This is a genomic window from Thermodesulfovibrionia bacterium (assembly GCA_030646035.1).
Lineage (GTDB): Bacteria > Nitrospirota > Thermodesulfovibrionia > UBA6902 > UBA6902 > JACQZG01.
In genome coordinates this window covers 1-57,671 of record JAUSMY010000058.1, presented here as the reverse complement: position 1 = coordinate 57,671, position 57,671 = coordinate 1, and the positions used below count along the sequence as shown (strand labels likewise).

The window sequence follows — 57,671 nt, the reverse complement described above, 5'->3', positions numbered from 1 at the left end:
CGAACATCCTTCTGTTCTTAATGTATGCAGGTGGTTGGAGAAGAACGGCGTAAAGGTAACATACCTGCAGGTGGACAGATCCGGCAGGATTAACCCTGATGATCTCTCATCAGCGATCACAAAGAGAACATGCCTTGCATCTGTCATGTTAGCCAATAATGAGACAGGCGTCATTCAGCCGATCAAAGAACTGGCTGCTATTGCCAAAGAAAATGGCGCGCTTTTTCATACTGACGCGACACAGGCCATAGGCAAGATACCTGTTGATGTAAAAAAACTCGGCGTTGATCTTATGTCGCTGTCAGCACATAAATTTTACGGGCCGAAAGGTATCGGCGCGTTATATGTCAGAAAAGGGATCGCCATTGAGCCGTTGATACACGGCGGTGGACAGGAGAACGGATTGAGAGCCGGCACTGAAAATGTAATACACATCGCCGGGCTTGGAATGGCTTCTGAACTTGCATGCAAAAACCTTCCCCAAATGAAGCAGGTTAAAGCCTTTCGCGACAAACTTGAGAAGGAGATCATTAAACTCTTCACAGGTGCAAAACTGAACGGCGACAAGAAACTTAGGTTGCCAAACACCATCAGCATAAATCTGCCGCGCTTAATAGGTGCTTCAATGGTCACGGCCCTCGACAAAAAAGGGATAGCGATATCAGCAGGCTCAGCATGCCACTCAGGTTCATCAAAACCTTCAGGCATACTGCTGGCAATGGGGCTGACTGAGGAAGAGGCGCACTGCACTATAAGGATATCGCTCGGCATTGGCAATACTGCGAAAGATATAGATAGCGCTGTAAAAGCATTCAAAGAAATTATTAATAACCGAAAAAACAGCGTCCGCGCATAAGACAATCCGTATCTGTTCCTGCTATATTAGACCATGAAGAAAAAATACATACACCTTCTTATAAGCATCGTTATTATTGTTCTCTCTCTTGCATACGCATTTCAGGGCGTTAAATTCTCTACGCTCCTTGAGGAATTATCAAAAGCAAATTATCTGTACCTTATTCCCGCAGTTATACTTATCATGATAACGTACCTCTTCAGAGCGATGAGGTGGCATTATTTATTGCGGCCTATCAAAGATGTGCCGGTTAAAAATATCTTCTCGCCGCTTTTTATAGGTTTCATGGCAAATATGCTGCCCGCACGCGCAGGAGAGCTGATACGGGCATACCTGCTCGGCAAAAGGGAGGACATAAGCTTCAGCACCGCCTTTGCGACAATATTCGTTGAGCGGTTATTTGACATGTCCATGGTGCTTCTCATGCTCTTTTCCATCACATTTTTCTACGCTGATGTCATATCGCAGAGCAGCCCTGATGCCGGCAGCATAATCAGCAAGATAGTTATGTTCGGCTGGATGGGCCTGGCTTTCTCGCTGTTTATGTTTGCGTTTATGTTCTTCCTTCTTCACAAAAACGAACTTGCCATGAAAGCGGTACGTTTATTCATCAGGCCGCTCCCTGACAACTGGGGATTAAAGATAGTTGAAATGGTGAATGCATTTACACAAGGGCTGAATATTTTGAAAGACATAAAGGGTTTCCTTATGTCGATCTTACTCTCTTTTCTTATATGGGTCTGCATAACGCTTACATGCTACCCGATCTACCATGCTTTTGGATTTGCCGATATGCTCCCTGCGTTATCATCTCTTTTGATACTTAACCTGTTCGTGGCTTTTTCCACTTTATTCCCTGCCCCGGGATTTCTCGGGCCTTTTCAGGCAGCATGTGTTTTTGTTTTGCATGAGATATTCAAGATCCCCAAAGCTGCTGCTGCCAGTTACGGTATCGCGTTATGGATCACTTCTATGGGATTCACGATCATTGTAGGAATAATATTTGCGATGAAAGATAATGTCTCTATGAAAGAATTGTCAGAAAAAAGCGAAGGAAAGTAAGACGATTTTCTCGGCTTAATTACCGGTCACTTGCCTTTATATCCCGGGCACTCCTGTGACCCCTCACACCCTGCCCTTCTTATCTTGCAGTCTTTGTTAATGCAGATAGGGCGCATTTTTTCTCCCTGACGGTTTTTCCTTGCAGGCTGGTCTGCTGTATTCTTCTTTTTCATATGGATATTTTAGCAGGTAAAGTCAATAAAAAAGGACTTCCGCATTTCTGCGAAAGTCCTTTCATTATATTCTGGCTCCCGAGGAGGGATTCGGACCCCCGACAAGGTGATTAACAGTCACCTGCTCTGCCAGCTGAGCTACTCGGGAATAATCTTTACTTTTCTTCTCCGCCGGAGAAAACAGCCTCTTTCTGCAGGCGTTCCCACTGTGCGTCAACATAATCCTGTGCCTGTTTGAGCATCCACTCATTGCCGGGAGCGAACATATGTTTAAACCTGCCCTGAGGCTTTAGAAAATCTACAAGAGGTTTTTTCTCTTTTGGTTTAGCCGTTATCCTGGTAACGCCGTTCTCGATCTCAAACAGAGGCCAGTAACAAGTCTCAAAAGCCAGCTTGCTCAACATAATTGCATCATCCGTCCTTGAGCGCCAGCCCCGGTTGCATGGTGAAATGACATTCATGAACTTGGGCCCCTTTATCTCAAACGCCTTCTGCACCTTCTTCATAAGGTCCATCCAGTTTGCCGGAGACGCCTGCGCCACATAAGGAATGCCGTGCGCAGCCATTATCCTTGTAAGGTCTTTTCTCTGCTGGAGTTTGCCGGGGATCACATCACCTGCCGGACATGTAGTGGTATCAGCTCCAAAAGGTGTCGCGCTCGAACGCTGAATTCCTGTATTCATGTAAGCACCGTTGTCATAACATATGTACATCATGTCATGGCCGCGCTCCATTGCGCCTGAAAGGGCCTGGAAACCGATATCATAGGTTCCGCCGTCGCCGCCGAATGCAATGAATTTTACATTTTTATCTTCAAGCTTACCCTGCTTGACCAATGACCTGTACATCGCCTCAATACCTGATATTGTTGCTGCTGCATTTTCAAAGGCGCTATGCATCCATGGGATCTTCCATGCCGTGAATTGCTGAATGCATGAGGAGACCTCAAGGCATCCTGTGGCATTTGCAGCGATAATGGGATAGTCAGTCGCCATAAGCACCTGCTTTACAACTATCGGCGCTCCGCAGCCGGCGCACATCCTGTGGCCGTGAGCGAACCTGTCCTCTCCCTTTGCAAGCTCTTTTAGTTTGAGTGCTTTAGTTGTCATCTTATTCCCTCACCCCGATATATTCTTTAATAGCTTCAACTTTTCCGGTTTTAGCTATCTTTATAAGCTCATCAATGACCTGCTCTGCTTGATCCGGCAGATAGTCTCTTCCGCCAAGTCCGAAGATCTTGTTTATCATGGCAGGTTTATGATCCATTGACATGACCGCTCCGGCGATCTCTGAAAATAACGGCCCGTATCCGCCGAATGAATCCGCCCTGTCAAGGACAGCTATCGCCTTCACATGCTTAAGCGCCTCTGCTACCTGAGTGAACGGGAACGGCCTGAACATCCTCGGCTTCAGAAGGCCTACCTTTACTCCCTTATCCCTGTACTGATCGATAATATCCTTGGTCGTTCCTGCCGCAGAGCTCATAACAACGATCGCTATCTCAGCATCTTCAAGCCTGTATTCCTCAAACAGGCCGTACTTTCTGCCTGTCATCTTTTCAAATTCAGCCGCAACCTCAAGAACAACACCCGAAACCTTGGTCATGACTTCATGCTGCGCCCTTTTGTATTCATGATAAAGATCGGCCAGGATCAGAGGGCCGTAGCTTTTCGGATGCTCCAGGTCAAGCAGCGGATGCACCGCCTGAAATTTTCCTACAAAGTTCTTTACATCCGCATCATCAATATATTCAACCCTCTCAATAGAGTGGCTGACGATAAAACCATCCATACAGACCATAGCCGGAACCCTGATCTCAAGGTGCTCCGCGATCCTGAAAGACTGAACCAGATTGTCATATGCCTCCTGGGCATTTTCAGAATAGATCTGGATCCAGCCTGTGTCCCTTGCTCCCATGCCGTCAGAATGGTCGCCGTGAATATTCAGAGGAGCTGAAAGCGCCCTGTTTACCAGAGGCATTACTATCGGAAGCCTTGTTCCTGCTGCTATATAAAGCATCTCCCACATAAGCGCGAGGCCCTGTGATGATGTGGCTGTGGCAACTCTGCCGCCTGCTGCTGCCGCGCCTATGCAGGCGCTCATTGCGCTGTGCTCACTCTCAACGAGCACCAGCTCTGTATCCACCTGGCCGTTTGAGACATAGCCTGAAAACCTCTGCATAAGGTCAGTGGCAGGTGTGATAGGGTATGCGGCGCATACATCAGGATTTATCTGCTTAAGGGCATACGCGCATGCTTCATTTCCGGTAACTGCAACTATCTTACCCATTTATTTGCCCTCCTCTTCCATCACAATTGCTTTATTGCCCTTTTTACCGGGGCATTCGAGGGCACATATCCCGCAGCCCTTGCAGTAATCATAATCAAAATCTTCTCTCTTGCCTTCCGCATTCACCTTGACCGACATGTCAGGGCAGTACATCCAGCAGAACATGCACTGTATGCAGTTCTCTTCTATCCACTTCGGCCTCATCGACCTCCATGTGCCTGTCTTGAACTTAGCTGAACTTCCGGCCTCCAATACAACAGCGCCCTGTGGAAGTATTTCCCAAAATTTCTTGCTCATCCTTCCCTTACCTCCTCATATCCGCGCTTTGCAGCATTGAGGTTGCCGTCAATGATCTTCTGGGCAAACTTCTTGCCGAAACTCTTTTTGACATTCTCCAGAAGCACATCCATTCCTACAACTTCCGTTATCTTGCATATCGCGCCTAACATGGATGAATTCGGGAGCGGTCTTCCAAAGCTGTCAACAGCTATCTTTGTAGCGTCAACTGTATATACTTTCTGAGAATCTTTAACCTTAAGTTTCGCCCTGACCTCTTTAGGATCTCTTGATGTGTTTACGAGAAAAATCGCGTCATCAAGCGTGCCTTCTGTCACATTCACAGCGTCTATTAATGTAGCGTCTGCAATGCTGACTACCTTTGGATGAAGAACAGGGCCGTACATCCTTATCACATTGTCGCTTATCCTGTTAAACGCCCTGATAGGGGCTCCGGCTCGCTCAGGCCCGTATTCCGGAAATGCCTGAACATATCCTCCGCCGCTGAGGCAGGCGTCTGCAAGGACCTTGGCAGCAGTGACTGTGCCCTGTCCGCCACGGCCGTGCCAGCGAATTTCAATTGCTTTTGCCATTTTTATTCCTCCAGACATTATTATTGGTCAGAAACACATATCCAAAATAAAAAGAAGATTATATTAGCTTATAATAAGCATTCTTTTCAAGGGATAGCTCAGACTATCTTAAAGTTTCAAGCAACGATCCTGCTTCATGGTTTTGCGGGTTCAGACGGATAGTTTCCTCAAGTTCAATACGAGCATCTTTGACATTGCCGGACTGAAGATAAATCCGGCCAAGACTCAGGTGAGGGATGTCCCAGTCAGGCTTAATCCTTATCACCGCTTTATAATTTTCTGCCGCCATCTCAATTAAATTCTTGCTTTGATATGCTGCTCCAAGATTATAGTATGTAAAGTAAGCCATTGGATCCAGTCTAAGCGTCTCATGATAATGCTCAATGGCCTTATCTGTAAGGCCTTTATATTCGTAAAGAATGCCTAAATTGCTATGAGCTTCCGGAAAGACAGGGTTTAGATTGATTGCAGCCTCGTATTCTTCTACTGCATTGTCGATCAGCCCCTGAGATTTGTATATGAGGCCAATATTATAATGCGCGGCCGCCTCCAGGTCTTTTGCCTCCTGATTGCCGTGCGGCCCTGAACCGGCAGGATTAAGTCTGATCACAGCCTGATACTCCTCCATAGCCCGGTCAATAAAGCCTAATGATTTATAAACATTGCCAAGCTCGTTGTGGACTGCTATCTGATACGGGTTAAGCCTTATTGCAGCATTATAGTGCTCAACAGCATTATCAAGCATACCTTTGAGCTGATAGGCTTTCCCGAGGTTATAGTTACCAACAGCGCTTCCGGTATTTTTACTTATTACATCCTTCCATAAACTTATTTCATCCTTCCAGACATTGTTCCTTGCGTATGTTGTCACGGCAAATGCCGCTATTATTGCCGTGATAAAGACTGCGGCTGCCTTTTTCGGCAGTGAGCCAAGCCTGCTGTAAATTATAAAAACAGCGCTCGTTATCGCAAGGAAAATACCGTATGAGGCAAGATAAAGCCTGTGCTCGAATATCACATGAGGTATCGGAATAACGCTTGATTCAACTGATAACGTTACAAAAAACCATATTATTCCAAAAGCTATAAGACGCAGCGACTTTTCCCCGGCCTTTGAAAGATAGAAAAGATATATTCCTGCAGATAAGATTGCTGAAAGGAACAGAAATGATAAAACCACCTGTGGCGCAAAAAAGGAATGATATACCTGATGATTATAATCAAGGTTCTGTGCAACAGGAAAAAATATCAGGCGTATATATGTGACAAGTACTCTGAACTGGGTAATGAAATAGTCCGCCCTCGGGATGCTTGTATAATCTCTGGCAGCGGAAGCCATTCCCTCTGTTAAAGGCATCCGGGCATCCATGAAGCCTAAGGGAATTACAACCATGGCCAGGAAGAAAGGAATGAGATAAAACAGTCTCTTTTTTATCACTCCATCAAAAAACATAAACTCATAAAATGCGATCATCAAAGGAAGTGTAAAAGCTATCTCCTTTGTCTTCATGGCAAGTATCGATGAAACTATAGAAGCAGCATATAAAAAGATAATGCCTCTATATTTCACTACACCACGGCCAGGAATAGTTAATCTCCATTTTATATACAGAAGAATGGAAAGGAGATAAAACATTGTGCACAATGAAGCGGCCCTCTGAACTATGTATGTAACTGCCTGGGTCTGTATAGGATGGGCTGCAAACAAGAGCGATGTTACAAGCGCGATCTCTCCTGAATATCCCCTTACTCCGGACCTGCTTAAAAATGCGGTTCTAAAACTTAAAAGCATCAGGTAATAAACCAGAAGGGCATTTGCAAGATGTATCATCAGGTTAACAACATGATATCCCGTGACATTAAGCCCGTTAAATTTGTAATTAAGTGCAAACGTCAGGTATGCGATATATCTGGCTTTGAGATTCCGGTATTGAAATTGTGTTTTAAAGATACTCGCTTCTGATGGATGAATAAAATATTGAAGGTTCTTTATGACAGGATTATTTACTATAGCCTCATTATCATCATAGTGAAAAGTGCCATCGAAAGTATTCGAATATGCAAGAAGACCGATTATGATCACTAACATTATATGTATAATGGGTTTTCGCATATGATATCATCTCAATATTGTCGGCCTTGTATTTTAACAATTATATATTTTACGAGTCACATTAATATTGTGCCTTGAATGATGATTAATACATTACCTTGCATCTTTTAGCAAAAGATGTTAAAAAATCCTATGTCCAAAAAGATCGTTGTTGACATTGAGACTATCGGCTGTGACTTTGACGCGATGGATGAGATGTCGCAGGAGTATATCATTAAGTACGCCGATTCCGAAGAGGCGGTAAAAGAGGCAAAAGAGGGCCTCGCCTTCTCCCCGCTCACCGGTGAGATAGTAGCTATCGGAATGCTCAACCCCGACACCAATAACGGCGCTGTATATTTTCAGTCTCCCGGAGCTGCGCACAAGCCGCTGAAAGAGGATGGGATCGAGTATACCGCCGATGATGAGGCCGGGATCCTTAATAAATTCTGGGAGACTGTCAGGCACTATGACAGCATCATCACATTCAACGGAAGGGGTTTTGACGCCCCTTACCTGATGATACGTTCAGCTATCCACAAGATAACACCGACAAAAGACCTTATGCCCAACCGTTACAGCGCTGCTTCACATATTGACCTCCTTGACCAGCTCACCTTTTACGGCTCAGTCAGAAGGAAGTTCAGCCTCCATATGTGGTGCACGGCATTTGGTATCAAGAGTCCGAAAGAGGAAGGAGTCACAGGGCATGAGGTTGCCGGCCTTTTTAAAGAGGGCAGACATCTCGATATTGCAAGATACTGCGTCGGCGACCTCTATGCTACAAAAGAACTCTTTGAATACTGGGACAAATACATAAGGTTCTCTCCCCGCAAATAGATTCTTAAGATTACCTGCCTAAAAACCATGTGAGATTTTTGCATGAGTCTCAGTTATAATATTTCAGTTTTTTTGGAAAAATAATAAATGTCTATTAACTTCAGTAAAGAGAGATTATTAGAACTGATCGATGTAGGGGTTGAGATATCCCTGCTGAAGGATATTGACCTGCTGCTTGAAAAGGTCCTGTCAGTATCAAGGCAGATAGTGAATGCTGAAGCGGGCTCGATATATATTATAGAGAACAATAGATTGAAGTTCAGCCATACTCAGAACACGATCCTGCAGAACAGGCTTGCCCCCGGCAAAAAGCTCATGTTCTCCACCTTTTCAATACCTATTAATAATGATTCGATAGCAGGATATGTGGCAAACACCGGAGAGCTGCTCAATATTGAAGATGTATATAGCCTTTCTCATAACGCGCCATATTCTTTTGATAAAGAGTATGACATAATCTCTGATTACCGCACGCAGTCTATGCTTACCATTCCTCTTATGACAGCTAATGAGAAGATAATCGGCGTCCTCCAGCTTATCAATTCCAAAGATAATAATGGCAATACGATCGGTTTCAACAACGATGATGAGCCTTTGATAAAGAACTTCGCCAATATTGCGGCTGCAGCCATTGAACGCGCGCAGCTTACAAGGGCGATCATTCTTCGAGTGATAAAAATGGCTGAGATGCGTGACCCCAAAGAGACCGGACCTCATGTAAACCGTGTTGCATCCTATTCCGTAGAAATTTATGAGGAATGGGCCGCAAAAAAAGGCGTTCCTAAAAAAGATATCGAGAAGAACAAGGACATACTCAGAATGGGCGCTATGCTGCATGACGTAGGCAAAGTGGCCATCTCAGACACTATATTGAAAAAACCTGCAAAACTTGACCCTGAGGAATTTGAAGCAATGAAAGCTCATACCCATCTTGGGGCAAAGCTTTTTTCTGAAATGTATTCTGACTTTGATGAAGCAGCCTCGATCATCGCATTGAACCATCATGAACGCTGGGATGGGAACGGGTATCCGGGACATATCAATTGCATGACCGGCAAACCGATCCCGGGCTGCGAAACCAGTGAAGGGAAAGCACGCGGCAAAAAGGGCGAAGAGATCCCGCCATTCGGCAGAGTGGTTGCCATAGCCGATGTATTTGATGCACTCAGCTCGCCAAGGGTTTATAAAGAGCCGTGGGATGAAGACAGGGTGCTCGAAACACTTAAGTCTGAAGCCGGGAAACAGTTTGACCCTGACATGATAGACGCCTTCTTTTCCTGTCTTGACGTAATTCGAACCCTTGCAAAGAATTATCCCGATTAAACAGCTTGTCGTCTAATCCATTTATGCCTTGCCTCTTTGCATATTTTACCCTTGATAATTAAGCTATTTTTGATGTAGCATAGACTCACTAACAAGGAGGAATAAATATGAGAATTTTCATCAGGATGTTATTGTTTTCAGCCTTTATACTCAGTATTGCTTCAGCCCCGTCTTTTGCCGATGAAACCTTAAATGACTCTCTGCTAGATAAACAGGACAGCGCCATATTATTGGCTGATGCTGAAAATGATGATTATCTCGATGAGGCTGAGGATTCCGGCGAAGACAAAGAGTTAGCTAAGATATCCGACCCGCTTGAACCTGTAAACCGGGTATTCTTTCATTTTAACGACAAGCTGTACTTCTGGGTCTTAAAACCGGTTGCTAAAGGCTACTCAAAGGTCGTTCCTGAACCAGCCAGAATATCAGTGCGTAATTTCTTCAATAACCTTACCACTCCGGTAAGGCTTGTAAATAATATCCTGCAGTTTAAATTTAATTCAGCCGGTACTGAGATAAAGCGTTTCGGCATTAATACCACAGTAGGTGTTTTAGGCCTTTTTGATCCTGCAAAGAAGAATTTAGACCTTAAGATGCAGGATGAAGACCTTGGACAGACCTTTGGAGTCTGGTGGAATGCAGGCCCAGGTTTTTATATAGTATGGCCGATCCTCGGGCCTTCAAGTCTTCGCGACACAGTAGGCCTGGCAGGAGACACTTTTCTTGACCCCGTAACTTATGTCACACCGTTTGCTTATGACGGACTCGCTATCAGGAGCGGGGATAAAGTCAACAGGGTATCACTTGTGATAGGTGATTACGAAGAGATAAAGAAAGACGCCATTGACCCTTATTCCGCCATAAAAGACATCTACCATCAGTACAGAGAAAGCAAGATCGACAAATAATAACTGATATATTTAATGTTGTAAAAAGCCGCGGCTAGATGGCCGCGGCTTTTTAGTTTGCTTTAGCAATTCTTCACCTTCTTTGCTACTTGTTCCGCAAGATCCGAAAGAGTCTCATCACGCGCACCAAATATGACGTATGCGCTGTAACCATCAATCCTGTTTAAAATCTCAGCCCTGTCTTCAATGACCTCAACAGACCTGCCGGCCTCACTGATACCGGCTGCAAGGTCAAGGCTTGAGATATCCCTTACGATACTGCCTCCGGCATAATAAATGGGAAGAATAATAAGATGGTCTGTATCGCGAAGATTCCTGCTGAAGACCTCAATATATTCATCCTTCATTAGCTTTGTGGGTCCAAATCCGTGGGGTTGAAATATGTAGCATATCCGCTGATGCAGCCGCATCACGGTCTCCATAAGAGCTGCTATCTTATGAGGATTATGCGCGTAGTCATCAATCACAAGCTTCTTCCCGTCATTGAAATGTATATCAAACCTTCTTTCTATACCCTGAAATTCCGGAAGCGCTGCTGCAATAAGGGCGGGGGATATCCCAATCTCTAAAAGAAGCGCAATGCATGAAACTGCATTGTACAGATTATACTTACCGGGAAGAGAAAGGCTAAACCTTGTCCCTCTTAATAAAAAATCAGTGCCAAACGGCATGAACTTAACTGCTTCAGCTCTGTAATCAGAAAGGCTGTCTATGGAAAAGGTTGTCACACCCTCAGACTTTAACTCTGCCAGGTTCTCATCATCAGCATTAATTATTACTTTCTCCCCTGTATGCTTTATAAGTTCCTTAAACATATCTGCGGTCTTTGCAACAGTGTGATGATCCAGTGAAAGGTTCAGGATTATGGAATATCGCGGCCTGTAATTAACTATGGTTCCGTCAGACTCGCATGCCTCTATGACAAGATGATCGGAACTTCCGGAAAGGTAATTGCCCGGGTTGGTTTCAGACCTGAATTGCCTTGCCCTTCCACCGCCTATGTAATTTGGATCAAGCCCGAGCCTCTCCATTAGAAAAGCAAGCATAGCAGCTGTTGTGGACTTCCCGCTGGTTCCAGCGACAGCAATAGTTTTATGCGAGTTGGTTATCTCAGTAAGAAATTCAGGCCTTGTCCTGACACGGACTCCAAGTTTTTTTGCCTTGAGGAGTTCCGGACTGTCGTTCTCAACCGCTGTGCTGAAGACCACAAGATCAAAAGCAGCATCTATTCCGCTGCCGTCCTGGCTGAAGATCCGGATACCTGAGGACTGAAGCGTTTTTTTGAGCGGACTACCCGAATTTTCATCAAACGCCCTGTCAGAACCGGCAACATTATGGCCTTTTCCTGCCATAAAGCCGGCAATGGCTGAAACCCCGCTTCCCCCGATTCCTGAGAAAAATATCTTTAGCTGCTTAGAATCTATTGTCATCCGGGATATTTTAACGTATATTATAGGATAAATATATTCCTTACATTATGAATATAAAATGTAACTTTTTCTGGACTATACAAAAAAGCTGGGTTATAATCATTAATATTATCATACAAACAGCGCCAACAGGCAGATAACAGCCTATAACTAAAAAAACCAGGAGGGATGGATATGAGACACAAAGTATCAAAAACTATTTTTTCAATTTTACTGCTCTTATCACTTGCATTTACCATAGGATGTGCAGGCATGGATATTGAGACAGGTAATAAGTCCCGGTACTTATTTGTTCCTGAAGGGCTCCAGGAAGCAACCAGGCTTTTGAATTTGGCAAGAGAAGATGGAAAAGACAAAGCCTGCAAAAAAGAATTTGCAGCAGCTGAAGCAGAAGTCAACCGCGCCTTTGTAACATATGACCAGTGTAAGACTGACGAAGCTGCACAGATGATGGCCAAAGCTATTGAAAAAATAAATGCTCTCTGTCCGTATATACCACCGCCAATTAAACCTGTTCCTGAGGTAATAATTACACCTGTTCCCGAGGTAGTAGTTGTTCCTGAGGTAAAGGTTGTTCCTGTGGAAAAGGTTATTGATAGGCTGACTCTTCATATTAATTTTGACTTTGATAAGTCTATTATCAGGAAGGTTGAATATGCAAAGCTTGAAAAGGCTCTGGCATTTATCAGCAAATATCCTGAGGCATCTCTTGTTATAGAGGGTCACACAGACAGTAGAGGTACTGATGCTTACAATGATGTTCTTTCATATAAACGGGCAAATGCAGTAAAAGAGTATTTTATTACAAAAGGCAAGATCATTGATGCCAAGATAAAAAGGGTAACAGGTTACGGCGAATTGAAGCCCATCGCATCTAATGATACCAAAGAGGGAAGATTTGAAAACAGGCGAGTGGAGATACTTATAGTTACTGAATAAAGATTAAACTATATTTAATATAATTGTGAAAGAAGGGGCAGTTTATTTTAAACTGTCCCTTCTTTATTTTCTGCCTTTTAGAGTTTATGATATAAATCATAAACTCTACCCTGTAAAATCAAGTAACATACTATATGAACGCATTAAAAGAATATTTCAACAAAATGAAAGGGGCTGAAAAATGCCCGCCAAGGGTCTGCCTTTCAGAGATTGGATGGTCATGGATTGGAGCTTTTCTCGGAATTGCCGCTGTCAGTTACATCGATTATCATATTCTTGATAAAACCGACCTTGTTATGGTCATCGGTTCTTTCGGAGCTTCAGCTGTTCTTATTTATGGAGCGGTCAAGAGCCCACTTGCGCAGCCTAGAAATTTATTGGGAGGGCATATCTTCTCAGCCGTCATAGGAGTTGCTTCTTATCAGATGTTAAGCCAGCACATCTGGCTTGCAGGGGCAGTGGCTGTTGCAACATCCATCGCATTCATGCATGCTACCAAAACGCTCCACCCACCTGGTGGCGCAACCGCACTTATTGCAGTCATCGGGAGTGAAAAGATACACAACCTTGGTTTCCTCTACGCCCTTGTTCCTGCCGGCCTTGGAGCGGTAATTATGCTCTCTGTCGCGCTTCTGATAAACAATATCCCAAAGTCCCGCAGATACCCTGAATTCTGGTTCTGAAAACCCCTTAACAGATCAAGGGCTTGCCTTATTCCACTGTCTGACAGATAGACAAAACCTCCTGCAGGTTGAATTCTTTAAACTTTATATGTTAAAAAAGTAAGCACCGCCTGAAAAAAAGATAACATTAATCTGCTGTTTTCTATCTTTTTTTCTTCTACATCATATATCTTTTGGTGTTATGCCGGCAATAAACTGATTACAAATGTAATGTATTACCGCTGTAAGGAGATATTATGAAGAAACTATTTGCCGCAGCCTTTTTTCTGATAGCTGCCACTTTAATACTTTTCCAGATACGGGATGTAACGAATATTAAAGAAGAAGTAGATAAAGAACCTCAAAAAATAGAAACCTCAAGGAATATAACCGGCACGATAAAAAAGGGGGAAACCTTTTTTGAGGTCTTTAAGCGCCGCGGTCTTAATATCGCTGAGTTGTTTGCGATCCGTGAGGCAGCCGCTGATGTTCACCACTTAAAAAAGGTACAACCCGGACAGCAATATAATATTTCAGTCGATGCAGACAACCGTATTAAGTCCCTGTCGTACTGGATAGGCGATGACGGCGTACTTGAAGTCACACGAAAAGACCAGGTTTTTAAAGCTAAAAGAATTCCTATTGCGTATGAAAAAAAGATTGAGCACATCAGCGGCATAATAAAAGACAATCTTATCTCCTCCATAGGTGAAGGCAGGGAGAACCTCATACTGGCGCTTCAGCTTTCCGACATATTTGCGTGGGACATAGATTTCACTTCCGACCTGAGAGAAGATGACAAATATAAAATTGTTGTCGAAGGGCTTTACCTTGACGGGAAGTTCAAGAAGTTCGGGAGTATACTCTCTGCTGAATTCAACAATAACGATAAAACATACCATGCCTACCGCTTTGAAAATAACGGGAAGGCCGGCTACTATGACGCGGACGGCAAATCATTGGCAAAGGCTTTCCTGAAGGCGCCGTTAGACTTCAGACAGATAAGCTCATATTTTTCAGGGAGCAGGCTTCATCCCATACTGAAGGTCTACAAGCCACATCACGGGATTGATTATTCCGCACCTGCAGGGACTCCTGTCTCAGCCCTCGGAGACGGGAAGGTCGTTTTTGCCGGATATAACGGCGGATACGGCAACCTTATAATAATAAGGCACAATAACGGATATGAAACATATTACGGCCATCTCCAGGAAATTAGCAAGAATATCAGTACAGGAAGAACCGCAGAGCAGGGCCAGGTTATCGGCAGAGTCGGCACTACGGGAATTTCAACCGGGCCGCACCTGCATTTCGAATTACGGATAAATAACGAACCGGTCAATCCTCTCAGCGTAAAGCTGCCAAGCGGAGAATCCATGCCCCAGCAGTTAATGGCCGGATTCAGACTCTTCAGAGATCAGATGAACACACAGCTGGCTTTGATCACAACGCCTGTTTATGCATTCAAGGAACAATCTCTGCGGTAAACCAGTAAAGCTCAGCGTCCTTCCATGCATCAGGAGGAAGCCCTGCCTTCTTTGAAACCTGCTGCAGGAATGTCTCCCTGTCCCAGCCGAATTCAAGAGGGACCTGAGGAAGAAGAATGCCGCTCCTGCCGTCCTTTTTAATGTAAAGCCCGTGCTTGCCTACTTCTATGGCATTCGTGTCCTTCACAAGTTCAAGAGGAGAGAGTATCGTCACCTCGACCTCGATGTTATCAAGCTCCTGTTTTTTTAGAGGCGGAAACCGCGGATCTCTTGATGCAGCGCTAACGGCATTTCTGATAACAGAATCATAAAGCGGCATTTCAGGCATTATATTGCCTATACATCCTCTAAGCACGCCGTGCTCCCTTATGGTCACAAACGTAGCGCCGTTGCTCTTCAACCTCTTATTCTCAGTGGCTGACGATGGCTGTTTGCCGTCTTTCACATAAAGATTGATAGTATCTTTGGCAAGCTGCAGCAGAGTCTCTTTCTCCTTATCAGAAAGATAGCTCTTATAAAATCCCATCGCGGCATAACCTACCACATGGCTCTTGTCGCCTGTAACATCGCCTGAGTTTGCATATTTGTAAAGCACGGCATTGGTCGCTCCAAGATTTTGCGCCACCGCCATCGTGTATAGAACAGGATAGCCGCCGCACATCTCGCCTTCACGGCTCATCAACAATCTTTCAGTCTCATCAATAGACATCCTCTCAAGCGCGTCAATGGTCATCATATCCATCTTTACGGCAGTCTCATAATCATGATAGTGCGATAGGTCTGTGCTCGCTATGATTATCACACTGTCATCATCCCTCATTATCTCAGTCAGTTTTTGTGTGAGAAACTTGTAAGACTCCCTGGTAGGGGAACCGATAAGTATGGGGACGACCTTGAAGTCCTTGAGAGTGCGCTGAAGAAAAGGAAGCTGAACTTCAAGAGAATGTTCCTTCTCAAACGCTTCAGGCAAAAATGTCACATCCGCTTCCTTGTTGATAAGGGAATTCGCAATCCTGCTGTCAACTTTCACAATTCCGAGTGGCGTCTTCATCCCGTCTCCGGTGTAAACAGATACGCCATGAAATGCCTTATGATGGCTGGCCCCTATCAGAATAACAGTCTTTATATTCCGCTCTTTGAGATGATTATAAGTATATGCAGCAATACCGCCGGAGAATTGATATCCGGCATGCGGGGATATAAGGGCTATCAGCCTTCCACTGCCTACTTTATCCTTTACGCTTGAGAGAAAGCTGTCAACGGTATGTGCAAGCACCTTTTCATCTTTGGGATAAAATGCGCCTGCAACCGCAGGCTCCTTCACATCGGCAGAGCATACAAACGGAGAGAATATTAATGCAAAAAGAAATATGCTAAGAAGCCTTTTCATTATTAATTCATCTTCGACACAAAAAAGATCTTGTTTTAGGAAGTTTTCACCACACCATCTAAACTCTTCAAACCTATCAGCTTTACAATCTTATTCTTTGATGTCTCGCCCGACATTATCTCAATGTCCTTTTTCTTAATACCAAGCTCTTTGGCAAGAAGCTCTATGAGTTCCTTATTTGCCTTGCCATCGACCGGAGCGGAGGTCAGCTTAACTTTTAATGCATCACCGTATGTGCCTACGATAGAGGAACGGGAAGAGCGGGGTTCGACCTTTATCTTTATGATAAGCTCATGCTCTGCGCCCTGCTTTGCTTTCTTCATAGAGCAAAAACCACATCCATCTTGATAATCTTTCTTTCATTGCCATATCTGCCTACAGCTAACAATTCATTATCAGGTGACAGTATCCTGATCCCCTGAGCTGTTTTAATATCATCAGAGAGCTCTAAACCCTGCCTGATATTGATAGCATTCCCATGGCTTACGGAAAGCACCATATTCTCTGTTATCTTAAATTCCGGCATATGTTTCAATGCGCTGTTTAAAGTATGGATCGCTTTGTTGTCAGTCTTGGTAATGTCCAGTTCCTTCAGTTCATCTATCTCCAGGGCATCTTGCAGATTAAACTCCCCTATGGCGGTGCGCTGAAGTTCTGTCATGTGGGCGCCAACTCCGAGCTTCTTGCCGATATCATGGCAAAGGGTCCTGATATATGTGCCCTTTGAGCAGGCGACCTTTAACTTAACGAATGGCAGATCAAAATCCAGAAGCTCGATGCTCTTTATATTGACCTCTCTTGATGTTCGCGCGATATCTATGCCTTGTCTGGCATATTCATAGAGAGGCTTGCCCTTATGTTTTAAAGCGGAGAACATCGGCGGGAGTTGGGATATCTTACCTTTGAACAAAGAGAGCACAGCTTTAATATCTGCTTCACTTACATCAATGCTGTCAGCTTTCTCAAGAATCTCTCCGTATGCGTCCTGCGTATCGGTTGATTCACCGAGTTTCATGACAGCGATATACTCTTTGTCAGAGCCGGACAGATATGTCGCAAGCCTCGTTGCTTTGTTTATGCAGATGAGAAGCAGGCCCGTTGCCATTGGGTCAAGCGTGCCGCAGTGACCCGCCTTTTTGACCTTCAGTATCTTTTTAACTTTCGTAACGGCATCCTGGGATGTAATATCTTTGGGTTTGTTGAGGCTGATTACAAGGTTCATAGAGGAAGATCAAAAATGAAATGGCAAAGGTTAATTAGATTTTTTACTTATTGTTAACGATTCTCTGACAGCATCAAGAATTATATTCTTTACTTCCTGAAGCGGACCTTTTATACTGCATCCGGCAGCAGGAGCATGGCCTCCTCCTCCGAAGCGGGCAGCTATCTTCTGGACATCAATAACGCCTTTAGAGCGGAGGCTCACTTTGCATTTGCCCTCGTCACCCTCTCTGAAGAAGACGGCAACTTCAACACCCTTGATTTTGCGCGGGTGGTCAACAAAGTTTTCCGTGTCCTCTGGCGTTGTTCCGGTCTCTTTTAACATCTCCTTAGTGACCGTGATCCAGGCTATACCGCCTTCTTTCTCGATTGTTGTGTAGGCAGAAGCAAGAAGCTGCATGGCATTATACGGAACATTCTCATAAAGTTCCCTGCTGATCCACCATGGCTCAGCACCTGCGGCAACAAGTTTTGAAGCTATATGTAAAGCCTCCGGAGTCGTGTTGGAGTATCTGAAGCCTCCGGTGTCAAAAAGAAGGGTTGTGTAAAGGTTTGTGGCTATTTCCTTATCTATCGCTACGCCAAGTTCAGTCAATATCATGAATATAAGCTCGCCTGTTGCGGCAGCCTTGGTTTCAACCATACTTTGAAGCATCGTTTCACTGTCCCATATCTCTTGAGCATTATCAGGCAGAATATGATGATCGACAATGATGACTGATTTTGCCTTGAGATCTTTGAGGCCTGTCCTTTCAATAGTATTGCAATCAACTATGAACAGAACATCAAACTCTTTGTCAGGAACTTGTTGGATGAGCAGGTCTGAAGAAGGAAGGAATTTGAGGTCAGCCGGTACAGTGTCCCTGTTAATGACCTGCACATCTTTCCCCATCCTCTTTAATGCGATTGCAAGCGCGATGCTTGCGCCTAAAGCGTCGCCATCAGGGTTCAGATGGCTTGCTATAAGAAAATCATTACTCTTCTTTATCAGGCTTATTAATTTCGGCGCTATCTTCATTATTCTCTGTTACGCTCTCATCGGTCTTTATCTCGCTCAATATCTTGTCTATCTTTTTGCCGTATTCAACTCCGGAGTCTATCTTAAAGTGTATTTTAGGAAGAACCCTCATCCTGATATTCCTTGCAATTTCGCTTCGTATAAAAGGTGTGGAGTTAGCGAGTATCTCAAGAACGGTCCCGCGTTTTGAGTCATCAAGGACGCTTATAAATATCGTCGCGTGCCTGAGGTCATCAGTGACCTTGGCCCCTGTCACTGTTACGAAACCGAGTTTAGGGTTATCGAGCTTATGCGTAATAATGTTGGCAGTCTCTTCCTTTATCAGGTCGCTTACCCTTGCTGAACGTTTAAATGGATGCATAATGATTAATTAACAGTTGAAAATTAAGAACCTGAATTGGGGTTTAATATTAATCAGAAAGTTTTGTGGCGACCTTTTCTATTATATAATTTTCAAGGATATCGCCGACCTTAATGTCGTTAAAATTATCCACCAGAATACCGCATTCAAACCCTGTCTGAACTTCCCTGACATCTTCCTTGAATCTCTTTAACGAGGCTATCTTGCTCTCATAAACAACGACACTATCCCTTATAACCCTTACGCCGGAACTTGCCCTGCTCATCATCCCGTCGATCACATAGCACCCGGCAATAGATCCTACCTTCGAAGCTTTGAAAACACCTCTGACCTCGGCGCGGCCGAGCACTTTTTCATTGAATGTCGGGGCAAGAAGGCCTTCAAGCGCCTTTCTTACATCATTGATAGCTTCATATATTACGCTGTAAAGTTCAATATCAACACCTTCCCTTTCTGCCAGTGAGGCAGCCTTGGCATCAGGACGGACATTAAAGCCTACGATTATGGCATTAGATGCTGAGGCAAGCATGATATCAGACTCATTTATGCCTCCGGCGCCGGTATGGATGACCTTGACCTGAACATCTGAAGTGCTCAGGTTTTCAAGAGAATCCTTGACAGCTTCCACAGAACCCTGCACGTCAGCCTTGATAATTATGTTAAGATCCCTTATCTCTCCCTCTTTAACCTTTTCAAAGAACTCATCAAGGGTCACCTTCTTCATAGGGGCAGCAACCGTTCTCTGTTTCTGAAGCCTGGTAACAGCTATCTGCCTTGCTCTCCTCTCATCCTCAAGCACTACAAATACATCACCCGTCTGTGGAATATCCGGAAGCCCGATAACTTCAACCGGAGTTGAAGGCCCGGCAGTATCGATCTTCTTGCCGTTGTCATCCAAGAGAGCCCTGACCCTTCCGGCTATCGTGCCTACAAGGTATGAATCTCCTGTCTTCAGCGTTCCGGATTCAATTAAAACAGTGGCAATAGGCCCTCTTCCTTTATCAAGCTTTGCCTCAATGACTGTGCCTCGTGCCGCTCTCTTATAGTCAGCCTTAAGCTCAAGCACTTCAGCCTGAAGAAGGATCATCTCAAGGAGAGTGTCTATGCCTGTCCCCTTCTTTGCAGATACTTCCACAAAGATATTTTCTCCACCCCATGCTTCGGAAACCACATTATACTGAGATAGTTCATTCCTGACCCTTGAGACATCCGCTTCAGGCTTGTCTATCTTATTTACTGCAACAATAATAGGGACCTTGGCTGCCTTGGCATGATTAATAGCCTCGATCGTCTGCGGCATAACACCGTCGTCAGCAGCCACTACAAGGACAACTATATCAGTAACTTTAGCGCCCCTTGCCCTCATCATTGTGAAGGCCTCATGCCCTGGAGTATCGAGAAAGACGATCTCCTTTCCCTTAACTGTTATCTTGTAAGCGCCAATATGCTGTGTTATGCCTCCGGATTCTGACTCTGTAACCTTTGTCTTTCTTATGGTATCAAGCAATGTGGTTTTGCCATGGTCAACATGTCCCATTATAGTAACTATCGGCGGACGATGCATCAGCGCTGACTCATCTACAGCTGCTAACTGAAGAAATTCTTCCTCGCTTTCAACCTTGGTTGGCTCTATCTTGATATCATATGTCTCGGCAACAATTTGAGCAGCATCCGCATCAAGAGCCTGGTTTATAGTCGCCATGTATCCAAGCTCCATAAACTTCTTGATGACATCCTGAAGTTTCTGGCCTATCAGCTCTGCAAACTCTTTTACAGTGGTGCCTTCCCTGAACTTGAGAATTCGCTTGCGTGGCTGCGTAGACAAGGGAGGAGCTATCGTGTCAACACTTTTTACCAGCGGCTTCTTTTCAGTCTTCTTATGATGGGCCTGAAAGGCAAACCCTTTATTGCCGGCTTCAACCCTTCTGATCGAGTCAAATGCCTTCATCATACCAGGCTTATTCTGGAACTTGGACTTATTGTCGCGGGCTTTTTCTATTTTAGCTGCATTTTCAGTAGAAGCAGGTTTGATAGAAACCGCTTCCGTTTCTTCAGCCTTTTTGACAAAAGAAGGTTTTGCAGTTTCTTCTCTTTTTTGTTCCTCTTTATCTTTTGGCTTACCTTCTGCCTTCTTTGCTTTTGCAGGTGCAACAGACTTATTTTCTTTTTTTACCTTATCATCCGGCTTGGAGGGCTTTGTCTTCTGCTTTTCAGCCGTAGTCTTGTTTTGAACCTTTGATGCAGTTTCCGCCTCAGTCTTTTCTCCACCCTTTTTATTAAAGAACTGAATAATCTTTAGGGCTATATCTTCATCTATGCTTGAAGCATGGGATTTGGCCTCAATTCCAAGCTCATTAAGTTTGGCAAGTATCTCCTTATTGCTGACACCTGTCTCTTTTGAAAGTTCATGAACCCTTTTTTTTGCCATTATTCTCCCTTGCCGAATACCTTAAATGCTCTCTGAATAAAAAAAGACTTATTTACACTGAACTGCTATAATTTAGTTCTTGTAACATAAGAACACATAATGGTATCATAAGTGCTCTTTTAATTCAATCCTCAAGGAGGAAGTATAAATGGCAGTATGCTCAGTTTGTGAAAAGCAGAGAGTAGTAGGCAACAATGTCAGTCACGCTAATAACAAGACAAAACGTGTCTTCAGGCCTAACCTGCAGAAGATGCGGGTCCAGACCGAACATGGAACAAAGAAGCTTCATGTTTGCTCAAGATGTCTGCGTTCAGGAAAGATCAAAAAGGCAGTTTAGTAATTATCAGTTGCTGATTATTAATTGTTATTTACATGCACTCTCTTAATGGCCTCCTAAAAAAATATTTTAAAGAGTCGGGCATTGAGAACGGGCTTCTAGTCAACAAACTGCAAAAACATTGGCCGAAGCTCGTTGGTAAAACCATTGCAGCACACACATCCCCTGAAGCGATCAAAGACAAACAGCTTACAATAACTGTTGATACTCCGCAATGGATGCATCATCTCGGTTTCTTCAAGGAAGAGATATCTGAGAAGCTTAAGCAGTATGACATGACAGAGATCAGGTTTAAACTGGGCAGGCTCTCAAAAGCTGAAGCCAGCATTCCTTCACCAAATAAACTTGAGCTCTCAAACGATGATTTTGCTTACATCGAAGACACATTGAAAGATATTAATGACCCTGAATTAAAAGAGAAGCTGACAAAACTCATCGCCCACGGGCTCACCGAAAACAGAAGAAAAACTTAGACAGCCTACGCAGACTCTGCCTTTTCTTCAAAAAGCAGCACAGGTTTACCATTATTATTGACCACACCGTCTGTAATGAGGCACTCCTTGATTCCCTTTTGGGAAGGGATCTCGTACATAATATCAAGCATCACGTTCTCAAGTATCGCCCTCAACCCTCGTGCACCTGTCTTGCGCTTCACCGCCTCTCTTGCTATGGAAACAATAGCTTCTTCTGTAAACCTAAGCTTAATAGAATCAAAAGAAAAGAGCTTCTGATACTGCTTGATAATAGAATTCTTCGGCTCAGTAAGTATCCTTACCAAGGCATGTTCCTTCAACTCATCAAGTGTCGCAAATACAGGAAGCCTTCCGACAAATTCAGGAATGAGCCCGTACTTTATAAGATCCTGCGGCTCTACCATTGAAAGCACCTCGCCTATCGGCTTTTTATGACTGCTCCTCAATTCTGCGCCAAAACCTACAGTGGACTTAGAGGTTCTCTTCTCAATCGTGTCTTCAAGCCCTACAAATGCCCCTCCGCATATAAAGAGTATGTTGGCGGTATTTACCTGTACAAACTCCTGCTGGGGATGCTTTCTGCCGCCCTGCGGTGGGATGTTGGCAACCGTGCCTTCAATTATTTTCAGAAGGGCCTGCTGGACTCCCTCACCGGAGACATCCCTTGTTATTGAAACATTCTCGGTCTTCCGGCCTATTTTATCTATCTCATCAATATAAATTATGCCTCTCTGCGCCCTCTCAACATCATAATCAGCAGCCTGAAGAAGCTTGAGTATTATGTTCTCTACATCTTCCCCTACATATCCTGCTTCCGTCAGTGTTGTGGCGTCAGCAATGGTAAACGGCACATTAAGCATCTTTGCAAGGGTCTGCGCAAGAATTGTCTTACCTGTACCGGTCGGGCCTATAAGCAGTATATTGCTCTTCTCAAGGTCAATATCGGAATCAGCCGGATTATTGATCCTTTTGTAGTGATTATGCACAGCAACAGAGAGGATTTTTTTAGCCTTATCCTGCTCAATGACATAATCATCAAGAAAGCCCTTGATATCCTTTGGAGTAGGAATGTTCTGCGCAACACTTATGTCAATGGATGAGTCAAACTCCTCAGCCATGATCTCGTTGCACAGATTCACGCAGTCATCACATATATATACTGTAGGGCCTGCGATTAGCTTCCTGACCTCCTTCTGTCCTTTTCCGCAGAAGGAACATTTGAGCATATCGTCTTTAACCCCTGTCTTTTTATTATCTTCCATTATTTATCCCGTTATTTTTTTTAGTGATACTATCACTTCATCTACAATGCCGTATTTCTTTGCCTCTTCGCCTGACATGAAATAATCCCTCTCGGTATCTTCCCGAACCTTGTTTACATCCTGTCCTGTATGTTTTGCAAGTATCTTATTAAGTGAATCTTTTATCTTCAGGATCTCCTTCGCATGTATCTCAATATCAGATGCCTGACCGTAGGCTCCGCCAGTTGGCTGGTGTATCATTACCCGAGAATGAGGGAGCGAGAACCGCTTGCCTTTGGTGCCTGCGGATAAAAGAAGCGCACCCATGCTGGCAGCCTGCCCTATACAATAAGTGGCGATATCCGGCTTTATATACTGCATTGTATCATATATGGCAAGGCCCGCAGAGACAGCGCCGCCCGGGGAATTAACATAAAGATGAATATCTTTATCCGGATCTTCTGTCTGAAGGAATAAGAGCTGTGCAATTACGGTATTAGCGACATTATCATCAACAGGACTTCCTAAAAATACTATCCTGTCCTTAAGCAGCCTGGAGTAAATGTCATAAGCCCTTTCTGACCTTTCAGACCGCTCAACTACTATAGGTATTAAATTCAATTCTCTCTCCTGTAATAAATGTTATTGGATCACTGCTTTTTCTAATAAATATTCTAACACTTTATCCGCGAATAGTCTGCTCTTCATAGCGTCCATAGAGCCTTCCCTCACGCTGTAAAGCTTAGTCAGCTCTTCAAGTCCCAGGTTATGGCGTGCAGCTATCTCCTCCATCGCCTTTTTAATGTCATCATCAGTCACTGCAATATTCTCTTTCTTGCCGATAGCCTCAATTATAATCACACTCTTTACATTGTCCCTGGCGGTAGCCTCGTAATCCTTGCTCAGCTCCTCATCAGTTTTAACAGCCACGCCCCTTCTGGAAGAATTTTCCTGCATCTGCTGGATGAAGCTCTCAATCTCGCTCTTCACCATAGAAGAAGGGACTTCAATGTCATTGTCCTTAATGATCTTATTGATGATATCTTTTTTATAGGCGAGATTCATCTCGCTCTCTTTTCTATCACTTATATCATCTTTGATCTTCTGTTTGAGCTCATCTAATGTGTCACATTCAAACTCATTGGCAAGAATTTCATTCAGCGGTGGAATTTCTCTCTTCTTAGTCTCGGCAACCGTGACTTTGAACAAGACCTCCTTGCCTGCGATGGCAGTGTTTGGATGGTCATTTTCAAAATTTATCTTTACCTCAAAAACATCTCCCTTCTTCTTCCCGAGCATAGCCTCGCTGAACTCTTTGGGTGTCTCTTCAGCACCCTGCAAGAGAGTGAGATCCTTTTGAGACATGTCTTCACTCTTTTGACCGTCTACAAAAGCATCTGCATTGATTACCGCGATGTCGCCCTTTTCAACTTCAGTCTCAGAAACAGTAAAGAGCACTTTGCTCTCCCGAAGTATCTCAAGCGCCTTATTTATCTCTTCGTCCTCAACTGTAAATGTCTTCTTCTCTAAAATAATGCCGTCGTATTTAATACCGCTTACGTCAGGTTTGACCTCAACAGTAAGTGAGAATACAAGCGGCTGATCTGCCTTGATATCCAACCTGCCTTCAATGTTGGGATAATCAACAGGCTCAAGCTTAGCCTCGTCTATCGCCCTAGAATAATATTCAGGGATTATCTTCTCTATGACCTCGCCTTCGATGCTCTTGCCGTATTTCTTTTCAAGAATGGCGCGAGGCGCTTTACCCGGCCTGAAGCCCGGGACCTTCACGCTTGCATTTAGCCTGCTGTAAGCGCTTGAAAGTTCATTAGCAATTACTTCTGAAGGTATACTGATACTGAGTTTTCTGGTTGTTGGATTTATTTCCTGAACTTCCTGGAGCATATCACCTCACATGGTTTTTTACTTTGAAAAGACTGTTAGTAGGGAACTACAATATCATAATCCGCAAGCATTTTTGCTATCTCTTCAGTGCTCTTCTGCTCATAGGGATTCGCCGGATTATTGGTAAATATCTTAACATCAAGGTCCTGCATTGTTTCGAGGTTAAGCTCATTGTCAGCATTCATCTCAACCTTCTTATCCATAATAAATACATGGATCTGATCATCAGCCAAAGTAGCTCCAACTCCCATCCTGAGCGCCTCATCCACTCTGTCTTTTACGATTATTGCAACTTTTTTAGCCATATCGCCCTCCTATTAAATAAGTTGGCATATATTATAATAATAAATGATTTATTTTTACAATTAATACGCTTCCCCTAATTTTTTATGATGAAACAAAGAAAATGCCAAGCATCTCAATAGTTATACCAAATTACAATATGGCAGGAACCATAGGAATCTGCCTGGAGGCAGCTCTGGCTTCTGAATACGATGATTTTGAAGTAATAGTCGTTGATGACAATTCTTCAGACAACTCCGTTGATATCATCAAGGAATTCCCGTGCAGGCTCATTTGTCTTTATGAAAATGCAGGTGCCTCAAAAGCAAGAAACATTGGAGCCCAAAACAGCACCGGAGATATCATCTTCTTTACTGACGCTGACTGCCTTCTTCAAAAAGATACTCTTTCTGCTGCAAGAAGGATAATATCAAAAGAAGGCGATATCGTACTTGGAGGAACCTATACAGTTGAACCTTTTGATAAGGACTTTTTCAGCCGCTTTCAGTCCGTATCTATTAACTATTCCGAGACTAAAAATACTGCTGACCCTGATTATATAGCAACACACGCAATGGCAATTCATTCCCGGACATTTAAAGAAAGCAACGGATTTCCTGAAGATTTTTTGCCGATGCTGGAGGATGTCGAGTTTAGCCACCGGATGAAGGGGGCAGGAAAGAGACTTGTAATGAATCCCGACATCAAGGTACAGCATGTATTCAACTTCTCATTCTCTCGTTCACTGAAAAACGCATTCAAGAAATCCAGGTACTGGATAATTTACTCGCTTTCAAATAAAGACTTGACCGCTGATTCAGGATGCGCGTCATCTGAACTGAAATTCAATGTTTTATCTTTTTTTGTCACTCTCCTTCTGCTTGCATCATGGGCGGTCTTTCAGCAACCCCTGTCTTTATACCTTATCCCGCTTACCTTAACTTTGAATATTGCATTAAGCAGAAAGCTGATCATGGCTTTCTATAGAGAAAATGGTACTGTATTCGCAATTCTTTCACTGCTTTACTGGATAGTGGTCTATCCTGTCCCTGTGTGCGCAGGAGGAATTTCCGGATTAATAAGCGCTCTATTAAAAAAATGAGATATTCTCCCTTCCGGCATATAGGAACAGCCCTTAAGAAGAGCGATCCTATACAGTTGACCCTATTCCTCACAAAGAGATGCAACTCAAGCTGCCCCTTCTGCTTCTATCTTTCAAAAGAGAACGGGACAGCAAAAGATGAGCTCACACTTAATGAGATAAAAAAGATCTCTTCCTCAATGGGCAATCTGTTATGGCTTGCCTTCTCAGGAGGCGAGATATTTCTAAGGGATGATATCGTTGATATAACAGAAGTCTTTTATAAAAATAACAGGCCATCCATCATACTGCTCCCCACAAACGGGCTGCTTACAGATACTATTGTTAAAAAGACCGAGGCCATCCTTAAAAAGTGCCCCAAGAGCAGTATAGCTGTAAAACTTTCTGTGGAGGGTACTGAGAAGCTCCATGACTCCATAAGAGGCAAGGGAAGCTTCAGAAAAACGATGAGGACATTCACAGAGCTCGGCCGACTCCTTGACAGATACCCCAACTTCGACCTCGGCATCAACACCGTCTTCTGCTCGGCAAATCAGGACAGCATGGAGAGGGTGATAGATTTTGTAAGCGAACTTGATAATGTCAGGACACATACCATCTCACTTATACGCGGGGATGTGGCTGACGAAAAACTAAAGGATGTTGACATGGATAAGTATCACAAAGCCATAAAGAAACTCGAATCAAACCTTAAGGACAAGACCTCAAAAATCTACCGCTTCAGTGGAGCAAGGCTCAAGGCAGCGCAGGATATACTTCAGCGCAGACTTATATACGAGACCTTCACACAAAAGAGACAGTTGGTCCCCTGCTACGCCGGAAAGCTCAACATCGTGATCACAGAGACAGGGGATATCTATCCATGCGAATCATTTGACAAGAAGATGGGGAATGTCAGGCAGGATGGATATGATATGAAGAAGATTATAAATTCTGAAAAGGCCCGGAGAATTATCGCTTCAATTAAAGAGAACCGCTGTTACTGCACACATGAATGCTATATGATGACCAATATACTATTTAATCCCATGATGTATCCCGCGCTTTTGAAAGAATATATGCAGTTGTAATATATGCCTTACCGAGCATCCGCCTCTTTCTCTTTCATCTTCTTCAGCATCGACTCAATAAGAGGTGCCGAACCTGCGCCGCAGCTTATCACTGACCTCATCGCCTGTTCAACAGGCACATCCACCAGATAAACATTCTCACTTTTTAAATGGCATATATTTCCGGATGTCGGATTAGGGGCTGTAGGAATAAAGACGGTATAGCTGCCGTCAGGGTGCGAGTCAGTTATAAATGCAATGAAGAGCGCATCAGTCCCGAATACCCGGACCAGCGCCACAGATGAGAACGGGGCTTTCTTGCCGCCGAGAAACTGCATAACAGTATCCTTGATCAGTGTATAACCAGGGGCCACTTTGAGAATTTTTTCTTCGATCGTCTTATGAATAAAGATCCCTAATCTGGTTTTGACAAATATCCCCACAAAGAAGCAGGTAAGCACTATGGTGGCAAGGACCATGAGATCGGCAAATATCCTCTGGTACTTTGAAATGTACATCGTCTCCATCACAAGATCGGTAAGCGGCTGGATCATCCCGGTTACCAGGCCGAAGAGCCATTTGAAGAACATGATGAGTATGGCAACCGGCAGTATGACAACTACCCCTCCAAGAAGTGATGTCTTTAAAAAAGCTTTAAGCCTATTCATGTCTTACTCCTCTGATATTGAACAATGTTATTTAAAACCTCGTTATTGGTTTCATTGCACGATATATATTAATTAATATTTTTTCGTTTTAAATGATCCTCAGCTCTTTTCAGACCAAGTGAAGATGCCCTCTTGAAACTTGATATAGCCTTTCCATTCTCCCCCAATTTTGTGTATATGATCCCCATATTAAAATATGCAGTTGCATTGTTCGGGGCAATCTCTGCAACTCTATTGTAATCTTTAAGGGCAAGGTTCCAGTTTTCCACGCGGTAGTAAGCATTTCCCCTGTCAAAATAAGGCTCAGACTGTCCGGGATCAATCTGTATAGCCATGCTATAGTCTTTTATCGCCTCTTCGTGTTTTGCCAGTCTGCTGTAGATATCACCTCGTTTATTATAGGCCTTGGAATGCCCGCGGTTCAGCTTGAGAGCCATGCTGAAGTCATTTAAAGCTTCGTCATACCGCTTAAGCTCGCCATAAGCAAGACCGCGGTTATAATAAAAATCAGGAATGCCGGGGTTGATCTCTATAGCCTTGCTGCAGTCCAGAATCGTCTTTTCATAATCCTTAAGCATCCCATGAGCAACCCCGCGGTTGCTGTAAGCCTGGGCCAATTTCGGATCAAGTTCAATGGCCCTGTTATAATCTTTCATCGCCTCTTCATACTTTTTCATCGAAACATATAAAACACCGCGGTTGTTATACGGCTTTACGTATTTTGGATCTATTTTTATCGACCTGTCATAGTCAGCTAAAGCCTTTTGAACATCGCCCGCCTTATCATAAGCTATTCCGCGATTTGTATAAGCCATTGGAACTCTGTCAGGAAGATGCTCTATCTGATAAGACCATAGCGTTATAGTATCTTTCCATATACGTATCTGATTGATGGTCTTATCGGCAAAGATTGCAATCAACAATAAAACAGCAATAGCAAGAGCTGTCCTTAAGTCCCTTCTTTTAGTCTTCTTGTATATGCTGCCCGCCGCAAGCCCGATGAGAAGAAAAGGGCCGAGGCAGGGCAGGTATGTGAAACGTGTAAAATTCCCCTGAATGCGTAATATCCCTATCACAGGCAGAAGTGTCATGCCGTAATAAAGCCAGGCGCTTAAATACACCCTGTCCCTCTTTAACAGAAATATGCTGAGTATTGTAATGGCTGAAAAAAGCACGAATGCGCCCATATACTCAAAAGATAAAATATTCACATTGTCAGGGTAAGTAAAATACGGTATAAGATCTGTCGGTAAGATCATCTTGTAAATAAAGAATAGATAGCCGCGCATCGCAGCAAAGACACGTTCAAGCAATGAGTACTGCTGCAGTTTTGTTGATGCGTCAGCAGAGACGTTTGTCCAGATAGTTATCAGCGACATCAAAACGGTCAATAAAAAGAATGGCACCTTCTCAGCTGCAACAATCTTTATACTCTTCCATCCCATCCCTGGAAAGATCCTTTTCAATGGATAGTAGTCCAGTATAAGAAGCACAGCGGGAAGGGTCACTGCCATAGGCTTGCTCATAAGCGACATGGCAAAGAGGATCAAAGATGCCAGATAAAATTTGATCTTCCCTGATCCTGAAGATGCGTATTTAAGATATGCAAGCATGCTTAACAGATAGAAGAATGAGTATAAGAGATCCTTCCTTGCCGTCACCCATGCGACAGCCTCTACACGCAGTGGATGCAGCCCAAACAGCAAAGCTGTAACAATGCCAGCAATAAGCGGCATCTCATTAAATCCTTCCGCATTCTTCTCAGGCATTGCAAGGCTTACAACACGGAAGACCAGGAAAAAGACCAAAAGTGCATTTAGTGCATGAAGAATATTGTTAGTAAGATGAAAACCCCACGGGTCAAGTCCCCATACTGCATAATCAACTGCGAACGATAGAAAGATAAGAGGATGCCAGGTGGTTAGGCCTACATGTGTGAATGCCCATTTGACTGTATTGAGGTCAAGTGAGCGTATGTGAAGATTGTCGCTTATTAATGTGTCATCATCCCAGATAAGGAATTCATTCTGCAGAGCCGGCAAAAAAACAAGAAAGGTTGCGGCAGCGACGAAAAGAGCGGCCATGATAATAATTAGCCTTCTATTATATGGCATACCCATTACTTGCGGCTTTCAGGCCTTATCTCCCTTAAATACTTATCTGCTTCTTTATTGCCAAGCCCGGATGCTTTAATAAAATCCTTTTCTGCCAAGTCAGGATTCCCCATATACAGATAAACAACCCCACGGCTTATATATGCTATATCTGATTGAGGGGCAAGCTTGATAACCATACTGAAATCTTCTATAGCCTTAGAATAATTAGTCAAGTTCATATATGAAGTCCCGCGGTTGCCGTATGCCTCAAGAAAGCCGGGCTTCAGCTCTATCGCCTTGCTGAAGTCCTTTACGGCATCATCAAACATGCCCTCATACATGTATAAGCTTCCCCGGCTAAAGTATATATCAGGTTCAAGAGGGTAGATGCTTAAGTAGGATGCGTAATCCTCAAGAGCCAGCTCTGTGTTGCCCAGCGCCGCGTGGACGCCGGCCCTCTTTTGGTAGCCGTTGATATACACAGGGTCAAGCTCTATCGCTTTCGTAAGGTCTCTCAGCGCCTCCTGCATCTTCCCCAGCTTTGCATAGCAGTCGCCACGGTTTATGTATGCCTTAACATATCCCGGGGCAATAATTATTGCTGTATTGTAATCAGCTATCGCCTCTTCATACCTTCCCATCATCTCATACACGATCCCGCGGTTATTGTATGTTTTTTCCTTCTTTTCGGAGATCTCTATGGCCTTATTGTAGTCGCCCAAGGCCTCTTCGAGCTGACCTTCCATTCTGTATGCCATACCGCGGTTGTTATATACCTCGGGCAAACGGCCGGGGAAAATCTCCAGCTGATAGCTCCACAGCCTTATGGTATCCTTCCATATGGCTATCTGGCTGACCGTCTTGCTTGCATACAACAGGGTTATCGAAAAAGCAGATATAAGGACCAATGCCTTTAGCGACTTTTTTGATGCCCCCGTATATAGACTTCCTGAAAATAGACCTACAAGAAGAAGCGGGCCGAGGCTTGGAAGGTATGTAAAACGCGAAAAGCCCCCGTTAAAACGAAATATGTTTGCCACAGGCAGAAGCGTTATAATGTAAAAGAGCCAGGCAATTAAATATACCCTGCTCCTGCTTAATAAATACAAGCAGAGAGTGGTGATAGCAAGAAAGAGCACAAGCGCTCCGATTAACAACAACAGCGCATTTTCCGGACTGCTGGTAATGATAGGAAACGGCGCAATAACGACCGGCAGAACCATCTTGTAAAGAAAGAATATGTAGCTGTGCAGCGACATATATATACGCTCCATAAAAGTGTATTTTGCCATTTTGACCGCAGCTTCGGCAGGGTGATCCATCGAAAGCGTCACAAAAGATATTACTGCAGAAAACAAAAAGAACGGGATCTTATCTATCACAACTGCCTTTATCCTCTCCATTCTCATTCCTGCATGGATCCTTCTTAACGGATAGTAATCCAGCAGAAGCAGCACTGCAGGCAATGTTACTGCCATTGGTTTACTCATAAGAGACATAATAAAAAACAGGAGTGAAAGGAGATAAGAACCTAAGCTCCTGTTTTTCGACGAAACGTATTTGAGATATGCAAGAATGCTCAATAGATAGAAAAAGGCATATAAAACATCCTTTCTTTCGGTCACCCATGCGACCGACTCGACACGCAGCGGATGCACCCCGAAAAGCAGGGCGGTCACAACACCTGATACAACAGCCATTTCACTGACAACCCCACCCTTTATATTTGGCACAGCATACTCGACAAGACGGAAGACTATAAGGAAGACCAGAAGGGCATTCAAAGAATGAAAGATATTGTTTGTCAGGTGAAAGCCCTTTGGATCAAGACCCCATATCGCATGATCCAGCGCAAATGAGATGAATGTTATCGGATGCCAGGTGGTCAGTCCAAGATGAGTGAATACCCAGTTGACCATTTTAAGGTCAATTGAACGGATATAAACATTATCAGTAACCAGCTTGTCATCATCCCACAAAAGAAACTCGTTCTTAAGAGTGGGGAGAAATACAAGGAAGACCACAGCAGCAACGATCAATGCCGAGGTAATAATGATAAGGTTTCGAGAAAGGCCTTTCCCTTTAACAGAAGCAATATCGCTGTTATTATCAGTTCCCTTATTCCGCATCTTCAGGTTATGCTCTTTCTGCTGCTGAAAATCCCTCTTTCTGCCCATATCCAGAAGAGGCTCTTTACACCTTGAAAAGCAGCCTTTATATCATTTATGCTCCTGAACTTCAACAACCTCTTTACAACATACCCCGGCCGCGAATAGAATCTCTTATATGCAAGCTGCCTCAGCTCTGATATCTCATCCCTTGTCATGCTGTAAGGCACAAAAGCCGCTCCCTGATAAGTAAAGTCTCTCAGGTCGTCGGACATGGTGCCGTATTTCTCAAGATTATCATAAAGCTCAGAGCCTGGGAAAGGTGTGATAGCGTGAAAGCTGGCTATCTCAGGATCCAGCTCGCATGCAAACTCAATGCTCTTCAGGCCGTCTTCGTATGTCTGTCCCGGAATACCGAAAAGAAACGGGGTATGAACCGTTAACCCCACCTCTTTTGCCGCTTTTACAGCCTTGCGCGTCTGCTCAAGCGTTATCCCCTTTTTTATCGCATTAAGATCCTTCTGCACCCCGCTTTCAGCGCCGAATAATATCGCCCAGCATCCGGCGTCTTTGAACGCCTGCAATAGCGGCTTATCAACCTGATTCACACATGCGGAAGCAAACCAGGCAAAATCAAGTCCGCGCTTTTTTATCTCTCCTGCAAGCTTCATCGCCCTGTCATAGTCAGCGGCAAGGGTGTCGTCTATGAACTTTATCTCCCTGTATCCCTGTTTGATACATAGCTCTATCTCTTCCAATACATTCTCGACACTGCGAAAACGAATGCCGCTCTTCCTCGTCTTGTCTATCTGAAAGCAGAAGAGGCATCTCCTGTTGCAGCCCCTTGCGGTTATGATAACAGCCACCGGTTTTCTTTTATAAGTCGCAGGCGGCGGTATATAGTCCTTGTCATCACCAAGCAGTTCTCTTGCCGGGAAAGGAAGTGAATCAAGGTCTGTTATCAAAGGCCGCGGAGGATTTTTTACTATCTTATCCCCTTCACGGTAAATAACCCCAAGAACGCCTTCAAGGTTTTTACCTTCAGACAGCCTTTGCAGCATCTCAACCATTGTCAACTCGCCCTCGCCTGTGATAACAGCGTCAATGTTCCTTAGATCTTCAAGACATTTCTCCTGCATCGCTATCGGGTAAGGACCTCCGACAGTTATAAAGATATCCTTCAGCAGCATCTTTATCTGAGATGCAGCGTGAACTGCCTTCTTCCATCCGAAAGCGGTAGAGTAGATCCCGGCAACATCAGGCTGAAAATCATGCAGTTCTTTGAGTATCTCACTGTGGGTCATGAATGCGCCGTTCAGGAACCTGACCTCATGCCCCGCCTTCATGAGGGAAGAAGCGACATAAAGCGTTCCAAGAGGCTGCCAATAGTTTATCTGTGAGCCGGCGGTCTTTGATGAGAAGATATCCTCAGGAACCCAGGAAGGGATTATCAAAGCGCATTTCATTTTGTTGCCCGCAGTCACTTTTGCCATTTCAGTATTATATACGACCCGCTTCAATGCATGCAGTAAGATTTTATTTCAGAAGGTGAAGCGATTGCAGTAGAACAGATCTACAGGGCTTTGCCGATCATCCTCTCAGCGACATCTATACCAGACTCCATCGTATGATCCATATTGTAGTACCTGAACTTCCCGTTCCTGCCTGTGATATGAAGGTTCTTGAAGTTGTCCAGATAATCGATCAGCTTTTTGTAATGCTTCTCATACCCGACCTCAAAAAGCGGATATGTCTTCGGCACCCTGACAACGCAGCTGTCTATAACTTCCGACTCCTGTATGAAACCGAGCCTGACAAGCTGTTTGACTGTGATAGAAGTGAGTTCCTTATCATCTGTATTCCAGATGTCATCGCCTTCAAAACAGAAGTACTCACATACAAAGTGTGTCTTTCCTTCGGGCGCCATCTCAGGACTCCAGTTTTTGGGCTCATGTATCCTTCCAAGGGAAAAATCCTTCTCAGGAATATATATCCATGTAAGATCGGTCAGCTTCTCGCGGTCAACCATGACTGTTACAAGAACAAGGTCCCTGTATTTGAGGCTTGAAGCAGCCTCAAGCACATCATCCGGAGGAGCAGGGCTTAACATCTGAACAAGGCTGGTCACAGGAATACTTGATACAAACTCCCTGGCTTCAATCTCATGGATATTATCACAATTCTTCGCGATAGCGCTGATCACGGTAAAATCCTTATGAATGATCTGTGTGACCTTTGTGCCGGTCATGACGGAGTTGGACTTTTCTATCTCCTCTTTGAGCCTGTCTGATAGATACCCTATCCCATGAGAAGGGTAGATGAAATTACTGGCAAGGGTGGGAACATCCTTGCCGCTGAATTTAAAGAAGGCGTTCTTTATGGCGACCCAGAGCGAGAGGCCCCTGATCCTCTGAGAGACCCACTCCTCGCTGATCCTGCTGCAGTCGATTCCCCAAACCTTCTCGCTGTAATCCTTGAAGTAAAGGTTGAACATCGTGCGGCCGAAGTTGTTGACAACCCAGTCCTCAAGAGAGATATTCACAGGTGTTATGAAAATGCCTTTGACCTTCTCTTTTATATAGTCAAAGAGGATTTTAGCGGTTGTTGGGATGCCTAATCCAAAGATAGAGTTTGAGGGCTTTAGGGGATAATCAAAGAACATGCCACGCATATATATCTTGCTTTTTCGTGATACGGCAAGCGATTCCTGGTCCAAAAGCCCTTTGACATACTGCTCTATCTTTTTATTCTTGGTTATAAACCTGTGTCCGCCGAGATCGAACCTGAAATCATTATGAATGATTGTCTTTGAAAGCCCGCCAACTGTGGCGTCGCTTTCAATAACTATGAGGTCTTTTCCTGCGACTGAAAGGGTATGAGCAGCTGAAAGGCCGGCAAGCCCCCCGCCCAAAATCACAGCATCTTTCATCCCGCTTTTAGTGAAGTTAGAATTAATATTCATTATTATTTACAATAAAAAATGCCAGAAAGACCACTCAAAATATGCAGCCTTTCTGGCATCAGTGCATCATAATTTAAGAAAACAACTAACTTCTTAGTGTCCGTAACCGCCTGCTGGTTTACCTTGACCACCCGTCGGAGTTCCATATCCACCTGCCGGTGTGCCATAACCACCTGCCGGATGACCGCCCGGAGTCCCATATCCACCTGCCGGTGTACCATAACCGCCTGCTGGAGCCCCACCCTGACCGCCTGTTCCGTATCCTCCTGCCGGATGACCTCCTCCATAGCCGCCTGACTGAGCTGTTGGACTGCCGCCGGTTCCTGCATCATTAGGCGCCAAACTGTACCCAACCAGAAAAGCAAGGATTGCAACAACAATCAATATTATTATCCACAAACTGTTCTTCATTACAGGCCCTCCTATAACCTTCTATTTTTAACCTTTTTCAATTACGTAAATCAGCTTGCCGCCTTCTTCTTTCCTCTCAAGGATATCATGGCCGGCCTGATCGCACATCTGGATTATTGTTTCACCGGATGACGGGTTGTCAAAGACCAGTTCAAGGATATCGCCTGTTTCTATCTTCTCAATAGATTTCTTGGTATAGATTTGCGGATGCGGACATACATACCCGCATACATCCAGCATATACCTGCCGTCACTGATTTTTTCAAATTTCATCGCCATTACAAATTTCCTCCTTAAATTATTTTATTGTTTAAAAAGCTGCCATCTCTTTTGCCATCTTTCTGTCTGTCCACCAGTTAAAGAACTGAACACCGCACCAGCCGCCGAGAACCATGCCAATACCGAAAAGCCATCCGCCCGGATCGCCGCCTGCAACCCTGATAAAGAATGCCCCGATGTTACATCCAAGGGCAACACGTGCGCCTACTCCCATAAGAAGCCCGCCGCCTAGTCCCCATACAATGAGTTCACCCTTTGGAAGCTTGAACTTGAATTCTCTGTTTAAAAGCGCCATAACACAGGCCCCGAATATAATTCCCAATGACATCCAGAGTGCGGGATTACGCCATAACTCAGGAAGCCCGTTCATAACACCGAAGAAGACATCATCACGGACATTCCAACCGACCTTCTCCATTATCCAGCCAGCAAATTGGGCTTCCTGTGTGGTTATATACCAGTACCCAGGGTCAAAGACCTTGCCCATTGTAGAAACATCATTGGTATATCCCATCCTTATAAGGAGTTCGCCAAAGTTTGATATGCCAAACTTGTTCTGCATGCCTTTCATTGCAAGGATATGGATGCCCGCAGTTATGCCGATGAGAATTCCCATAAGGGTCGTCCTTTGAGAAGCGGTTATCATAGTCCAAATCCCTGAGATGTCATCACCTAATCCGGTCTTTTCATCCTTTCCTGCCTTCTTTAACTCCTTCTGCCTCTTCTTTAAGAAACCCTTACGCATATAGAAAACATATATGACCACTAAAAGCAGAATGGCAGGGATGATCGTGTTTATGAGTGAGTTGGCAAGAAAATTCCTTGCAACATCCCCGCTGATCGAAGAAAATGCTCCGGTATCTGAAAGGATTATTTTCGGTTTATGAACTATATTGCCGAGAAAATAGTGATCAAACCATGAGGTGATCTTGTCCTTCGGCACCCAGGTTGTAGCCTGAGCAGAATCGATCCATGACTGGGGAAGGAGCTTGTTGAAAACACCGCCGACATCAACAAATATAGCCTGGCCAAAAGATATGCCCAAAATAGAAAGGACGGATGTGCCGTTGCCCTCACCTATCTTATACAAAGAACCTGATGCGCAGCCTCCTGCAAGGACCATCCCTACTCCAAAGATAATGCCGCCTATCAATTCATGCGCTCCTATAGGCCCGGCATGAAAGGTACTCATATTTGTTGCGGCCAAAACAACGCTTACAAGGCTGAAAAAGATAAGCGCTATAAGGATACCTACAGCCATTCGCGGCACTCCGGCAGCAAAAAGATCCCTTGAAGCCGAAGCCATGCAGAACCTGCCGTACTGCAGCATCATCCCGTAAGTGAATCCAAACCAGATGTATACTGTCAGGTAAATGTAGTAAACATTTACCTTGTAGTACAACAGGCTAATCAGTACCAGGATGCCTGTGACAGCAAAAGCCCAAAACCTATTTCTCTTTTCAATATTTTCCACAGGTGTGTAAACCTCCTTTTAAAAAGTTTTTGTGATTAAGGGAAAAACTATATTAAAAAAGATTGATGGATCAATATCGTATAAAAATCAATTTAGTTATTATATAGAAAACAGATAATATTAATCCAGGCAATTCCTTTAGTCCAATAATAAAAACTAATTGTATAATTATCAGTCTTTATTTGTTTGTTGTGCCGGGCAAATAAAATATATTTTCACAAGAGGCGATGCTGTAATCCTCGTTGTCTTATTGATAAACTTTCACTTCAGTATTATAGCTGAAGATCCCGGTTGATCTCTCAAATGTCCTGATCAGTGAGCGGCCTTCAGTCCTGGATAGAATATAATCCGGCATCACCTGGCCGGATTCACTTGAGATAATGACCAGCATTGGGGCAACGTTAGTATATTCAGATTCATTATAGTAATACCCCGGATTTGAGTATTCCCATGTAAATCTTAGTGATGACTCCTTGATTGCGTCTACAGATATATCCTCTGGCACATACTTAAAAACCAGCTTCTTATGCGTGAAGATATCAAGCAAAGGAACCGAGACAGCTGAGTTTATGACATTGTCTTCAGATGTAATTGTTATTACCTCCGCCTCTTCAATGCCGGAGGAATCCAGAAATAAGCCTGCATCTTTAAGGTTCACAGCACTCATCCTGCTTAGAAAAGGAAGATAGAAAAAGATTGACAGAATAAGTGAAGACAAAACCGCACAGGAGACAAGAAAGCGCCTGACCTCCTTCTCTCTTATCTCCCGCAGCCCATAAGACGCCATAAGGGCAAGCATAGGGAAGGCCGGCAATGTATAGCGTATCCTGTTTATTTGCAGTACAAAAATAATCACTACAAGCCATAAAACTATTAAATATTTTAAGTCCTTTCTTCTTAAAGCCGCGATCAGAGAATATAATGCGGCAATAGATATAACAGGATGGATCTGAAATAGAAATGTTGAAAGATAGCTCTCTCCCCATCGCCTCAGTCCGGGTCCCTGGTACTCCTGTAACAACCTGATCTGCCCGGAAAAGAGAGCATATTTATACAGGAATACGGTCACTATCAAAATTCCGGCAATAACAGCAAATGCAGCACCCTTTTTTAATATCGGATTTCTTTTTTCAGGGCGCTGTAGCAGAAAAACAAGGAATATAACGCCGTTAATGGAAAGCATAAGCCATATCGAATATTTTGAATAAAAGGAGAGGAAGAATGAAATTGATGCAAGAACGGGCCATATCCCCCCTCTTTCTAATGCCCTGATAAAAGTAAATACTGATAAAGAAAGGAAGAACATAGCCGGGATATCAACCAGCATGAGCGGCACCTGTGTATAGATATAAGGAATACCCAGAAGCAACGCTCCGGCAATAAATCCGGTCTCTTTATCCCAGAGTGCTTTTCCGATCTTATAGGTAAGCAGGATGGTCGAGGAAAACAGCAGCGACGTAAAGATCTGCATATAGAGCCTTGATTCCCCGAAAAGTTTAAAGATCAGCCCGTAAAACATGGGCACAACCGGCAGATCTGTCCATGCTTTAATGCCCCTTCCCCACTCATCTATAAAATACCTTAGCCCGTAAACCTCAATGTGCTTTGCCTGGGTAAAGTATCTTGAGGCATCCACGATCACCTCAGGCTCTCCAAAAAATAAAATGCTTATCAGAAACGATGATAAAAAAAGAAAAAGCCCATGACCTCGCTCCACAAAAGTTATTCTTGAAAGAAAGAAAGCTGCCATTATCCCGATAACGATCAAAAAGAAGAACATCGGAACATCTGCACCTTCAAATATCCAGTTCCAGCTTACAAGCCTGTTGTCATCAAGAGCACGGAATTGATACAAGGTTAAAAGAACAAAGAAATTCAGCAGGGCTATGATGATAAGATAATCGTTTTTCTTAAGCGCAGGAGAAGAATCTGTCATGGCTGTCTGAATAAAGAAAAAGGGCCAGGCATCAAATCCTGGCCCTTTAATTTCTGAATTAGGCCTTTTACCAGGATACTACTTTGTCATTGGAAAATATCTCATCAACAAGTTCTGTATAAGAAAGGCCGGAAAGCTCCACGACCTTTACTTCATTCCCCTGTTTCTGAACATTGATTATTTTGGTAGAAAGCTCGTTTGGACCGTCATTTAATATATGTAATATCTTCATTTAATTCCTCCTAAAGTTTTAGCTTCTCAGTTCTTAAGTTAAAGAACTATAACCCTGTCAGCCGCGCTGTTCATATTTGCATTATCAAACTGGCTGCCGCAGGATACCTTCTTTGGAAGCCCCTCTTTAGATACACCGAGCTTCTGTGCGCTGTGGTCGCAAAAACTCATGCTCACCCCTGCCTGCTCACAGAGACCGGTAACATCAGAATTACCTAAAAGATAATTACCGCTGTCCATCATAAATATAATGACCTCATGCCCTTTGGCAAGAGCGGCCTTTGTTATTCCAACTACATCACCAGCGTGTTTATCTGTGTTAACGAGTATGCCTAACTTCATCATTTCCTCCTTTATTAATAATATCTGATTATTTCTCTGCCGGATATTTTGCAGGGTCAAGCTGGTCGCCCCATTCTCCCCAGGAACCAACATAGTTCCTGACATTCGGGTAACCAAGAATGTGCTTGAGCGCAAAATAAGTGTTTGCAGCACGAACACCGCCCTGACAGTATGTGATAACCTCTTTGTCTTTTGTAACGCCTTTAGCCGCATAAGCCGCCTGAAGGTCCTTTACTGATTTGAACGTCCCGTCATTATTATTGCTTGTCGGCATGGAATCAAGATTGACAGCGCCGGGGATATGTCCTGTTCTTTTATTCATCCCTATTGCATTCGCCCCTAAATACTCATCAGCACCGCGAACGTCCAATATTGCAACCTTTGGATTCTTTATATTGGCCAATACATATTTTGCATCTGCAAATACAGACAAGTCAGGCTTGGCCGTATATTTGGAAGTTTTTATACTTGCGGGGTCGCCTGTCATCTGACGATTTTCATTAACCCATTTTGTTACGCCGCCATTAAGCAGGCTGACCTTATTATGGCCCTGAGATTTCATGAGCCAGAATGCTGTCACAGGAAAAGGAGTGCCTGTGGCTGAACCGACTATTACAACATGTGCATCATTGTCAATGCCGAGCCTGCTCATTGTGCCCTCAAATTTTGCCTTGTCAGGAGCCATACTGCCGTTTCCAAGCAATCCCATCAGGTCGCCAACATTCAGAAATACAGAACCGGGAATATGTTTAGCGTTAAAGTTATTCTCCACTTCGCCTATGTGCAGGATGCGGATATCCGGTTTTTTTAGATTATCAGCCAACCACTGGGTTTCAACAAGGGGAGCGACAGCGCCGTTTGCATACGCATTCTGAAATCCTGAAAAGAGTGATAACAGCAGTAATAGTGAAACAAGATATGCGACTAACTTCTTATTGGATCTTTGCATTACTTAAACACCTCCTGAATATTTTTTAATTAAACAATTACAAAGTATATATTAAAGATATTATAGAAAACTGTCTATTGTCAACACAGAAGAAAAAAGCGTCCCGGATATCCGGGACGCTTTCGGGTTTACATTCTTACTAAGGACTTAGAAGGACTTAGAATATCCTACTGAGAACTCCCACTGATCCATCTCAAGCTCTATTGTCTGACCGCTTCCAGGATAGTAACCATCTGGCGGATCCATTGGATTAGGCCCGGTAATGCTGTTTGAGAGTCCGCGCATTACAGAAAGATCGACCTCCTGATTGCCGCCGAGCTTCTTTGTAACACCCGCTGTTACATGCTGCTCGATAACACCAGGAGCTATCATGTTGAACATAACCTCGGTCGGGCCTATTGGCTGTTCGGCATATGAATAACCGGCACGCCATGTCCATTCCTGATTGCTTACCCACTGAACTCCTGCTTTTAAAACCGTCATATCTTCCCAGCCAAAACCGGCGCCTTGATCATTGCCGAGGCACTCGGGTATTTCAGACGTGCTGGAGCCTCCAAGCTGGTTACCAAAACAGGTATTCATCTGAGGGTTGAAAGTGTTGCCTACTGAATCCACATCGCTATAGTATATTTCCTGCACATCAAATACGACTGTCAATGCTGGTGTAACATCATAGGCAAGCCCTATATTCCATGTAGATGGGATGTCAAAATCGCCTTGCTCTGCAAAAAGCCCTGCATACTTATCAAACTCATTCATCATGATCTTTGTCTGATATGAAGCGCCGACATGCAGCCCTGGCAGAACCTCTCCCAAATATCCGACCCTTGCGCCTATGCCGTATGCACTGTCATACCCTTTGTTGGTGAGCTTTGTCGGCTCACTTGAAAATGTTCCAAACTGCTCCAGTCCTTTTGCCTCCAATCTCTGGTAAGCAATAACCGGACTGAGGCCAAATGCATGATCTTTATTTATCTTTCTCGCATAGGTAGGGACTATGAACAACTGCATGAGGTCAATCCCTGTCGGATCAGAACCCAAATAGGTATTTGTGCCGTAATCAGTATTCATCCCGCCGTTGCCAAAAACAGAAATTCCAAGTGAGTAGTCCTTATTCATCATCTTGTTATATCCTAAGCCCGGGATGACAAACCATTCCTTTCCGCTCTCAACCGTGCCGGTGGCAAGGCCGAAAGGACATGGTGGCCCAAGATTAAGAGGAGCGCCAGGGTAATTACAGTCAACCCCTGGAGTAAATCCGGAGGTTGCATCGCCCCTGACAGTATATCCCCTGTTAGGATTAAAGAATGAAAGACCGACATCGACACGGTCACCGACAAAGGCCATTGCCGCAGGGTTGGTAGATGCAGACATTGTGTCAAGTGCCAGCGCGGTCCCGGCTCCTGCAAGCGCCTTGTTCTTAATACTGTAGCCGGAAGAAAAATAACCGTTAGTTGCATACGCGCTGCCTGCAACCAGAATGAGTGATACAAGGACAACTAAACTAAACATAAAACTTCTAAAATCAGACATCTTCTTCATAGGGAAATCCTCCTTTATATTGTTTGGCCTGAAATAATCTTTCAGACAAGTTAACTCCTTGCGTATCACTTGTCAAGCTCAGATATTGATATCCCCGGCTTGATACCAGATTCAGGTTTATGCCTTCTTTATATAAAAAATATATACGCCGTTCTCTTCACTGGATCCAATTATCTCGTTACCGGTCCTCTTTGCAAAGGCGGGCATGTCATTAAGAGAACCCTTATCAGTAGCCTCCACCCTGATGATCTGCCCCGGCTGCATCTCTTCGATGGCCTTCTTTGTCTTGATAACCGGCATCGGGCAGTTAAGCCCTTTGCAATCAACTATCCTGTCAGCATCCACATCAACCTCCTTTGAACATTAAATAAAGAGACTTATATTTGCATCAAGCGCAAAATCAAGATAATCAGCCGCGCCTGCAATAATTACACCGTCCACAAGGTCTATTTTTTTCACACCTGTCATCTCCATTGTAGGGGAGCAGGCCATCATCTTCACGCCGGACTGCAGGCATATATCGACAAACTCAGGTATTGTAGGCCAGTTTATCCCCTTTATCATGCTCTTCATCATCATCGTACCAATGGCCGTCATGCCCGGCAGCATGCCGATGATATTCGGAATGGGCATGGGCGAAGGCATTGCAGGATTGCCGATCGGGGCCACCTGCAGCTTTCCATACTTCTTCTTGTTAATAATATCAATGCCGTAGAAGGTAAAAAATATAGTCGCCTCAACATCCATAGATGCCGCAGTAGATGCAAGCACAAGCGGAGGGTATGCCATATCAAGGGTACCCTTTGATGCAATGATCGCTATCCTCTTCTTCTTTTCTTCAGCCATGTAAAACCTCCTTCAATAGGTTCTGATTTATTTTAATTAAATCACTTTATTGGCCAAAAAGCAAAAACATTTAATATCCCTTGATTAACAATCATAAAATAGCTGCTGAAACTGCTAAACTATTCACATGAAAAAAATGAATATCACCGTCAGCCCTGAGACCTGGCAGGAGCGTCTTGACTCCTTTATCTCATCAGAATGCAGACTTACCCGCTCATCTGTACAAAAGCTCATCAAAGATGGAGCGATACTTGTAAATTCAAAACCTGAGAAGCCGGGATGTCGCATAAGGCCGGGAGATATTATAGATATTACAATACCGGATGAGCCGCCTTCCGCACTGATACCTGAAGATATTCCTTTAGATATCGTATTTGAGGATGAGCATATTATTGTTATTAACAAGCCCCAAGGCATGGTCATCTACCCGGCTGCAGGGAACAGCAGCGGGACGCTTTTGAACGCCCTTGTTTTTAGATGCGGGAAACTGGCATCTGTTGGAGCGCCTTTACGCCCCGGAGTAGTGCACCGCCTTGATAAGGAGACCTCCGGCCTGATCATTGTTGCCAAAACTGACGAGGCATATTTTAACCTTATCGAACAGTTCAAGAATAAAGATGTCGAGAAATACTACATGGCGCTTGTATACAGTACGCCTAAAAACAGGAGCGGGGAGTTCAGCGCTGAAATAGGCAGGTCATCTTCAGACAGAAAGAAGATGTCCACAAAAACAAGAAATGGCAAAGAAGCTCTCACACTTTATGAGGTTGTTTCAGTATTCAAGGCTGCTTCTTTGGTAAAGGTCAGGATAATTACAGGAAGGACACATCAGATCCGAGTGCACTTTTCCTCGTCCGGGCATCCTGTTCTCGGAGATAAGACCTATGGCACAAAAACAACATTAAAGTTCGCGACAAAAACTCTGCGATTTGACAGGCAGATGCTGCATTCATACTCTCTAAAGTTCAAGCACCCTGTGACAAGTGAATTACTTGAGCTTACAGCGCCATTGCCGGAGGATATGGAAAAGGCTATTGAGGAGCTTAAGGGAACGGATGAGAACAGATAAAGGAACTGCGCTTATGGTTTTTATTCAGTAAGGTTTTCAGGCTCTTCGCCGCTGTCACCATGGATCTCTTCTTTATAATGACAACTCTTGTTAAGGCAGACCAGGGCCTCTTCCTTCTTTGTCTTCTTTTCCGCCAGGATGCCGATTCCGCATTCAGGGCATTTTTTCTGAGTAGGCCTGTACCATGATGCAAAACTGCATTTCGGATAATTGGCGCAGCCGAAAAATACCTTGCCCTTTTTAGACCTCTTCTCCACAATGTCGCCGCCGTCTTCCGGACATTTAATGCCGATCGATATGGGTTTGGTATTTTTGCACTTTGGATAATTACTGCATGCAAGAAACTTTCCAAACTTGCCTACCTTGGTAACCATGTCTGCGCCGCACTTTACACACTTCTCATCTGTCTTCTCAGCTGCAGCAGCCTCTCCAGCCTCAGGTTCAAGCGGCCTTGTGTTCTTACATTCAGGATAGCCTGTGCATGCGATGAACCTGCCGTGCCTTCCCCACTTAATGACCATGGGATTGCCGCATTTCTCACAGACCTCATCAGTCGGAATGTCCGCCGGCTTCACCCTGTCAGTATTCTCCAAAGCCTCACCAAGGAGCCTGTCAAAAGGCCGGTAGAAATCATTCACAATATCGGTCCATTTAAATGCGCCCTCAGCTATCTTATCGAGATTATCCTCCATCTTTGCAGTGAAGTTGTAATCCATCAACTCGGCAAACCTTGCGACAAGGAGGTCATTGACGACCAACCCCAATTCCGTTGCTTTGAATCTGCCGCCTTCCTTATCAACATACTTCCTGTCCTGTATCGTTGAAAGGATGGTAGCGTAGGTACTCGGCCTTCCTATTCCCTTTGCCTCAAGGTCTCTGACGAGAGTAGGTTCGGTATATCTTGGTGGGGGTTGGGTAAAGTGCTGTTTCGGCGTGATTGAGAATGTCTTCAGTTTATCGCCTTCTGCAAGAGATGGGAGCAGCCCTTCCTCTTCAGCATCAGTGTCAACCCCCTCGATATAGATCTTCATAAAGCCGGGGAACTTGACGACAGTGCCGGTTGCCCTGAAATTATATTTGTCAGCCGCTATGTCAACCGAGGTCTGCTCAAGCTGTGCTGGATTCATCTGGCTTGCCACAAAGCGGTTCCATACAAGAGTATAAAGGCGGAACTCTTCACTTGAAAGATGCCCTTTTAAACTTTCAGGCGTTCTGAAGACCGATGTGGGCCTTATCGCTTCATGCGCGTCCTGTGCCGACTTCTTGCTTTTGTAAACAGGCGGTTTTGCAGGCAGATACTCTTTGCCGAACTCTTTCTCTATAAACTCACCTGCCTCCTGCTGAGCCTCTTTTGCAACCCTTACCGAGTCGGTCCTCATGTAGGTTATAAGGCCTACCGAACCTTCGGCGCCGATCTCAAGTCCTTCATAAAGCTTCTGCGCGACAAACATCGTCTTCTTCGCGACGAACCTTAATTTTCTCGACGCCTCCTGCTGAAGCGTGCTGGTTATGAAAGGCGGGGCAGGAGAGCGCTTCCTGCTCTTCTTCTCAACCTTGCTGACTGTAAAGTGCTTGCCTTTAAGCCCTTCAAGAATTACCGCTGCCTCAGATTCATTTCCTATCTCAGCCTTTTTGCCTTTAACTTCTATAAGTCTCGCCTCAAAAGCAGGAGGCGCGCTTCCCTCAAGATTTGCCGTAATGCTCCAGTACTCCACAGAGTTGAAAGCGGCTATCTCGCGTTCCCTGTCCACAACAAGCCTGAGAGCAACAGACTGCACCCTGCCCGCGCTGAGTCCACGGCGGATCTTGCGCCATAAAAGCGGAGAGAGTTTATAACCCACAAGCCTGTCCAGCACCCTTCTTGCCTGCTGCGCATCGACAAGGTCCATATTGAGCTTGCGCGGATTCTTTATCGCATCAGTGACAGCCCTCTCGGTTATCTCGTTGAATACGACCCGGAGCACTTTATCAGAATCGACATTAAGCTCCTCTGCGATGTGCCACGCTATCGCCTCACCCTCTCTATCAGGGTCAGGGGCAAGAAATATCCTGCCGGCGCCCTTTGCCGCCTTCTTCAAATCCTTCATGACCTTCTGCTTGCCGTCGATAACAACATACTGAGGCAGGAAATTATTATCAACATCCACCCCAAGCTCTTTCTTGGGAAGGTCCTTGACATGTCCGATAGAAGGCAAAATGGTAAAGTCCTTGCCGAGAAATTTACTCAGTGTCTTTACCTTTGCGGGTGACTCAACTATTAATAATGATTTCATAATATTAGGTTAAAGTTCTTCAATATTCTATTAATTCAGGGAGTACATATTCCCTTCCATCTGCTTTGCTATGCCTTTGAGTTCCAGGTTCAAGAGAACCGAGAGAGCCTTTGGGGTCGCGATCCTGCTCTCCCTGATAATTAAATCTACCTGTTTCGGCTCAGTTGTCAAGCATCCAAAGAGCATCTTCTCAACTTCGCTCAGCTGAGGAAGCACTTTTTGGGTCAGTATCCTGTCTTCACTCAGTATGCCCTTTATCTGCGGCCTCAACTCGCTGATGATATCTTCCGCATCCTCAACAAGCCTTGCGCCGTTCTTGATAAGCGCGTTTGTACCCCGTGAATTTCCTGATGTTATATTGCCGGGCACCGCAAAGACGTCCCGACCCTGTTCGAGGGCATATCGTACTGTAATCAGCGAACCGCTGTCAACTGCGGCCTCCACAACGAGCAAACCAAGTGAAAGCGCGCTTATGATCCTGTTCCTCCTTGGAAAGTTCTCCCTCAAAGGCGGCGTGCCGAAGGGAAATTCGCTGACAACCGCGCCTGATGAAGCTATTGAATCCATTAGCTTTTTATTTGAATGAGGATAAGGCACATCAAGCCCTGAACCCATCACCGCTATCGTCCTGCCGGAGGCCTTCAGCGCTCCGTTATGAGCGGCTGAATCCACCCCCATCGCCATGCCGCTTACAATGGTCAGCCCGAACTTTGCCAGACTGAAGCTCATCTTCTCTGCCACAAGCCTGCCGTAGCTTGTAGCATTCCTTGAGCCGACAACTCCGACAGCATATTTATCCTCTTCCTTGATCTCGCCTTTTACATATAAAACAAAAGGAGCATCGTGAAAGAGCTTTATTGAGGCAGGGTATGCATCATCTTCAATGCAAAGCAGGGTTATATTATTCTCTTCTGCTTTCTTTATCTCCTGATCGACCCTCTCCCAGTTGAACTCAGTTATGCTCTTTGCCCTGTTCTCTCCGATGTTCTCTACTTTCTTCAGGTCGTTATGAGAGGCGCAAAATATCTTCTCAGGGCTTCCAAAGACAGACATGAGCCTCCTGCCGAGTACCATACCGATATCAGGCAGAAGAGCAAGGGCAAGATAATTTTTAAGGTCGGACATGATTTAAAAAAGAGAAAAGGCTGCCTTTATTTTATTTTTGCTCTTATCTTCAGCCTCAGGGCGTTTAACTTTATAAACCCCTCGGCATCCTTCTGGTTATAGACCTGCTCAGACTCAAATGTCGCGAGTTCAGGGTTGTATAGGGACTTAGGCGACTTTCTTCCGGCAACGGTGCAGTTGCCTTTATAAAGCTTTAACCTCGCCGTGCCTGTCACGCCCTTCTGTGAATGGTCTATAAGTGACTGCAAAGCCTCTCTCTCAGGTGAGAACCAGAAACCGTTATAAATAAGCTCCGCATACTTTGGGACAAGCGAATCCCTCAGGTGCATGACTTCCCTGTCAAGCGTGATCGACTCAACAGCCCTGTGAGCTGTATGAAGTATCGTTCCGCCGGGTGTTTCATATACACCTCTTGCCTTCATGCCGACATACCTGTTCTCAACGATATCCGCCCTGCCGATTCCGTTCCTGCCGCCTATTGTGTTCAGTTCCTTAAGAAGGTTTGCAGGTGAAAGTTTTTTGCCGTTAACTGAAACAGGGTTGCCGTCCTGATAGCCGATCTCTATGTAAGTCGCTTTTGAAGGCGCCTTCTCAGGAGAGACCGATAATGTGAACATATTCTGAGGCGGCTCAGCCCACGGGTCTTCCAGAATTCCTCCCTCATAACTGATGTGAAAGAGGTTCCTGTCGGTGCTGTAAGGCTTGCTCTTTGTGGCTGTCACAGGGATATTATGTTTTTTGGCATATGCTATCAAAGACTCTCTTGAATCAAACTCCCATTCCCTCCATGGAGCGACGATCTTTACCTCAGGCATAAGCGAATAGCATGTAAGCTCAAACCTCACCTGGTCATTGCCCTTGCCTGTTGCACCATGCGCGACCGCGTCTGCCTTCTCCTTCTTTGCGATCTCTATCTGCTTCTTTGCTATAAGAGGCCTTGCTATCGAGGTGCCGAGAAGGTATGTGCCTTCATAAACCGCATTCGCCCTGAGCATCGGAAATACAAAATCCCTGACAAACTCTTCCCTCAGGTCAACTATATAAGCCTTTGAAGCGCCGGTCTTCAGGGCCTTTGCATTAAGCCCGGTCAGCTCCTCCTCCTGCCCGAGATCAGCGCAGTAAGCTATCACCTCGCACCCGTAGGTCTCCTTAAGCCATGTTATAGCTACCGAGGTATCAAGCCCGCCTGAATATGCAAGAACTATCTTCTTTATCTTCATCATTGCTCCTTATGTTTCAGTATCAGTTTTAAGTTTAATAAAATTAGCACAAGTGAGAAAAAATGTAAAATTAAGGAATTAATCTTCGCTCTGAATTTATTCAACATAATGCAAGAGCCATCCTTGATTTACGATTACGTTTTGATATATTTCATGATAAATATATAATAAGAGACACTATGAAAGAACTTACAACTAACAAAACAGCAAGTGTGACTGCGGGGGTCAGCCTTTTTTCAGAAGAGGACATCTATCTTTTTAAAGAGGGAAACCATTTCCGACTTTATGACAAGCTCGGTTCCCATCTGATGAAGGTTGACGGCAAAGACGGGACGCTCTTTGCCGTGTGGGCTCCGAATGCCGCGAAGGTCTCGGTGATAGGCGATTTCAACGGATGGGATAAAGTGTCTCATCAGCTCTTCCCGCGCTGGGACGGCTCCGGTATATGGGAGGGATTTATCCCGGGCCTGGCAAAGGAGACTGTATACAAATACCATATCGTCTCAAGGCTTGATAATTACAGCATGGACAAAGGCGATCCTTTTGCTGTCTACTCTGAACGCGCTCCCAGGACCGCGTCACGGATATGGGAACTGGATTACAAATGGGAAGACGGCGAATGGATGAGAGAGAGGCACAAGAACAATGCGCTTGACGCGCCTTATTCCATATACGAAGTCCACATCGGTTCGTGGAGGCGCGTGCCTGAAGATGGGAACAGATATCTGACCTACCGTGAGACGGCTCATCAACTCGCGGAATATGTTAAGGAGATGGGCTTTACCCATGTTGAACTCCTGCCTGTAATGGAGCATCCGTTTTACGGCTCATGGGGATATCAAACGGTCGGATACTTTGCTCCAACCAGCAGGTACGGCACACCTCAGGACTTCATGTACATGATAGACCATCTCCATCAAAACGGCATAGGCGTAATACTTGACTGGGTGCCTTCACACTTCCCGTCTGACGCGCACGGCCTTTCGTACTTTGACGGCACCTGTCTGTTTGAACATTCAGACCCGAAGAAAGGTTTTCATCAGGAATGGAAGAGCTACATCTTTAATTACGGCAGGAACGAGGTTAGGAATTTTCTCATAAGCAGCGCTATCTTCTGGCTTGATAAATATCACATCGACGGGATAAGAGTGGACGCAGTGGCGTCAATGCTCTATCTGGACTACGCGAGAAAAGAAGGGGAATGGATACCTAACATATACGGCGGAAATGAAGACCTGGACGCTGTAAGCTTTCTGAAGAGATTGAATGAAGCGGTTTATACCGCCTTCCCTGATGTCCAGACCATTGCAGAAGAGTCAACAGCATGGCCCATGGTATCAAAGCCTGTTTACGTGGGCGGCCTCGGGTTCGGCATGAAATGGAATATGGGGTGGATGCATGACACACTGAAATACTTTTCCAATGACCCTGTCCACCGCAAATATCAGCATAACCAGATCACCTTCAGCATCTGGTATTCGTTCTTTGAGAACTTTGTCCTGCCGATCTCGCATGACGAAGTAGTTCACGGCAAAGGCGCTCTCATCGGCAAGATGCCCGGAGATGAATGGCAGAGCTCAGCCAACCTCAGGCTTCTCTTTGGGTACATGTACGGCCATCCGGGAAAGAAGCTCCTCTTCATGGGATGCGAGTTTGCCCAGTGGAAAGAGTGGGAACATAATGAGAGCCTTGAATGGCATGCGCTTCAATTCCCTTCACATCAGGGGATACAGAAGTGGGTAAAGGACCTGAACTGGCTCTACAGGACAGAGCCTGCGCTTCATGAGATCGACTTTTCAAACGAAGGATTTGAATGGATCGATTCCCAGAACTGGGAGGAGAGCATCCTGGTATTCACCCGAAAGGGAAGATCATCCGGAGATATGTTTCTTGTTGTATGCAACCTCACACCTGTGCCGAGATTCAATTACCGTGTGGGAGTCCCGAGGGGAGGCTTCTGGAGAGAGTCATTGAACAGCGACGCCTCGATATACGGCGGGAGCGGCATGGGAAATTCCGGCGGAGCCGATGCCAATGCGGTTCCTATGCATGGAAAGGATCACTCTCTTTCTTTGACATTGCCTCCGCTCAGCGTCTTATTCTTTAAAAGCTGAAAGATAAATAATGGATAGATACATCTGCATACACGGGCATTTCTACCAGCCGCCGAGGGAGAACCCCTGGCTTGAAGAGGTTGAGCTTCAGGACGGGGCATATCCGTACCATGACTGGAACGAGAGGATAACCGCTGAATGTTATGCCCCTAACGCCGCGTCCCGCATACTCGACCCTGAGGAAAGGATCATAGAGATAGTCAATGTCTATTCAAAGAGCAGCTTCAACTTCGGCCCTTCCCTCCTGACCTGGCTGGAGAGGCGCAAATCTGATGTCTATGAGGCGATCCTTGAGGCTGACAGGCTGAGCATCGCAAGATTCTCAGGCCACGGCTCAGCAATCGCTCAGGCGTACAGCCACATGATACTTCCTCTTGCCAATAAGCGGGATATGCGCACACAGATAGTCTGGGGTATAAAAGACTTTGAGAAAAGGTTTATGCGGTTTCCTGAAGGCATGTGGCTTCCGGAAACTGCGGTCAATACAGAGACACTTGAAGTACTCGCTGAGCTCGGGATAAAGTTCACTATCCTGTCTCCTCGTCAGGCACAGAAGATACGCAAAAGAGATACACCCAACTGGCTTGATGTTAGCGGAGAAAGGATCGACCCGACAATGCCGTATCTCTGCATGCTTCCATCGGGCAAAAGCATAAACATCTTTTTCTATGACGGGCCTATCGCCCAGGAGGTCTCCTTTGCAGGGCTGCTGAAGAACGGGGAAGGATTCGCCAGAAAACTGCTCTCCGCTTTTAATGACCAGAGGAACCGGCCTCAGCTCGTGCATATCGCGACTGATGGAGAGAACTACGGGCACCACCACCGCTTCGGAGACATGGCGCTCTCATACTGCCTGCATTATATTGAGTCAAATAACCTGGCAAAGATAACGAATTACGGCGAGTACCTTGAAAAACACCCTCCAACCCATGCGGTTGAGATAATTGAAAACTCCTCATGGAGCTGTATTCACGGCGTTGAAAGATGGAGAAGCAACTGCGGCTGCAACACAGGGATGCATCATGACTGGAACCAGAAATGGAGAAGGCCTTTAAGGGACGCCATGGACAGCCTTAGGGACACGCTCGTTAAAGTTTTTGAGAGTGAGGCATCAAATTATTTCAAAGACCCGTGGGGCGCAAGAGACGGTTATATCGATGCGGTATTTGACAGGTCTGTGCCGAATGTAGAGAACTATCTTAAAAGCCATGCCCGCAAAGAGCTTGCCAAAGAAGAAAAGGTGAAGGCGCTCGGCCTTCTTGAGATGCAGAGAAATGCCATGCTCATGTACACGAGCTGCGGCTGGTTCTTTGATGATGTATCAGGCATTGAAGGGGTTCAGACCATGCAGTACGCTTCAAGGGCGATCCAATACGCGGAAGACCTTTTCGGCCTCACGCTCGAGGCTGACTACCTGATGAGGCTCGGCGAGACCCCGAGCAATGTCTTTGGGAACGCCGCCAGAGTCTATGACCTCTACGTAAAACCAGCGAGGACCGACCTGCTCAGGGTCGGCGCGCACTACGGCATCTCTTCTTTCTTTGAGAAATACAATTCGCACATAGAGTTATTCTGCTATATCGCGGAAAATGTGTCATATAACAAAACAGAGGCCGGCAAACTTAAGCTTGCAACCGGAAAAGCGGTCATCCGCTCCAATATAACATGGGAGGAAAAGCCGATCAATTTTGCCGTGCTCCATCTCGGCGACCACAACATCAGCGGAGGTGCTGAATATTTTATTGGCGATGAAGACTTCTCAGCCATGCAGAACGAGATACAAACCGCGTTTGACAGAGGCGATATGCATGAGGTCATAAGGTTCATGGACAAACACTTCGGCGGCAATATCTATTCGATCTGGCACCTCTTTAAAGATGAGCAGAGAAAGATCCTGAACCAGATACTGCGTTTGACATACGCAAGCATCGAGGCATCATACCGCCAGATCTATGAGAACCACTACGCTGTAATGAACTTCTTTCACAGCCTGAAAGTAAGGTTGCCGAGGCCTTTTTCAGCCGCAACTGAGTATATCCTTAATACCGACCTGAAAAAGATCTTTGATACCGGAGAAGAACTGGACCTTGAGAAGCTTAAGAGCCTGGCTGATGAGGCTGTGAAATGGTCGCTGAAGATCGACTCGGCAACAATCGGCTTCTCGATCAGTTCATGGGTGAACAGCCTGATGGAAAAGCTGAGCCATGAGCCTGAAGACCTGCGCCTCTTTGAATTGATAGATAACGCATTCAGGATACTGAACCCCTTATCTCTGACCATGGATCTCTGGAAGGCGCAGAACCTGTACTTCATGATCTCCAAGAAAACTTACATAACCATGAAAGAGAGAGCAAAAGGCGGCGATGAATTTGCAAAGAGATGGGTAGAGGCATTTAGAAAGTTAGGCTATTATCTTCATATCAAGGTCACCTGATGAGACGCGGCAGCGGCATCCTTCTTCATGTCACATCCCTCCCTTCAGCCTATGGCATAGGAGACCTCGGGCCGGCTGCTTATTTATTCGCTGATTTTCTTGCGGAGGCAGGGCAGAGCTGCTGGCAGATACTCCCTCTGACCCCGATATGCCCGGCATACGGAAATTCTCCTTACAGCAGCTTTTCCGCATTTGCAGGAAATCATCTTCTGATAAGCCCGGAACTCATGGCAAGGGACGGCTTTCTCGCTGAGCATGAAATTCAGAATCCTCCGGCATTTCCCAAAGGCAGGGTGGATTATCAGAAAGTTACTGAATATAAAGATGCTATATTCAGCCTGGCTTTTGAAAAAAACAAAGACAGACTTTCCCATCATCATGATTTCCAGAACTTCTGCAGAGAGAACTCGGACTGGCTTGAGGATTATAGCCTCTTCATTTCGATAAAAAAAGAGTACGACGGCATCGACTGGAGTAAATGGCCTGAGGAGTTGAGGGACAGAAATGAAGATGCTTTAAGCGAATGGGCCGGAAGGTCAGGCGACATGATATTGAAGTTGAAATTTCTGCAGTATCTCTTCTTCAGACAGTGGCAGTCTCTGAAGGATCACTGCGAATGCAGAGGCATAAAGATATTGGGGGACATCCCAATCTATGTAAATTATGACAGCTCTGATGTATGGGCAAACCCCGGGATATTCATACTGGATGAAGAGAAGAAACCTTCACTTGTAGCGGGCGTGCCTCCTGACTACTTCAGCGAGACAGGACAGTTATGGGGACATCCGCTTTATAACTGGGACGCGCTTAAAGAGAGCGGATACTCATGGTGGATAAAAAGGATAGAGCATAATATGAAGCTTCTTCACCTCTTCAGGCTTGACCACTTCAGGGGATTTGTCGGCTACTGGGCGGTTAAAGCAGGCGAGAAGACCGCTGTGAACGGAAGATGGATCGCAGCGCCTGCTGAAGATTTCTTTAACACGCTTTTAAAACATTTTCCGCAATTACCCATTATTGCCGAAGACCTTGGGATCATCACCCCTGATGTGACAGAGATCATGAAGAAGTTCGGATTCCCGGGCATGAAAGTGCTTCTCTTTGCATTTGGGCAAGACATAGCAACCAACCCTTACGCCCCGCATAATCATACAAAAAACTGCGTGGCCTACACCGGCACCCATGACAACAACACTATCAAAGGCTGGTTCAAAAATGAGGTTGATGCTGAAGGGAAACAAAGAATCTCAGATTATATCGGGCATAAGGCATCATCAAGAACTATCCATAGCGACTTCATCAGGCTTGCCATGATGTCTGTCGCAGACACAGTTATCATCCCGATGCAGGATATTCTCGGCCTCGGGGAGAAAGATAGGATGAACATACCGGGAATTACCACAGGCAACTGGGAATGGAGGCTTTCAGAAGAAGCGATAGAACCTTTACTGATAAAAAAACTTAAGTACATGACAAAGCTGTATGGAAGGTCATCTGTATGATATTGTATATCAATACCAAGCTGGAGAAAGGATAAGATATGGCGCATCCGAAAATTCTTGCGATAATCATGGCAGGAGGAAGAGGCAACAGGCTCTTCCCCCTCACATTTGAGCGTTCCAAACCGTCCGTGCCCTTCGGAGGCAGCTACAGGATAATCGACTTTGTCCTGAGCAATATGATCAATTCAAAGATCTTTTCCAACTATCTCCTTGTCCAGTACAAGTCTCAGTCGCTCATCGAACACGTAAGGGCAAACTGGGTTCTCTCTTCCGTCATACAGGAACACTTCGTCACAGTCGTCCCTCCCCAGATGAGGCTCGGCCCTGACTGGTTTCTCGGTACTGCAGACGCTGTATTTCAGAACCTGAACCTCATACGCCTTCATAAACCTGAAATGGTCGCGGTCTTCGGAGCTGACCACATATACCGCATGAACATAAGGCAGATGATCGATTTTCATATGGAACATGATGCAGAGGTCTCAGTGGCAGCCAGGCCTGTGCCCATAGCAGAGGGAAGCCAGTTCGGCATTATCGCCGCCGACCCTGACGGAAGGATAAGAAGTTTTGATGAAAAACCGGCAAACCCCGCGCCCATACCCGGCGACCCCAACAATGCATACTGCTCAATGGGCAATTATATCTTCAATACAGATACGCTCATCGAGGCATTGAGAGAGACGCATCAAAAGAAGGAATATGACTTTGGTTCGCATGTGCTGCCTAACCTTCTTAATAACAATGCAAAGCTCTTTGCATATGATTTTGCCGGCAATGTAATTCCCGGGACAAAGCCTTATGAAGAAAAGGGCTACTGGAGGGATGTCGGCACAATCAAATCCTTCTGGGACGCGCATCAGGATATGCTCGGAGAAGAACCGGTCTTTGAGATACAGAACGACCTTTGGCCCATACATCCCTCAAGAAGCGCTCTGCCTGCCGCAAAGATACTGGCTGGGAATATCACCAACAGCCTCATCGCCGAAGGCACTGTTGTGAAGAATGCCAAGATAATAAATTCCGTCATCAGACGCGGCGCTATCATTGAAGACGGCGTAGAGGTGAGGGATTCCATAATCATGGATCACGTTGTGCTCAAGAAAGGATGCAGACTGAACAAGGTGATAGTTGATTCATACAATATTATCGAAGAAGATGTGCATATCGGCATCGGAAGTAAAAAACCATACTGGAGAGCATACACCGACCCTTCCGGGATCACTGTGATAGGAAGCGAAAAACGGACTGCGATACTATGAAGATGGAAAAATCATTTGAGCAGATGATCCTTGACTGGGAAGACTCTTTCGGCAACATGGTCACCATACACGACAATAACTACAATATTATCGCAGCCAACAGCTCAGCTAAAAAACTGCTTAAAACATCTTCAGCTGAGATCTTAAAGAAAAAATGCTATGAGAATTACCACGGGAGTAATACCCCGCCAAAAGAATGCCCAAGTTGCGATTGCCTTAAAAGCGGCAAGCCTTCTATCGTAGAAATATTTGAACCACACCTTAATATGCATCTGGAGATCAAGGCATTGCCGCTATTCAACAGTGACAATTCCACAAAAGGTGTGATACACATTGTGAAAGACATTACAATACATAAGAAGATGGAAAATGAGATCCTGTACAGAATGAAGGAACTTGAAGCATTTTATGATATGGCTATCAACAGGGAATTAAAGATGGCTGAACTTAAGATGGAGAATGAGAAATTAAGAAACAATAACTGAAACTGGAAAAACCTTCACCCTCTCCCAAACTCCTCCTCAGCCTCCCTCAAAAGCGCATCCTAATGATATACATTTTGTGATTGTATTTTTCTATTCATACAACTATACTTTTTCTATTCCAGCAAATACGGCTGGCAGTATATTAATTGTTGGAGCGCATAAACTATCATCCCAAACCAGGAGAATCACTTATGAAAAATGGAATCATCAGCAAAGTGGTAAGAAATTGCAACAAGGATGGTCTGATAAAAGCTTTACACTTATTTTCAAGAAAGAGTTTTAAATTTTGGGAAAAATATTTCTCATTACATATAACTCCTGCACACTTTTATTCTCCTATTCCAGTAACTTACGAACTAGACTCAAGTGTGTTTGAAAAAATATACGACGGCACAGGGATTGAGTGGAACTTGAATGAGCAATTAAAATACTTGCAGGAAATATTTCCCAAATACTATGAAGAATATACTCAGAGGTGGACCCCATCCATTGGACAGGTTAGGGGCTGATTTAAGGTGGAATGCACCGGCCATCATGCCGCCTCCAAAAGCTGTTCTGATTTCCTATATCCGCCAATAGGCAGATTCCAGTATGCCTCATAAGGGGTCT

The 57,671-nt window shown here is 44.8% G+C and carries 54 protein-coding genes and 1 tRNA gene (1 of these 55 running past the window's edge); 19 read left to right on the top strand and 36 right to left on the bottom strand.

Annotated features, from left to right (window positions below):
* Positions 1-856, top strand: partial view of a cysteine desulfurase family protein gene (locus Q7U10_10605; GenBank protein ID MDO8283052.1) — the 3' portion only. The gene continues 308 nt to the left of window position 1, outside the view; only the last 856 of its 1,164 coding nucleotides appear in the window; the start codon falls outside the window, past its left edge; its stop codon occupies positions 854-856.
* Between the two features lie 33 nt (positions 857-889).
* The gene (locus Q7U10_10600) at positions 890-1,918 is read left to right on the top strand and encodes a lysylphosphatidylglycerol synthase transmembrane domain-containing protein (protein MDO8283051.1); all 1,029 of its coding nucleotides are present in this window, start codon (positions 890-892) and stop codon (positions 1,916-1,918) included.
* Positions 1,919-1,944: 26 nt separating this feature from the next.
* Here Q7U10_10600 and Q7U10_10595 read toward each other — a convergent pair whose 3' ends face one another.
* The 7 genes from Q7U10_10595 to Q7U10_10565 form a co-directional block, all read right to left on the bottom strand.
* Positions 1,945-2,091 carry a hypothetical protein gene (locus Q7U10_10595; GenBank protein ID MDO8283050.1) on the bottom strand — a complete coding sequence of 49 codons (147 nt, stop codon included), beginning with the start codon at positions 2,089-2,091 and terminating at the stop codon, positions 1,945-1,947.
* A gap of 72 nt (positions 2,092-2,163) precedes the next feature.
* A tRNA-Asn gene (locus Q7U10_10590) sits at positions 2,164-2,239 on the bottom strand.
* Positions 2,240-2,246: 7 nt separating this feature from the next.
* A complete protein-coding gene (locus tag Q7U10_10585; GenBank protein MDO8283049.1) occupies positions 2,247-3,200 on the bottom strand; it encodes a thiamine pyrophosphate-dependent enzyme in 954 nt (317 codons plus the stop codon).
* 1 nt (position 3,201) lies between these two features.
* Complete coding sequence (porA, locus tag Q7U10_10580; GenBank protein MDO8283048.1) at positions 3,202-4,380, bottom strand: pyruvate ferredoxin oxidoreductase; 1,179 nt, start codon at positions 4,378-4,380, stop codon at positions 3,202-3,204.
* On the bottom strand, positions 4,381-4,677 hold the full coding sequence (locus tag Q7U10_10575; protein MDO8283047.1) for a 4Fe-4S binding protein: 297 nt from the start codon (positions 4,675-4,677) through the stop codon (positions 4,381-4,383).
* A complete protein-coding gene (locus Q7U10_10570) occupies positions 4,674-5,249 on the bottom strand; it encodes a 2-oxoacid:acceptor oxidoreductase family protein (protein ID MDO8283046.1) in 576 nt (191 codons plus the stop codon). Before Q7U10_10570 ends, Q7U10_10575 begins: the two co-directional genes overlap by 4 nt.
* A 103-nt stretch (positions 5,250-5,352) precedes the next feature.
* Entirely contained in the window at positions 5,353-7,362 is a 2,010-nt protein-coding gene (locus Q7U10_10565; protein MDO8283045.1) for a tetratricopeptide repeat protein, read from the bottom strand.
* Between the two features lie 132 nt (positions 7,363-7,494).
* Here Q7U10_10565 and Q7U10_10560 point away from each other — a divergent pair, with 132 nt between their 5' ends.
* The 3 genes from Q7U10_10560 to Q7U10_10550 all read left to right on the top strand — a co-directional run bounded on the left by Q7U10_10560 (position 7,495) and on the right by Q7U10_10550 (position 10,412).
* Entirely contained in the window at positions 7,495-8,181 is a 687-nt protein-coding gene (locus Q7U10_10560; GenBank protein ID MDO8283044.1) for a ribonuclease H-like domain-containing protein, read from the top strand.
* Positions 8,182-8,268: 87 nt separating this feature from the next.
* On the top strand, positions 8,269-9,504 hold the full coding sequence (locus Q7U10_10555; protein MDO8283043.1) for an HD domain-containing protein: 1,236 nt from the start codon (positions 8,269-8,271) through the stop codon (positions 9,502-9,504).
* 107 nt (positions 9,505-9,611) lie between these two features.
* The gene (locus Q7U10_10550; protein MDO8283042.1) at positions 9,612-10,412 is read left to right on the top strand and encodes a VacJ family lipoprotein; all 801 of its coding nucleotides are present in this window, start codon (positions 9,612-9,614) and stop codon (positions 10,410-10,412) included.
* 62 nt (positions 10,413-10,474) lie between these two features.
* Here Q7U10_10550 and Q7U10_10545 read toward each other — a convergent pair whose 3' ends face one another.
* Positions 10,475-11,842 (bottom strand): Mur ligase family protein, encoded by a 1,368-nt coding sequence (locus Q7U10_10545; protein MDO8283041.1) that lies wholly within the window; start codon positions 11,840-11,842, stop codon positions 10,475-10,477.
* Between the two features lie 252 nt (positions 11,843-12,094).
* Here Q7U10_10545 and Q7U10_10540 point away from each other — a divergent pair, with 252 nt between their 5' ends.
* From Q7U10_10540 to Q7U10_10530, 3 genes are all read left to right on the top strand, one after another.
* The gene (locus Q7U10_10540; GenBank protein ID MDO8283040.1) at positions 12,095-12,781 is read left to right on the top strand and encodes an OmpA family protein; all 687 of its coding nucleotides are present in this window, start codon (positions 12,095-12,097) and stop codon (positions 12,779-12,781) included.
* Between the two features lie 134 nt (positions 12,782-12,915).
* Complete coding sequence (locus Q7U10_10535; GenBank protein ID MDO8283039.1) at positions 12,916-13,464, top strand: HPP family protein; 549 nt, start codon at positions 12,916-12,918, stop codon at positions 13,462-13,464.
* 236 nt (positions 13,465-13,700) lie between these two features.
* Positions 13,701-14,930 carry a peptidoglycan DD-metalloendopeptidase family protein gene (locus Q7U10_10530; GenBank protein ID MDO8283038.1) on the top strand — a complete coding sequence of 410 codons (1,230 nt, stop codon included), beginning with the start codon at positions 13,701-13,703 and terminating at the stop codon, positions 14,928-14,930.
* On the opposite strand, the gene amrB is transcribed toward Q7U10_10530, so the two are convergent.
* Genes amrB through infB form a run of 6 tightly spaced genes read right to left on the bottom strand, consistent with a single transcriptional unit; the run spans position 14,908 to position 21,348 of the window.
* The gene (amrB, locus tag Q7U10_10525) at positions 14,908-16,320 is read right to left on the bottom strand and encodes an AmmeMemoRadiSam system protein B (protein MDO8283037.1); all 1,413 of its coding nucleotides are present in this window, start codon (positions 16,318-16,320) and stop codon (positions 14,908-14,910) included. The two genes, Q7U10_10530 and amrB, sit on opposite strands and share 23 nt — an antisense overlap.
* A gap of 35 nt (positions 16,321-16,355) precedes the next feature.
* A complete protein-coding gene (locus Q7U10_10520; GenBank protein ID MDO8283036.1) occupies positions 16,356-16,643 on the bottom strand; it encodes a DUF167 domain-containing protein in 288 nt (95 codons plus the stop codon).
* Positions 16,640-17,542: a tRNA pseudouridine(55) synthase TruB gene (gene truB, locus Q7U10_10515; protein ID MDO8283035.1), complete on the bottom strand. Its 903-nt coding sequence runs from the start codon at positions 17,540-17,542 to the stop codon at positions 16,640-16,642. The genes Q7U10_10520 and truB overlap by 4 nt, the downstream gene beginning before the upstream one ends.
* A gap of 30 nt (positions 17,543-17,572) precedes the next feature.
* Positions 17,573-18,559 carry a bifunctional oligoribonuclease/PAP phosphatase NrnA gene (locus Q7U10_10510; protein MDO8283034.1) on the bottom strand — a complete coding sequence of 329 codons (987 nt, stop codon included), beginning with the start codon at positions 18,557-18,559 and terminating at the stop codon, positions 17,573-17,575.
* Entirely contained in the window at positions 18,516-18,920 is a 405-nt protein-coding gene (gene rbfA / locus Q7U10_10505) for a 30S ribosome-binding factor RbfA (GenBank protein MDO8283033.1), read from the bottom strand. The genes Q7U10_10510 and rbfA overlap by 44 nt, the downstream gene beginning before the upstream one ends.
* Positions 18,921-18,969: 49 nt before the next feature.
* Positions 18,970-21,348 carry a translation initiation factor IF-2 gene (infB, locus tag Q7U10_10500; protein MDO8283032.1) on the bottom strand — a complete coding sequence of 793 codons (2,379 nt, stop codon included), beginning with the start codon at positions 21,346-21,348 and terminating at the stop codon, positions 18,970-18,972.
* A 148-nt stretch (positions 21,349-21,496) separates the two neighbouring features.
* Here infB and rpmB point away from each other — a divergent pair, with 148 nt between their 5' ends.
* Both rpmB and Q7U10_10490 read left to right on the top strand, forming a co-directional pair.
* On the top strand, positions 21,497-21,685 hold the full coding sequence (rpmB, locus tag Q7U10_10495) for a 50S ribosomal protein L28 (protein ID MDO8283031.1): 189 nt from the start codon (positions 21,497-21,499) through the stop codon (positions 21,683-21,685).
* 35 nt (positions 21,686-21,720) lie between these two features.
* A complete protein-coding gene (locus tag Q7U10_10490) occupies positions 21,721-22,158 on the top strand; it encodes a DUF721 domain-containing protein (protein MDO8283030.1) in 438 nt (145 codons plus the stop codon).
* A gap of 5 nt (positions 22,159-22,163) precedes the next feature.
* On the opposite strand, the gene clpX is transcribed toward Q7U10_10490, so the two are convergent.
* From clpX to Q7U10_10470, 4 genes are read right to left on the bottom strand one after another with little or no spacing between them, the layout of a single operon-like run.
* On the bottom strand, positions 22,164-23,420 hold the full coding sequence (clpX, locus tag Q7U10_10485; GenBank protein ID MDO8283029.1) for an ATP-dependent Clp protease ATP-binding subunit ClpX: 1,257 nt from the start codon (positions 23,418-23,420) through the stop codon (positions 22,164-22,166).
* 3 nt (positions 23,421-23,423) lie between these two features.
* Complete coding sequence (gene clpP, locus Q7U10_10480) at positions 23,424-24,020, bottom strand: ATP-dependent Clp endopeptidase proteolytic subunit ClpP (protein MDO8283028.1); 597 nt, start codon at positions 24,018-24,020, stop codon at positions 23,424-23,426.
* 21 nt (positions 24,021-24,041) lie between these two features.
* Positions 24,042-25,304, bottom strand: a complete 1,263-nt coding sequence (tig, locus tag Q7U10_10475; GenBank protein ID MDO8283027.1) for a trigger factor — start codon at positions 25,302-25,304, stop codon at positions 24,042-24,044.
* A gap of 35 nt (positions 25,305-25,339) precedes the next feature.
* Entirely contained in the window at positions 25,340-25,609 is a 270-nt protein-coding gene (locus tag Q7U10_10470; GenBank protein ID MDO8283026.1) for a hypothetical protein, read from the bottom strand.
* Between the two features lie 101 nt (positions 25,610-25,710).
* Here Q7U10_10470 and Q7U10_10465 point away from each other — a divergent pair, with 101 nt between their 5' ends.
* Both Q7U10_10465 and Q7U10_10460 read left to right on the top strand, forming a co-directional pair.
* Positions 25,711-26,688 carry a glycosyltransferase gene (locus Q7U10_10465; protein ID MDO8283025.1) on the top strand — a complete coding sequence of 326 codons (978 nt, stop codon included), beginning with the start codon at positions 25,711-25,713 and terminating at the stop codon, positions 26,686-26,688.
* Positions 26,685-27,758, top strand: coding sequence for a radical SAM protein (locus tag Q7U10_10460; GenBank protein ID MDO8283024.1), 1,074 nt, complete (start codon positions 26,685-26,687; stop codon positions 27,756-27,758). Before Q7U10_10465 ends, Q7U10_10460 begins: the two co-directional genes overlap by 4 nt.
* 8 nt (positions 27,759-27,766) lie before the next feature.
* On the opposite strand, the gene Q7U10_10455 is transcribed toward Q7U10_10460, so the two are convergent.
* The 15 genes from Q7U10_10455 to Q7U10_10385 form a co-directional block, all read right to left on the bottom strand.
* Positions 27,767-28,405, bottom strand: a complete 639-nt coding sequence (locus Q7U10_10455) for a DUF502 domain-containing protein (GenBank protein MDO8283023.1) — start codon at positions 28,403-28,405, stop codon at positions 27,767-27,769.
* A gap of 68 nt (positions 28,406-28,473) precedes the next feature.
* Positions 28,474-30,489 (bottom strand): tetratricopeptide repeat protein, encoded by a 2,016-nt coding sequence (locus tag Q7U10_10450; GenBank protein ID MDO8283022.1) that lies wholly within the window; start codon positions 30,487-30,489, stop codon positions 28,474-28,476.
* Between the two features lie 35 nt (positions 30,490-30,524).
* Complete coding sequence (locus tag Q7U10_10445) at positions 30,525-32,678, bottom strand: tetratricopeptide repeat protein (GenBank protein MDO8283021.1); 2,154 nt, start codon at positions 32,676-32,678, stop codon at positions 30,525-30,527.
* Entirely contained in the window at positions 32,633-34,102 is a 1,470-nt protein-coding gene (locus Q7U10_10440) for a radical SAM protein (protein MDO8283020.1), read from the bottom strand. The genes Q7U10_10445 and Q7U10_10440 overlap by 46 nt, the downstream gene beginning before the upstream one ends.
* A gap of 80 nt (positions 34,103-34,182) precedes the next feature.
* Positions 34,183-35,571: an FAD-dependent oxidoreductase gene (locus Q7U10_10435; GenBank protein MDO8283019.1), complete on the bottom strand. Its 1,389-nt coding sequence runs from the start codon at positions 35,569-35,571 to the stop codon at positions 34,183-34,185.
* Positions 35,572-35,664: 93 nt separating this feature from the next.
* Positions 35,665-35,982 carry a hypothetical protein gene (locus Q7U10_10430; protein MDO8283018.1) on the bottom strand — a complete coding sequence of 106 codons (318 nt, stop codon included), beginning with the start codon at positions 35,980-35,982 and terminating at the stop codon, positions 35,665-35,667.
* A gap of 27 nt (positions 35,983-36,009) precedes the next feature.
* Positions 36,010-36,261 carry a sulfurtransferase TusA family protein gene (locus tag Q7U10_10425; GenBank protein ID MDO8283017.1) on the bottom strand — a complete coding sequence of 84 codons (252 nt, stop codon included), beginning with the start codon at positions 36,259-36,261 and terminating at the stop codon, positions 36,010-36,012.
* Positions 36,262-36,292: 31 nt separating this feature from the next.
* Positions 36,293-37,735, bottom strand: coding sequence for a YeeE/YedE thiosulfate transporter family protein (locus Q7U10_10420; protein MDO8283016.1), 1,443 nt, complete (start codon positions 37,733-37,735; stop codon positions 36,293-36,295).
* Between the two features lie 247 nt (positions 37,736-37,982).
* Positions 37,983-39,671: a glycosyltransferase family 39 protein gene (locus Q7U10_10415; protein ID MDO8283015.1), complete on the bottom strand. Its 1,689-nt coding sequence runs from the start codon at positions 39,669-39,671 to the stop codon at positions 37,983-37,985.
* A 67-nt stretch (positions 39,672-39,738) separates the two neighbouring features.
* Complete coding sequence (locus Q7U10_10410; protein ID MDO8283014.1) at positions 39,739-39,903, bottom strand: hypothetical protein; 165 nt, start codon at positions 39,901-39,903, stop codon at positions 39,739-39,741.
* 38 nt (positions 39,904-39,941) lie between these two features.
* On the bottom strand, positions 39,942-40,247 hold the full coding sequence (locus tag Q7U10_10405; protein MDO8283013.1) for a hypothetical protein: 306 nt from the start codon (positions 40,245-40,247) through the stop codon (positions 39,942-39,944).
* Between the two features lie 25 nt (positions 40,248-40,272).
* A complete protein-coding gene (locus Q7U10_10400; GenBank protein MDO8283012.1) occupies positions 40,273-41,193 on the bottom strand; it encodes a sulfurtransferase in 921 nt (306 codons plus the stop codon).
* Between the two features lie 147 nt (positions 41,194-41,340).
* Positions 41,341-42,735, bottom strand: a complete 1,395-nt coding sequence (locus tag Q7U10_10395; GenBank protein ID MDO8283011.1) for an outer membrane protein transport protein — start codon at positions 42,733-42,735, stop codon at positions 41,341-41,343.
* A 117-nt stretch (positions 42,736-42,852) separates the two neighbouring features.
* Positions 42,853-43,080, bottom strand: a complete 228-nt coding sequence (locus tag Q7U10_10390) for a sulfurtransferase TusA family protein (protein MDO8283010.1) — start codon at positions 43,078-43,080, stop codon at positions 42,853-42,855.
* Positions 43,081-43,098: 18 nt separating this feature from the next.
* Complete coding sequence (locus Q7U10_10385; protein ID MDO8283009.1) at positions 43,099-43,581, bottom strand: DsrE/DsrF/DrsH-like family protein; 483 nt, start codon at positions 43,579-43,581, stop codon at positions 43,099-43,101.
* Positions 43,582-43,708: 127 nt separating this feature from the next.
* Here Q7U10_10385 and Q7U10_10380 point away from each other — a divergent pair, with 127 nt between their 5' ends.
* On the top strand, positions 43,709-44,650 hold the full coding sequence (locus tag Q7U10_10380; protein MDO8283008.1) for an RluA family pseudouridine synthase: 942 nt from the start codon (positions 43,709-43,711) through the stop codon (positions 44,648-44,650).
* Between the two features lie 20 nt (positions 44,651-44,670).
* Here Q7U10_10380 and topA read toward each other — a convergent pair whose 3' ends face one another.
* Genes topA through Q7U10_10365 form a run of 3 tightly spaced genes read right to left on the bottom strand, consistent with a single transcriptional unit; the run spans position 44,671 to position 49,271 of the window.
* Positions 44,671-46,923 carry a type I DNA topoisomerase gene (gene topA, locus Q7U10_10375; protein ID MDO8283007.1) on the bottom strand — a complete coding sequence of 751 codons (2,253 nt, stop codon included), beginning with the start codon at positions 46,921-46,923 and terminating at the stop codon, positions 44,671-44,673.
* 30 nt (positions 46,924-46,953) lie between these two features.
* On the bottom strand, positions 46,954-48,048 hold the full coding sequence (gene dprA / locus Q7U10_10370) for a DNA-processing protein DprA (GenBank protein ID MDO8283006.1): 1,095 nt from the start codon (positions 48,046-48,048) through the stop codon (positions 46,954-46,956).
* A gap of 26 nt (positions 48,049-48,074) precedes the next feature.
* On the bottom strand, positions 48,075-49,271 hold the full coding sequence (locus Q7U10_10365; protein MDO8283005.1) for an argininosuccinate synthase: 1,197 nt from the start codon (positions 49,269-49,271) through the stop codon (positions 48,075-48,077).
* A gap of 176 nt (positions 49,272-49,447) precedes the next feature.
* On the opposite strand from Q7U10_10365, the gene glgB reads away from it, so the two are divergent.
* From glgB to Q7U10_10335, 6 genes are all read left to right on the top strand, one after another.
* Positions 49,448-51,382 (top strand): 1,4-alpha-glucan branching protein GlgB, encoded by a 1,935-nt coding sequence (gene glgB / locus Q7U10_10360; GenBank protein ID MDO8283004.1) that lies wholly within the window; start codon positions 49,448-49,450, stop codon positions 51,380-51,382.
* Between the two features lie 10 nt (positions 51,383-51,392).
* Positions 51,393-53,816, top strand: a complete 2,424-nt coding sequence (locus Q7U10_10355; protein ID MDO8283003.1) for a DUF3536 domain-containing protein — start codon at positions 51,393-51,395, stop codon at positions 53,814-53,816.
* Positions 53,816-55,318 carry a 4-alpha-glucanotransferase gene (gene malQ / locus Q7U10_10350; protein ID MDO8283002.1) on the top strand — a complete coding sequence of 501 codons (1,503 nt, stop codon included), beginning with the start codon at positions 53,816-53,818 and terminating at the stop codon, positions 55,316-55,318. The genes Q7U10_10355 and malQ overlap by 1 nt, the downstream gene beginning before the upstream one ends.
* A 38-nt stretch (positions 55,319-55,356) precedes the next feature.
* The gene (locus Q7U10_10345; protein MDO8283001.1) at positions 55,357-56,577 is read left to right on the top strand and encodes a glucose-1-phosphate adenylyltransferase; all 1,221 of its coding nucleotides are present in this window, start codon (positions 55,357-55,359) and stop codon (positions 56,575-56,577) included.
* Entirely contained in the window at positions 56,574-57,062 is a 489-nt protein-coding gene (locus tag Q7U10_10340; protein MDO8283000.1) for a PAS domain-containing protein, read from the top strand. Before Q7U10_10345 ends, Q7U10_10340 begins: the two co-directional genes overlap by 4 nt.
* Positions 57,063-57,253: 191 nt before the next feature.
* The gene (locus Q7U10_10335; GenBank protein ID MDO8282999.1) at positions 57,254-57,571 is read left to right on the top strand and encodes a hypothetical protein; all 318 of its coding nucleotides are present in this window, start codon (positions 57,254-57,256) and stop codon (positions 57,569-57,571) included.
* The last annotated feature ends 100 nt before the right edge of the window (positions 57,572-57,671 follow it).

Bases quoted from the DNA above. Each gene is read 5' to 3' on its own strand.
- infB (MDO8283032.1), bottom strand. From the start codon at position 21,348: ATGGCAAAAAAAAGGGTTCATGAACTTTCAAAAGAGACAGGTGTCAGC.
- Q7U10_10405 (MDO8283013.1), bottom strand. From the start codon at position 40,247: ATGATGAAGTTAGGCATACTCGTTAACACAGATAAACACGCTGGTGAT.
- Q7U10_10545 (MDO8283041.1), bottom strand. From the start codon at position 11,842: ATGACAATAGATTCTAAGCAGCTAAAGATATTTTTCTCAGGAATCGGG.
- Q7U10_10455 (MDO8283023.1), bottom strand. From the start codon at position 28,405: ATGAATAGGCTTAAAGCTTTTTTAAAGACATCACTTCTTGGAGGGGTA.
- Q7U10_10460 (MDO8283024.1), top strand. From the start codon at position 26,685: ATGAGATATTCTCCCTTCCGGCATATAGGAACAGCCCTTAAGAAGAGC.
- Q7U10_10450 (MDO8283022.1), bottom strand. From the start codon at position 30,489: ATGGCCGCTCTTTTCGTCGCTGCCGCAACCTTTCTTGTTTTTTTGCCG.
- Q7U10_10470 (MDO8283026.1), bottom strand. From the start codon at position 25,609: ATGGCTAAAAAAGTTGCAATAATCGTAAAAGACAGAGTGGATGAGGCG.
- glgB (MDO8283004.1), top strand. From the start codon at position 49,448: ATGAAAGAACTTACAACTAACAAAACAGCAAGTGTGACTGCGGGGGTC.
- Q7U10_10465 (MDO8283025.1), top strand. From the start codon at position 25,711: ATGCCAAGCATCTCAATAGTTATACCAAATTACAATATGGCAGGAACC.
- malQ (MDO8283002.1), top strand. From the start codon at position 53,816: ATGAGACGCGGCAGCGGCATCCTTCTTCATGTCACATCCCTCCCTTCA.
- Q7U10_10520 (MDO8283036.1), bottom strand. From the start codon at position 16,643: ATGAAGAAAGCAAAGCAGGGCGCAGAGCATGAGCTTATCATAAAGATA.
- Q7U10_10435 (MDO8283019.1), bottom strand. From the start codon at position 35,571: ATGAATATTAATTCTAACTTCACTAAAAGCGGGATGAAAGATGCTGTG.
- Q7U10_10425 (MDO8283017.1), bottom strand. From the start codon at position 36,261: ATGGCGATGAAATTTGAAAAAATCAGTGACGGCAGGTATATGCTGGAT.
- rpmB (MDO8283031.1), top strand. From the start codon at position 21,497: ATGGCAGTATGCTCAGTTTGTGAAAAGCAGAGAGTAGTAGGCAACAAT.
- Q7U10_10535 (MDO8283039.1), top strand. From the start codon at position 12,916: ATGAACGCATTAAAAGAATATTTCAACAAAATGAAAGGGGCTGAAAAA.
- Q7U10_10410 (MDO8283014.1), bottom strand. From the start codon at position 39,903: ATGAAGATATTACATATATTAAATGACGGTCCAAACGAGCTTTCTACC.
- Q7U10_10355 (MDO8283003.1), top strand. From the start codon at position 51,393: ATGGATAGATACATCTGCATACACGGGCATTTCTACCAGCCGCCGAGG.
- tig (MDO8283027.1), bottom strand. From the start codon at position 25,304: ATGCTCCAGGAAGTTCAGGAAATAAATCCAACAACCAGAAAACTCAGT.
- Q7U10_10490 (MDO8283030.1), top strand. From the start codon at position 21,721: ATGCACTCTCTTAATGGCCTCCTAAAAAAATATTTTAAAGAGTCGGGC.
- amrB (MDO8283037.1), bottom strand. From the start codon at position 16,320: ATGAAAAGGCTTCTTAGCATATTTCTTTTTGCATTAATATTCTCTCCG.
- Q7U10_10430 (MDO8283018.1), bottom strand. From the start codon at position 35,982: ATGAAGAACAGTTTGTGGATAATAATATTGATTGTTGTTGCAATCCTT.
- Q7U10_10335 (MDO8282999.1), top strand. From the start codon at position 57,254: ATGAAAAATGGAATCATCAGCAAAGTGGTAAGAAATTGCAACAAGGAT.
- Q7U10_10570 (MDO8283046.1), bottom strand. From the start codon at position 5,249: ATGGCAAAAGCAATTGAAATTCGCTGGCACGGCCGTGGCGGACAGGGC.
- Q7U10_10575 (MDO8283047.1), bottom strand. From the start codon at position 4,677: ATGAGCAAGAAATTTTGGGAAATACTTCCACAGGGCGCTGTTGTATTG.
- rbfA (MDO8283033.1), bottom strand. From the start codon at position 18,920: ATGCATCCATTTAAACGTTCAGCAAGGGTAAGCGACCTGATAAAGGAA.
- Q7U10_10380 (MDO8283008.1), top strand. From the start codon at position 43,709: ATGAAAAAAATGAATATCACCGTCAGCCCTGAGACCTGGCAGGAGCGT.
- truB (MDO8283035.1), bottom strand. From the start codon at position 17,542: ATGAACCTTGTAATCAGCCTCAACAAACCCAAAGATATTACATCCCAG.
- Q7U10_10595 (MDO8283050.1), bottom strand. From the start codon at position 2,091: ATGAAAAAGAAGAATACAGCAGACCAGCCTGCAAGGAAAAACCGTCAG.
- Q7U10_10600 (MDO8283051.1), top strand. From the start codon at position 890: ATGAAGAAAAAATACATACACCTTCTTATAAGCATCGTTATTATTGTT.
- clpX (MDO8283029.1), bottom strand. From the start codon at position 23,420: ATGGAAGATAATAAAAAGACAGGGGTTAAAGACGATATGCTCAAATGT.
- Q7U10_10445 (MDO8283021.1), bottom strand. From the start codon at position 32,678: ATGGGCAGAAAGAGGGATTTTCAGCAGCAGAAAGAGCATAACCTGAAG.
- Q7U10_10560 (MDO8283044.1), top strand. From the start codon at position 7,495: ATGTCCAAAAAGATCGTTGTTGACATTGAGACTATCGGCTGTGACTTT.
- Q7U10_10385 (MDO8283009.1), bottom strand. From the start codon at position 43,581: ATGGCTGAAGAAAAGAAGAAGAGGATAGCGATCATTGCATCAAAGGGT.
- Q7U10_10585 (MDO8283049.1), bottom strand. From the start codon at position 3,200: ATGACAACTAAAGCACTCAAACTAAAAGAGCTTGCAAAGGGAGAGGAC.
- Q7U10_10345 (MDO8283001.1), top strand. From the start codon at position 55,357: ATGGCGCATCCGAAAATTCTTGCGATAATCATGGCAGGAGGAAGAGGC.
- Q7U10_10415 (MDO8283015.1), bottom strand. From the start codon at position 39,671: ATGACAGATTCTTCTCCTGCGCTTAAGAAAAACGATTATCTTATCATC.
- Q7U10_10555 (MDO8283043.1), top strand. From the start codon at position 8,269: ATGTCTATTAACTTCAGTAAAGAGAGATTATTAGAACTGATCGATGTA.
- dprA (MDO8283006.1), bottom strand. From the start codon at position 48,048: ATGTCCGACCTTAAAAATTATCTTGCCCTTGCTCTTCTGCCTGATATC.
- Q7U10_10395 (MDO8283011.1), bottom strand. From the start codon at position 42,735: ATGAAGAAGATGTCTGATTTTAGAAGTTTTATGTTTAGTTTAGTTGTC.
- Q7U10_10565 (MDO8283045.1), bottom strand. From the start codon at position 7,362: ATGCGAAAACCCATTATACATATAATGTTAGTGATCATAATCGGTCTT.
- topA (MDO8283007.1), bottom strand. From the start codon at position 46,923: ATGAAATCATTATTAATAGTTGAGTCACCCGCAAAGGTAAAGACACTG.
- Q7U10_10550 (MDO8283042.1), top strand. From the start codon at position 9,612: ATGAGAATTTTCATCAGGATGTTATTGTTTTCAGCCTTTATACTCAGT.
- porA (MDO8283048.1), bottom strand. From the start codon at position 4,380: ATGGGTAAGATAGTTGCAGTTACCGGAAATGAAGCATGCGCGTATGCC.
- Q7U10_10510 (MDO8283034.1), bottom strand. From the start codon at position 18,559: ATGAAGATAGCGCCGAAATTAATAAGCCTGATAAAGAAGAGTAATGAT.
- Q7U10_10540 (MDO8283040.1), top strand. From the start codon at position 12,095: ATGGATATTGAGACAGGTAATAAGTCCCGGTACTTATTTGTTCCTGAA.
- Q7U10_10365 (MDO8283005.1), bottom strand. From the start codon at position 49,271: ATGATGAAGATAAAGAAGATAGTTCTTGCATATTCAGGCGGGCTTGAT.
- Q7U10_10400 (MDO8283012.1), bottom strand. From the start codon at position 41,193: ATGCAAAGATCCAATAAGAAGTTAGTCGCATATCTTGTTTCACTATTA.
- Q7U10_10440 (MDO8283020.1), bottom strand. From the start codon at position 34,102: ATGGCAAAAGTGACTGCGGGCAACAAAATGAAATGCGCTTTGATAATC.
- Q7U10_10340 (MDO8283000.1), top strand. From the start codon at position 56,574: ATGAAGATGGAAAAATCATTTGAGCAGATGATCCTTGACTGGGAAGAC.
- Q7U10_10530 (MDO8283038.1), top strand. From the start codon at position 13,701: ATGAAGAAACTATTTGCCGCAGCCTTTTTTCTGATAGCTGCCACTTTA.